The 56757-nt window shown below is 65.0% G+C and carries 53 protein-coding genes; 20 read left to right on the top strand and 33 right to left on the bottom strand.

The features are described from left to right. Positions 1-102 precede the first annotated feature (102 nt). The 5 genes from ACSLGO_RS05575 (at position 103) to ACSLGO_RS05555 (ending at position 4543) form a co-directional block, all read left to right on the top strand. Positions 103-597: a single-stranded DNA-binding protein gene (locus ACSLGO_RS05575; RefSeq protein ID WP_436400509.1), complete on the top strand. Its 495-nt coding sequence runs from the start codon at positions 103-105 to the stop codon at positions 595-597. Positions 598-699: 102 nt separating this feature from the next. Next, complete coding sequence (locus tag ACSLGO_RS05570; RefSeq protein WP_436400507.1) at positions 700-1179, top strand: HNH endonuclease; 480 nt, start codon at positions 700-702, stop codon at positions 1177-1179. Next, complete coding sequence (locus tag ACSLGO_RS05565; RefSeq protein ID WP_436400505.1) at positions 1176-1502, top strand: hypothetical protein; 327 nt, start codon at positions 1176-1178, stop codon at positions 1500-1502. The genes ACSLGO_RS05570 and ACSLGO_RS05565 overlap by 4 nt, the downstream gene beginning before the upstream one ends. Before the next feature lie 20 nt (positions 1503-1522). Further along, complete coding sequence (locus ACSLGO_RS05560; RefSeq protein WP_436400503.1) at positions 1523-3814, top strand: CHAP domain-containing protein; 2292 nt, start codon at positions 1523-1525, stop codon at positions 3812-3814. Between the two features lie 84 nt (positions 3815-3898). Then, positions 3899-4543 carry a hypothetical protein gene (locus ACSLGO_RS05555; RefSeq protein WP_436400502.1) on the top strand — a complete coding sequence of 215 codons (645 nt, stop codon included), beginning with the start codon at positions 3899-3901 and terminating at the stop codon, positions 4541-4543. A gap of 203 nt (positions 4544-4746) precedes the next feature. Here the strand turns inward: ACSLGO_RS05555 and ACSLGO_RS05550 are convergent, their stop codons facing one another. The 14 genes from ACSLGO_RS05550 to ACSLGO_RS05485 all read right to left on the bottom strand — a co-directional run bounded on the left by ACSLGO_RS05550 (position 4747) and on the right by ACSLGO_RS05485 (position 20422). Further along, positions 4747-5454 carry a hypothetical protein gene (locus ACSLGO_RS05550; protein WP_436400500.1) on the bottom strand — a complete coding sequence of 236 codons (708 nt, stop codon included), beginning with the start codon at positions 5452-5454 and terminating at the stop codon, positions 4747-4749. Positions 5455-5550: 96 nt separating this feature from the next. After that, entirely contained in the window at positions 5551-8646 is a 3096-nt protein-coding gene (locus ACSLGO_RS05545; protein ID WP_436400499.1) for a hypothetical protein, read from the bottom strand. Continuing rightward, positions 8643-9092 (bottom strand): hypothetical protein, encoded by a 450-nt coding sequence (locus ACSLGO_RS05540; protein WP_436400497.1) that lies wholly within the window; start codon positions 9090-9092, stop codon positions 8643-8645. The genes ACSLGO_RS05545 and ACSLGO_RS05540 overlap by 4 nt, the downstream gene beginning before the upstream one ends. 95 nt (positions 9093-9187) lie before the next feature. Next, positions 9188-9523: a hypothetical protein gene (locus tag ACSLGO_RS05535; RefSeq protein WP_436400495.1), complete on the bottom strand. Its 336-nt coding sequence runs from the start codon at positions 9521-9523 to the stop codon at positions 9188-9190. Positions 9524-9624: 101 nt separating this feature from the next. After that, a complete protein-coding gene (locus ACSLGO_RS05530) occupies positions 9625-10050 on the bottom strand; it encodes a hypothetical protein (protein WP_436400493.1) in 426 nt (141 codons plus the stop codon). Between the two features lie 11 nt (positions 10051-10061). Then, on the bottom strand, positions 10062-11081 hold the full coding sequence (locus tag ACSLGO_RS05525) for a hypothetical protein (protein ID WP_436400491.1): 1020 nt from the start codon (positions 11079-11081) through the stop codon (positions 10062-10064). Between the two features lie 149 nt (positions 11082-11230). Next, entirely contained in the window at positions 11231-12697 is a 1467-nt protein-coding gene (locus tag ACSLGO_RS05520; RefSeq protein WP_436400489.1) for an SPFH domain-containing protein, read from the bottom strand. A 112-nt stretch (positions 12698-12809) separates the two neighbouring features. After that, positions 12810-13250, bottom strand: coding sequence for an NfeD family protein (locus tag ACSLGO_RS05515; protein ID WP_436400488.1), 441 nt, complete (start codon positions 13248-13250; stop codon positions 12810-12812). 33 nt (positions 13251-13283) lie between these two features. After that, a complete protein-coding gene (locus tag ACSLGO_RS05510; protein WP_436400486.1) occupies positions 13284-13754 on the bottom strand; it encodes a hypothetical protein in 471 nt (156 codons plus the stop codon). Between the two features lie 101 nt (positions 13755-13855). Then, complete coding sequence (locus ACSLGO_RS05505) at positions 13856-17557, bottom strand: LAGLIDADG family homing endonuclease (RefSeq protein ID WP_436400484.1); 3702 nt, start codon at positions 17555-17557, stop codon at positions 13856-13858. Between the two features lie 34 nt (positions 17558-17591). Beyond that, entirely contained in the window at positions 17592-18248 is a 657-nt protein-coding gene (locus ACSLGO_RS05500; protein WP_436400482.1) for a M23 family metallopeptidase, read from the bottom strand. A gap of 119 nt (positions 18249-18367) precedes the next feature. Beyond that, positions 18368-18649, bottom strand: coding sequence for a hypothetical protein (locus ACSLGO_RS05495; RefSeq protein ID WP_436400480.1), 282 nt, complete (start codon positions 18647-18649; stop codon positions 18368-18370). A 108-nt stretch (positions 18650-18757) separates the two neighbouring features. Next, on the bottom strand, positions 18758-19549 hold the full coding sequence (locus ACSLGO_RS05490; protein ID WP_436400478.1) for a hypothetical protein: 792 nt from the start codon (positions 19547-19549) through the stop codon (positions 18758-18760). 69 nt (positions 19550-19618) lie between these two features. Continuing rightward, the gene (locus tag ACSLGO_RS05485) at positions 19619-20422 is read right to left on the bottom strand and encodes a zinc-ribbon domain-containing protein (protein WP_436400476.1); all 804 of its coding nucleotides are present in this window, start codon (positions 20420-20422) and stop codon (positions 19619-19621) included. 92 nt (positions 20423-20514) lie between these two features. On the opposite strand from ACSLGO_RS05485, the gene fabG reads away from it, so the two are divergent. The 3 genes from fabG to ACSLGO_RS05470 all read left to right on the top strand — a co-directional run bounded on the left by fabG (position 20515) and on the right by ACSLGO_RS05470 (position 22381). Next, a complete protein-coding gene (gene fabG, locus ACSLGO_RS05480) occupies positions 20515-21228 on the top strand; it encodes a 3-oxoacyl-ACP reductase FabG (protein ID WP_436400474.1) in 714 nt (237 codons plus the stop codon). Between the two features lie 105 nt (positions 21229-21333). Beyond that, positions 21334-21624 carry a hypothetical protein gene (locus tag ACSLGO_RS05475; protein WP_436400471.1) on the top strand — a complete coding sequence of 97 codons (291 nt, stop codon included), beginning with the start codon at positions 21334-21336 and terminating at the stop codon, positions 21622-21624. After that, a complete protein-coding gene (locus ACSLGO_RS05470) occupies positions 21617-22381 on the top strand; it encodes a hypothetical protein (RefSeq protein ID WP_436400469.1) in 765 nt (254 codons plus the stop codon). The genes ACSLGO_RS05475 and ACSLGO_RS05470 overlap by 8 nt, the downstream gene beginning before the upstream one ends. A gap of 19 nt (positions 22382-22400) precedes the next feature. Here ACSLGO_RS05470 and ACSLGO_RS05465 read toward each other — a convergent pair whose 3' ends face one another. The 17 genes from ACSLGO_RS05465 to ACSLGO_RS05385 form a co-directional block, all read right to left on the bottom strand. Beyond that, complete coding sequence (locus ACSLGO_RS05465; RefSeq protein ID WP_436400467.1) at positions 22401-22970, bottom strand: hypothetical protein; 570 nt, start codon at positions 22968-22970, stop codon at positions 22401-22403. Between the two features lie 18 nt (positions 22971-22988). Then, a complete protein-coding gene (locus ACSLGO_RS05460) occupies positions 22989-23453 on the bottom strand; it encodes a helicase associated domain-containing protein (protein ID WP_436400465.1) in 465 nt (154 codons plus the stop codon). Beyond that, on the bottom strand, positions 23453-24286 hold the full coding sequence (locus ACSLGO_RS05455) for a helicase associated domain-containing protein (protein ID WP_436400463.1): 834 nt from the start codon (positions 24284-24286) through the stop codon (positions 23453-23455). The genes ACSLGO_RS05460 and ACSLGO_RS05455 overlap by 1 nt, the downstream gene beginning before the upstream one ends. Positions 24287-24386: 100 nt before the next feature. Further along, on the bottom strand, positions 24387-24674 hold the full coding sequence (locus tag ACSLGO_RS05450; RefSeq protein WP_436400461.1) for a glutaredoxin domain-containing protein: 288 nt from the start codon (positions 24672-24674) through the stop codon (positions 24387-24389). Positions 24675-24756: 82 nt separating this feature from the next. After that, complete coding sequence (locus tag ACSLGO_RS05445) at positions 24757-27012, bottom strand: ATP-dependent DNA helicase (RefSeq protein ID WP_436400459.1); 2256 nt, start codon at positions 27010-27012, stop codon at positions 24757-24759. An 82-nt stretch (positions 27013-27094) separates the two neighbouring features. Beyond that, a complete protein-coding gene (locus tag ACSLGO_RS05440; protein ID WP_436400457.1) occupies positions 27095-27532 on the bottom strand; it encodes a hypothetical protein in 438 nt (145 codons plus the stop codon). Beyond that, positions 27529-28692 (bottom strand): hypothetical protein, encoded by a 1164-nt coding sequence (locus ACSLGO_RS05435; RefSeq protein ID WP_436400456.1) that lies wholly within the window; start codon positions 28690-28692, stop codon positions 27529-27531. The genes ACSLGO_RS05440 and ACSLGO_RS05435 overlap by 4 nt, the downstream gene beginning before the upstream one ends. Before the next feature lie 192 nt (positions 28693-28884). Further along, positions 28885-31398: an ATP-binding protein gene (locus ACSLGO_RS05430; protein WP_436400454.1), complete on the bottom strand. Its 2514-nt coding sequence runs from the start codon at positions 31396-31398 to the stop codon at positions 28885-28887. A gap of 3 nt (positions 31399-31401) precedes the next feature. Beyond that, positions 31402-32454 carry a hypothetical protein gene (locus ACSLGO_RS05425; RefSeq protein ID WP_436400452.1) on the bottom strand — a complete coding sequence of 351 codons (1053 nt, stop codon included), beginning with the start codon at positions 32452-32454 and terminating at the stop codon, positions 31402-31404. Positions 32455-32477: 23 nt separating this feature from the next. Continuing rightward, entirely contained in the window at positions 32478-33089 is a 612-nt protein-coding gene (locus ACSLGO_RS05420; RefSeq protein ID WP_436400449.1) for a hypothetical protein, read from the bottom strand. Positions 33090-33211: 122 nt separating this feature from the next. Continuing rightward, a complete protein-coding gene (locus ACSLGO_RS05415) occupies positions 33212-33724 on the bottom strand; it encodes a hypothetical protein (RefSeq protein ID WP_436400448.1) in 513 nt (170 codons plus the stop codon). A 42-nt stretch (positions 33725-33766) separates the two neighbouring features. After that, positions 33767-35626 (bottom strand): RecB family exonuclease, encoded by a 1860-nt coding sequence (locus tag ACSLGO_RS05410; protein ID WP_436400446.1) that lies wholly within the window; start codon positions 35624-35626, stop codon positions 33767-33769. Positions 35627-36116: 490 nt separating this feature from the next. After that, positions 36117-39257 carry a hypothetical protein gene (locus tag ACSLGO_RS05405; RefSeq protein ID WP_436400444.1) on the bottom strand — a complete coding sequence of 1047 codons (3141 nt, stop codon included), beginning with the start codon at positions 39255-39257 and terminating at the stop codon, positions 36117-36119. A gap of 169 nt (positions 39258-39426) precedes the next feature. Then, entirely contained in the window at positions 39427-40263 is an 837-nt protein-coding gene (locus tag ACSLGO_RS05400) for a hypothetical protein (protein WP_436400442.1), read from the bottom strand. Beyond that, a complete protein-coding gene (locus tag ACSLGO_RS05395) occupies positions 40260-40673 on the bottom strand; it encodes a hypothetical protein (RefSeq protein WP_436400440.1) in 414 nt (137 codons plus the stop codon). The genes ACSLGO_RS05400 and ACSLGO_RS05395 overlap by 4 nt, the downstream gene beginning before the upstream one ends. An 83-nt stretch (positions 40674-40756) precedes the next feature. Beyond that, entirely contained in the window at positions 40757-41779 is a 1023-nt protein-coding gene (locus tag ACSLGO_RS05390; RefSeq protein ID WP_436400438.1) for a hypothetical protein, read from the bottom strand. A 43-nt stretch (positions 41780-41822) separates the two neighbouring features. After that, a complete protein-coding gene (locus ACSLGO_RS05385) occupies positions 41823-43934 on the bottom strand; it encodes an AAA family ATPase (RefSeq protein WP_436400436.1) in 2112 nt (703 codons plus the stop codon). A 118-nt stretch (positions 43935-44052) separates the two neighbouring features. Between ACSLGO_RS05385 and ACSLGO_RS05380 the strand changes: the two genes are divergently transcribed. The 3 genes from ACSLGO_RS05380 to ACSLGO_RS05370 all read left to right on the top strand — a co-directional run bounded on the left by ACSLGO_RS05380 (position 44053) and on the right by ACSLGO_RS05370 (position 46605). Continuing rightward, on the top strand, positions 44053-44721 hold the full coding sequence (locus ACSLGO_RS05380) for a hypothetical protein (protein ID WP_436400434.1): 669 nt from the start codon (positions 44053-44055) through the stop codon (positions 44719-44721). 331 nt (positions 44722-45052) lie between these two features. After that, complete coding sequence (locus ACSLGO_RS05375; RefSeq protein WP_436400433.1) at positions 45053-46408, top strand: DnaJ domain-containing protein; 1356 nt, start codon at positions 45053-45055, stop codon at positions 46406-46408. Positions 46409-46446: 38 nt separating this feature from the next. Then, on the top strand, positions 46447-46605 hold the full coding sequence (locus tag ACSLGO_RS05370) for a hypothetical protein (RefSeq protein ID WP_436400431.1): 159 nt from the start codon (positions 46447-46449) through the stop codon (positions 46603-46605). A gap of 3 nt (positions 46606-46608) precedes the next feature. Here the strand turns inward: ACSLGO_RS05370 and ACSLGO_RS05365 are convergent, their stop codons facing one another. Together ACSLGO_RS05365 and ACSLGO_RS05360 are read right to left on the bottom strand one after the other, a co-directional pair. Further along, positions 46609-46998: a hypothetical protein gene (locus tag ACSLGO_RS05365; protein WP_436400429.1), complete on the bottom strand. Its 390-nt coding sequence runs from the start codon at positions 46996-46998 to the stop codon at positions 46609-46611. A gap of 53 nt (positions 46999-47051) precedes the next feature. Beyond that, a complete protein-coding gene (locus tag ACSLGO_RS05360; protein ID WP_436400662.1) occupies positions 47052-47723 on the bottom strand; it encodes an MBL fold metallo-hydrolase in 672 nt (223 codons plus the stop codon). A 428-nt stretch (positions 47724-48151) separates the two neighbouring features. Here ACSLGO_RS05360 and ACSLGO_RS05355 point away from each other — a divergent pair, with 428 nt between their 5' ends. From ACSLGO_RS05355 to ACSLGO_RS05315, 9 genes are all read left to right on the top strand, one after another. Beyond that, positions 48152-49210 (top strand): hypothetical protein, encoded by a 1059-nt coding sequence (locus tag ACSLGO_RS05355; protein ID WP_436400427.1) that lies wholly within the window; start codon positions 48152-48154, stop codon positions 49208-49210. A gap of 146 nt (positions 49211-49356) precedes the next feature. Beyond that, on the top strand, positions 49357-49650 hold the full coding sequence (locus ACSLGO_RS05350; RefSeq protein ID WP_436400425.1) for a hypothetical protein: 294 nt from the start codon (positions 49357-49359) through the stop codon (positions 49648-49650). Positions 49651-49795: 145 nt separating this feature from the next. Then, on the top strand, positions 49796-52129 hold the full coding sequence (locus ACSLGO_RS05345; RefSeq protein ID WP_436400423.1) for a transglycosylase domain-containing protein: 2334 nt from the start codon (positions 49796-49798) through the stop codon (positions 52127-52129). Positions 52130-52132: 3 nt separating this feature from the next. Next, complete coding sequence (locus ACSLGO_RS05340; RefSeq protein ID WP_436400421.1) at positions 52133-53773, top strand: hypothetical protein; 1641 nt, start codon at positions 52133-52135, stop codon at positions 53771-53773. A 91-nt stretch (positions 53774-53864) separates the two neighbouring features. Beyond that, positions 53865-54416, top strand: a complete 552-nt coding sequence (locus ACSLGO_RS05335) for a hypothetical protein (protein ID WP_436400419.1) — start codon at positions 53865-53867, stop codon at positions 54414-54416. A gap of 76 nt (positions 54417-54492) precedes the next feature. Further along, on the top strand, positions 54493-54711 hold the full coding sequence (locus ACSLGO_RS05330) for a hypothetical protein (protein WP_436400418.1): 219 nt from the start codon (positions 54493-54495) through the stop codon (positions 54709-54711). Further along, positions 54708-55085 (top strand): hypothetical protein, encoded by a 378-nt coding sequence (locus ACSLGO_RS05325; protein WP_436400416.1) that lies wholly within the window; start codon positions 54708-54710, stop codon positions 55083-55085. The genes ACSLGO_RS05330 and ACSLGO_RS05325 overlap by 4 nt, the downstream gene beginning before the upstream one ends. 43 nt (positions 55086-55128) lie before the next feature. Beyond that, positions 55129-55731: a metallophosphoesterase family protein gene (locus tag ACSLGO_RS05320; RefSeq protein ID WP_436400414.1), complete on the top strand. Its 603-nt coding sequence runs from the start codon at positions 55129-55131 to the stop codon at positions 55729-55731. A gap of 30 nt (positions 55732-55761) precedes the next feature. Beyond that, complete coding sequence (locus ACSLGO_RS05315) at positions 55762-56748, top strand: hypothetical protein (RefSeq protein WP_436400411.1); 987 nt, start codon at positions 55762-55764, stop codon at positions 56746-56748. The last annotated feature ends 9 nt before the right edge of the window (positions 56749-56757 follow it).

Here is a 56757-nt window from a genome sequence, read left to right as displayed (position 1 = left end):
CAAAACCTGACAGCCGTCAGCGCAATGCACGCATAGAAACAAACAGGACCGGAATTTCACCGGGCCTGACACAGCCCCTATGGGCCGACGAAAGGCACCACCTTGTACAACCTCCCCTTCACCGGCAACCTGGTCACCGATCTCGAACTGATCACCAACACCAAGTCCGGCACCCCTCGCCTGAACTTCAAGGTCGCCATCAACGAAAACCCGGGCGGCAACCGCGACAAGGACAACGAGGTCACCCACTTCGTTCCGTTCACCGCTTTCGGCACCACCGCCGAGAACATGGCTGCTTCGCTGAAGAAGGGCCAGCGCGTGACCGTCCTTGCCCGCCTCAAGACCTACGAGAAGGAAGTCCAGATCAACGGTGAGGACAAGTCCATCACCATGATCGGCTTCACCGCTCAGGAAGTCGGCCCGGCCCTGCGCTGGCAGACTGCCGAGGTCTCCAAGGCCGGCGGAGCACGCAAGACCGTCGATACCTACGCGGACGACGAAGAGGAAGCTCCGGCAGCCAAGCCCGCCGCCAAGAAGGCTCCGGCCAAGAAGGCACCCGCAAAGGCTCCTGTCGAAGACGAAGACGACGACTTCTAGGCCGTCCTTCGGAAAGCCCCGCCGGTCCCCCGTGGACTGTGCGGGGCTTTCCTTTGTCTACGCATGTCCCCGGGCAAGCCGCCCCCTGCCTGAAAGAACACGATGCTCCACGCCCAGACCCCGCTGCCCGACCCGGGTGCCCCAGCTCCCGATCTTTCCGGAGCCGTCGGCGGACTTCTGGACCTGGTCCCGGCACCGGTCTTCTTCCTCGCTGCGATCGTCGCTGCCGTGGCCGTCCTCGGGACACTGTCCCGCCGCCGTCCCGGCCCGAAAGACCCCACTCGCATCTTCTCCGCCAACCAGCGCCGGGAGGGCTTTGACCGTGCCGGGGGCCGGTGTGAGCTCGGCGGCATGTTCAGGCGCTGCAGCCGCCCGGCCCATCACGGTGACCACTGGTACCCCTGGTCCCGCGGAGGATCCTCCTCCATGGCTAACTTCGTGGCGGCCTGTGTGAAATGCAACCTCGCCAAGGGTGCCCGGGTACCGGGTGCGTGGGAAACGATGAGGCTCGAGGCCCGGCGCCGCAAATACTTCCCTGCTGGCCTGAGTACCAAAGCCGGAGAGCGGTTCACCCAGCGGTGACCATAGAGCCGGCACCCGGGCAGCTGTGGCAGGTCACCGGCCCGTCCGGCTACGGCATCTACCTCGGGAGCGGCTACTGGAGCATCCTGGTCCGCAGCGGTGAGGAGTACACGCTCACCGACACCCTCTCCCCGGCTCCGGTCCATCTGGAGGCGTTCCAGCCTGAAGGTATGTCGTGGGCTGAGCAGTTCGATGCCCTGGCCAGGGCCGCGGGTCTTGGCATCACCTGGGCTGAAGAGGTCAGCCGCTACCGCGAGGACGGCCTCGCAGCTGCTTCACGCGCACTGAACTTCTCCGGAGACCCGGAGGGCCGGGACCGGTAAATCTGCGCATGTCCCCCGGTATGAGCACACCAGAGACACCGCCGCCGAATCAGCCCGGTGAACTATCCGGCCTGGACCAGGCCAAAGCTGACGGCAAGCAGGCCGCACTCATGGTCGCCAAGGGCGCTGCCACCGGAGGTGCTGTCGGCGCCGTCCGCGGCGCAGCAACAGCCGTCCTGAAGACCAAGACGGGACGCCGCGGCGTCATACTGGCGGTCGCAGTTCCTGCCCTGGCGCTGGTCATGGTCGTGCTGATGGTCACCTCGATGCTCAACACCGGATCCAACGGCAACGGCACCGTCGCCGCCGGGCACACCGCCATGTCACTGGCCGCGGCCACCTCCGACATCGAAGACGAAGACAGGCTTCGTGTCATCCGCGACGCCGCCGAGAAGGAAGCAGTGCGCTGGGAGGTCATGGCTGCCATCGCTACCACCCAGGACTCCCGCACCGCCGACAAGGGCGTGGGCATCTACGGCATCGACATGGACAAGGCAGGCGGTGAAATCAGCCGCGAAGACGCCGAAGACCCGGCACGGTCCGGTGAGTACATTGCCCGGAAGCTCTCACGGGCGAACGTAGAGACGGTCAACCAGCTCAACAACCCGTCCCTGGACGCCGGCGTCATGGATGTCCGGGGCAGCGACGCGGACGGGCCCGCCCGCAAACTCTCCGACGAAGACGAAATGCGCGACGCGCAGGCTGCCGTCAAAGAGCAGTACCTCATCTCCCTCAAGACCCTCCCGATCAAGGGCAACCCCGACATCGCCGAGAAGATCTACACGCTGGCCTTCACCTGGGCTACCGGACAGACCCGGCAGTGCACCACCGACCCGGTGAAGCTCGGCGGCCAGACCAGCGTGGACCTGAACGAGAAGCAGAAGCTGATCGCCCAGCAGATCATCAACCAGGTCGCCAAGAAGGGCATGTCCGAGCATGCCGCCGTCGTCGCCCTGGCCACCGCCATGCAGGAAAGCACCCTGCGCAACTGGTGGAACGTGAACGTCCCGGGCTCCGAAGCCCTCACCGATGACAAGGATGCCCGCGGCCGGGACGGCTACTCTGTCGGCCCCTTCCAGCAGCAGGTCAACGGCAACATGTTCTCCTGGGGCACCAAGGAAGACGCCATGAACATCAGCAAGTCCGCCGACATGTTCCTGGAGCGCCTGAAGACGATCCCCAACTGGGAGTCCCTGCCGGTCACAGAAGCAGCGCAGGCCGTACAGGTCTCAGCATTCCCCGACGAGTACGCAAAGTGGGAATCCATGGCGCGCCAGCTCGTCGCGGACCTGAAGCCCACCGAAGGAGCCTACCCGGATCCGCACGACGAAGAGGGTGGCCATGACACCTCCAGCAACCTGGTGGTCAACCCCAACATCCACCCGAACACCCAGGCCGTCGAAGCTGCCGTCAAGGACAAGTACGCCTCCGGTGTCCTGACCTTCCATGACCTCGGCGGCACCCTGGACCACCTCGTCGGCCGCGCGGTGGACATCATGATCAAGGACTACGCCTCCGACGCCGGCATCAAGCACGGTGACGCGATCTCCGCGTTCCTGATCAAAAACGAAGCCGTCTTCGGCCTGGACTACATCATCTGGCGGGACCAGATCTGGCTCGGCCCCATCGAGGGGTGGAAGCCGTACTCCACCGGCGGCTACGGCGGCATGTACGCGGGCAACTGGAACGACACCACCCTCCACAACGACCACGTCCACGTCTCGGTCAGCCCCATGCCCGGAACGGGCGGCGACTACGTCTACGACCCGGTCGACGGCGCCGGCCCGGCATGCTCAACCGGCGGCGTCCACGGCATCGGCATTGGTGACGGCGGCGAAGGCGATGACTACCCCTTCCGTGAGCCGGTCGGAGACTGCGCCTGGTGCGGCGGCTCGCTCGACCCCGGGGCGGACCCATGGTCGCTGTACAAGCGCGAGTGCGTCTCCTTTGTCGCCTGGCGCATGAACCAGCAGATGGGCTGGCAGGAAGGCCAGGAGTACCCCTTCACGCCGTCCAAGATAGGACTTGCCCTGTTCGGTAATGCGGCCGAGTGGAGCGCGAACCTCGCCCGTGCCGGGTACGTGACTGACAACGTCCCGAAGGTCGGTGCCATCGCATGGTGGGGTCCGGGCTGGACTGACACGATCTTCACCGGGTACGCCGGCCACGTTGCCGTGGTGAAGGAAGTCCACGATGACGGCACGGTCACCATCGAGCAGTACAACGCCGCCCCCAAGGAGCACGCGTACTCGGTCCAGCGCCTGAACGCCACTGCGGTCCAGGGCTACATCCACGTAGCAGATCGAGAGTAGCCCCGCCCTCCGGCTGCAGTGCGGGATCATCACCTGCGCTGCAGCCGGTTCCCAGCCCACCGGCACCCAGAAGAAGGAAACACCATGGCCGAACGCCGGCAGAACCCCGTCCTCGCATTCCTCACGGGCAGAGGCGCCCTCATCATCATCACCATCCTGATCGCTGCCGCTGTGGTCTACACGGTCGCCACCGGCAGCACTGAACCTGAAGATGCACCGGCACCGGCGCCCAGCGCAGCGCCCACGGCAGTCCTGGAGGGCGGCGCTGACGACTCCGTGGCCCCTTCCGCGGGTTCGGGCAGCCCCTCCCCCTCGGCGACAGCGCAGGAGGGCACTGAAGCGCCTTCCGGAAGCGGAGCTACGCCGTCCCCGGAGCCCACACTGGAGATCCACATCGGGAACAACCAGCAGGCAGTAGAAGCTGCGGACTGGAAGGAGACCGCAGATGCATTCTCTGCCGCCTGGGCCAACCCCGAGGGAGGCAAGGATGCCTGGCTCAAGCGCCTGCGCCCGTACGTCACTGACTCCCTGTACAAGAGCTTCGGCTACACGGACATCAGCCGCGTCCCCTCGGACACCTTCCGGAGCACCTCACCCCTCGAAGAGGGTGGAGGCAATATGAGCTTCCAGGCGTACTTCGAAGAGGGCGGCAACCGCTTCAACGGCCTCCTGCAGATCCAGCACGACGGCACCTGGCTGGTCAAGACGATCGGCAGCGGCGGCGCCTAGCCTGCACACACACAGCATAGGGAGGGCCCACAGGCTTGATGGTGGGGCCCTCCCTATGCTGTGTTCCGGACCGCAGCCGGTGTCTCATATGCCACCGAAGGCTGCCGCCCCCTACCCCGGGACGTGAAAGCTCCCCGCAGTCCGTCCCGGTGATCGGTCAGGTCTGCGGGGAGCTTTTCCCGGGGACTGCGTTTCAGGCAGGCCTAGTACGTGGCGTCGTGCCGGTTCTGGACGAGGTTTTCATTGATCCGCGCCAGCTGTTCCAGTGCCTCCTGCACCTCAGGGTTCGGCTTGGGCGGGAAGATGGAGTCCATGGCACGGGCTACGTTGGTCAGCCGGTACTTCTCGTCGATCTCCCCAACGGTCAGCACCTCATCGAAGAGCTCAATCTCGTGGTCCATGACCTTCGCCGTTTCTTCCGGGAACTTGGCCGGATGCGGGCGGTGGCGCCGCATCTGGGTGGCCCGGACAAGCTGGCGGACGTCGTAGCTGCCCAGCTGGTTGGGATGTTCCGCGAAGATGCCGGGCTTGATGGACTCCTGGTAAGCGTTGAACTCCTCGGTGTACCGTGCCTGGAACCGATCCAGCTCACGGCCTTCCCGCTTCGGAGGGATATTCTCTGCCTTCCATGCACGGACCCAGGAGCTCATCTCGGATTCGATCCTGGCGTTGATCTCTTCGGTGCGGAACACCGCGTACTCGGCGATGACCTGGTCGATCACCTCGTCCGGGACTTCAATCGAGGACCAGAAACCGATGCAGTGCTCGGCTGTCGCGGACGGCGAGGGCTTCATGAAGCTTCCGTCACCGCGGTCAAAGAGGCGTACCGGGGATTCGGCATGATGGGTGCCTGCGAACTGTCCGCCCGCAGGAATGCCAGCCGGCTGGCGGTGTAGGAAATCGGTGGTCATGGGGATGCGGCTCCTTAGCTGCGTCTGGTGCTGGTGTTGCAGAAAATCTGAAGGAGCGGGCGGGGAGGTGTTTTCCCCGCCCGCTCCCCTGAGGGACTAGCCCGTCTGGCCGGTGGCTGCTGCCGGTGCCGGCTGCTCGGGTACGGCTACCGGTCCCGGCCTGGGTCCGGCGCTGGGTGCGACCTTTGACGCAGGCTTGCCGTTCTGTTCGGGCTGGGCCTGGCCGGGGGCCACCTTGGATTCCCGGGACTTCTGGTGCTGCATGGCGCGGCGGTACTCAGCGGTCAGCTGATCGTTTGCTGCCCTGCGGCCCGCTGTCCGGCGGTGCACTTCCTGGACACCCTTCGTGGCCATCCACGCGCCGGCGGCAACTGCCGGGATAGCCAGTGCCGGGGTCGTCGCTGCAAGTACAAGTCCTGCGCCGGCTGCCTTCGCGGTGGTGCGCAGCGGCTTCTGCTTGAACTGCTCGGCCGCGTTGGAGTACCGGACAGCGGTTACTGCCTTGCTGCCCGCCAGGCGCCCTGCTGCCCCGCCTGCGCGCTTGGCCAGTTCCGCGGTGGTGCGGACCGGCTGGGACTGCAGGTTGCCCAGGGTGACCGTCGCCCGCGCCCCGGCATTCTTCACCGCTGCCACGGCGCTGTCCTTGGCCGCAGCGGCTGCACGGATGCCGTCACGTCCGGACTGGACCGGGTGGGAGACGATGCGCTTTCCGGTCTGGCCTGCCTTGTTGATGGCGGATCCTGCGACCATGGCGCCGGCAACCGTCTTGGACAGCGCACCGACCACCTGGCCGCCGGGTGTGACCTCGGGGCTAAGGCCCAGTTCCGAGCGCTGGTCCTTCTGGAACTGCCTGGCTGCAGCCAGTTCTGCCCTGCGCGCTTCGTCCATGGCCTTGCGGTCGGCGCTGGACATCCTGCCCTTGGCGACCTGCGAGTTCGGGACGTCGCTGTTGATCAGGCGGTTCTGGATCGCATCGGCATCGGGAGCCATGTGGTTCTTCTCGGTTCCCTTGCCGCGGCGGCCGTTCAGTGCTGCAGGCAGTCCACCCTCGAAGGATGCCGCCGAAGCATTCTTTACGCCCGGGGCTCCGGCCGGTGCAGCTGCGCCGCGTCGGGTAGAGCCCGTGGCTGCGCCCATGCGTCCGCCGGTTGCCTTGCCGAGCACGGAGTTCATGCCCCGCTTGCCAACGGAAGATGCCTTGCTCATGGCGCGGCGGCCGGCGTTTCCTGCCTTGCGGTCCAGCAGTGCGCCTACGCCGCCGAGCGCAGCGCCGCCGGCAGCACCGACCGTGCCGCCCCAGGCCATGGCAGCCGAGAGCTTGAACGGGGAGGGAACCTTCAGCACCTTGGTGAACATCATGTGCAGCAGGAACACCGACAGCAGCGGGGAGAGCCCTGACCAGAAGATGGAGACCAGGCTGGAGCCTCCCAGGAATGCGGAACCCAGGTTCTGCAGCATCACCGTCAGGATGGAGATCATGGCGAAGAGCAGCTGGATGGCGAAGACGAAGATGTTGATGCCCAACAGCGTCTTGAGGAAGTTGCCCATCTTGTCGAACCCTGCGCTTGGCATGAGCGCGAGAATGACCATGAAGATGCCGGTGATGATCATGACGACCATGGCGATCTTTGCGATCAGGATCGAGATGGCCAGCAGGCCGAAGACGACCAGCATGGACAGTGCCGAGATGTTGTAGGCGAACACTGCCGTCATGCCCTGGGAGTTGTTGTTCCCGTGCAGGGTCAGGATGAAGTCGCGTACGTCCAGTGCGTAGTCTTCGGTTCCGCCTCCGGTGTTCGTGGTGCGCTTGACGACCTTGTCCTGGTCTGAGTCCCAGTTGAAGGCTCCGGCGCCGTCGTCATCGCTGGTGAACCAGGATGCGCAGTTATCCGCAGTGGCCTTCTGGTCCTTGTCGCCCTTGGTGAAGTGCGGAACGACCCTCCAGGAGCTGCCGTCGGCGAGGTTGCCGCCTGCGTCATTGTTCTGGAACCGGCAGGCAGCCCAGGCGACCAGTGACTTGTCGGTGTCCGCTTTGGAGGACGGAACGAAGGCGATCTGGCTGTAGTTGAAGTTATCCAGTGCCCGGCCCGCGGGGATGATGCGGTTCATGGTTGCGCGGACGGTCGGCCGGGAGTTGTTCGCTCCCGAGTCGATGGCCTTGTTGGCGCTCATGACACGGGATCCGGCGTTGTACTCCAGGAGCCGGCACCAGGAGTTTTCATCCAGGCCGCTGGTACCGAACTGGGCGGTCCGCCAGGTCTTCAGGCCCGTGGTCTCCCACAAGGAAGACATGATCAGCGGTACACCCGAAGCCAGGGACTCTGCGGTGTCTCCGTACGCGTTCTTGTACCCCATCTTCAGGGAGATCAGGTAGTTGTCGCAGGAGAGCAGGTTTCCGGTGTTGATGGCGCCGTCGTTGGTGGTGGAGAGCACCAGCGCACCGGCCGGAGCCGAGGCCAGCGAGGAGATGGTGTTGTTCATCGTGGTCACGATCCAGCCCGGGGACATGAAGCCCGGCTTGTAGGGCTGGGACTGGGCTGCCTGGCTGTACGGCTGGGAGCTGTCTGAGCTCTTGCCGCCGCCCGTGGATGCCATGGCACCGGCAGTCATAGCCGCGAAGAGGCCCAGCACGACGCCCTTCTGGGCGATCTTCTTCCAGGGCATCTGGCCGTTCCTGCGCCCCTGGAACAGGAGGATGACGACCGCGATGACCACGAGGCCGGTGAGCAGCGGAGATTTGATGATCGAGTTGCCGATAGTGGCGACGATGCCGTCGGCGGCGCCGCCCATCTTGTCGAGCATGCAGAAGTTGATGGCGAAGGCCGACATGCCGGTGCCCAGGGACCACATGAAGTTGCCCGAGGACATACCGGTGGAGATGATCGAGTGCCGCTGCATGAGTTCGGCGGTGTCGGAAAGGAAGGTGTTGTCCAGGCGGGAGTGCATGGCCGATGTGGCATCAGCCCACCGGTTGACCGGCAGCAGCTCGTTGTTGGCTGCCTGGGAGCTTCCGCCGGCGGTGGCTCCGCAGACGGACTTGGCATTTGCAGCGGCGATGTCTACGCGGGCAGGCGCCTGGATCGAGGCGGCGGAGGAAGGGGATGCTGCACTGGCGGCGGGGGCGATCCCGAGGATCAGCAGGGCGGCCAGCAGGATGGCAGCGAAAACCCTGGCGGGGAAGGTTTTGGTCATTTGAGGGAATCCTCGAAGTCTTCGAATGGCGTGGATGCGGGTTCTCGGGCGGTGTCTTCCCTGACGACCGGTGCGGTGATCTGGCGGAGGGTCCCGAACTCTTCCCCGTTGACGTCGATGCGCTGCCCGCACAGGTAGAACTCGTTGATGTTCGACTTCTTCTTGTCGAAGAACGTCTGGTAGGTCCGGAGCCTGAGGCCTTCCTTGGACCGGCGCTCAATGACGTAGAAGGCCAGGGCTTCGGTGATTGCGATCCACAGGAAGGACCACGCATCGAGCATCGGGTAGAACAGGGCTGTGAGGATGCCTCCGGGAACCATGGCGAAGACGGCGATCCAGAAGGTCCGCCATTTCATTTCCACCGTTCCGATGACCGTGGTCCGGTCGGCGCCGGAAGTGCGCCCTGTCATGGGGGTCAGGGAGTACAGGGAATTGACGGCTGACATGGTGCTGGATCCCTTTCGTGCCTGAGCCGGGGCACTGGGCCCCGGCTCAGCGGTTTTATTCGGCCCGGAGAGCCGGGCCTACGCGGCTGGTGCTGCTATCCCGGTGTCGCTGCGTTGATCAGGGAGATGACCACGTTGATGACGAGGTCGAGGATTCCCAGCAGGATCGGGAAGAGCATGTCCGGAGCGGCGAGGATGGCACCGGGGATCAGTGCGCCCCAGAGCGGCTGCGCGCCCTGGCCCATTCCGCCACCGCGGCGGCGGTCCCACGCCCACTTCAGAAGCGCGAAGACCACGAGGATGACGCCGATGATCGTCATCATGTTGGTGATGGTGGGGAAGCCGGCGGTGATGGCGTTCCAGAAGTTCTGCCACCCGCCCTTTAGGTTGACCGTGGACGCCATCGGGACGGCCGTGGTGATGCTGATCATGTCCTGCCTTTCTTAGAGGAGATTCCTCCGGTTCTCCGGCCGCGGGCCCGTGGTCGGTAGTTCTGATAAGTCACATGCGTAGACACGGCGGCGGCGGCCGGTTACGCAGCGATCAGGGTCATGAACCGCTGGACTTCGCTGTCCCTGGCCAGCCGCCGGCGGCCGGTTTCAGAGAGGTCCCAGCTGACAAGTGCAGAGGCACGGACGATAGGGCTGGGGTCGTGGGCTGCCCGGTCAGCGGTACCTGCGTATCCGGTGTGCACGGCGGCGAGGCGGACTGCCGGAGGCTGGTGGTGTGCTGCGAGCTCTTCCAGGACGTCGTCGGTGATGACGGGGCTGGAGGCTGCTTCGGCTCTGACCAGAGGGTCGTCACTGCGTGACAGGACGCGCACCTCGGCTGGGCCGGCCTCCTCGATCCTGGGGAAGCCGGCCGCTGCCGGTGCAATGCTGACGCGGGGTTCGCTGCGGGTTGATGCGGCGAACTGGCCGCCGGCAGGCACCCCTTCGGGAACTCGTACGGGGTTCACCGCCTGATCCCTTACTTCTCGGCGTGCTTGTTGTTGGCGAAGGAGAGTGCCGACTCCCACAGGGGCTGCGCCTTCTCGGCGCCCAGGCGCTCGAGCATGTCGACGACCTTCTCCTGCTGCTCGACGTTCAGCTTCTCGCCGAACGGTGCGAACAGTGCCTCGGTGGCTTCGTTGTCGTTGCCCTGGGCCCAGTCGTTGCAGGCCGCCATGATGCCGCCTTCGTGCTTGCTCATCACGGCGCGGTGGCGGGTGACGTGGCGCTGGGACAGGGATCCTTCACGCGAGAGCGGGACACCGGTACCTTCGGCCAGCGCGTTCCAGGCCAGACGGCGCGCCTTGGCCTTGCTGGCTACACCCTTCTCGTCCAGCGCATCGAAGGCGCGGTCAAGGTAGGAACCAACGGGAACGTTCACGTTCTGCTCCACTGCAGCGATGGTGTCTGCGAAGGTTCCGGACATGTCGTCATTGGCAGAGGCGTCCAGGGAGCGCTCGACCGTGGTGGCGATACGGAATTCCCTCGAAGGCTTGTGGCGGGGGTCGTGCCAGGTGTCGAAGATTTCCTTCTCGATGGCCTTCTCTTCGGCAACGGTGGGCAGGCGCTGCTCACGGTTGATGATTTCCTGGCACTTTTCCTCGAACAGCCGGTAGGCAACGCGGTCTTCGGCGCGGAAGACGGTCTGGGTGCTCTGGGAGGTGATGTTGCGGGCGCCGCGGTGGATGTAGCCCTTGAGGTTGTCGATGTCCTTGCCGGCGCGCAAGGCCTTGAGGGTCATCAGTGCCGCTTCCTGGGCGATGTCGTCAGCGTCGACGGTGTTGGACTTGCTCTTCTGCCCGAGGCGGTCCTGCCAGTAGCGGGCGGACTCCTTTGCCTGGGCCATGATGGTTTCGCCGGTGGAGGAGTCGAATGCCTGCGCAAGGGAGACGGGTGCCTCTGCGTGGGCTGTGGCGGCGAACTGGCCGCCTGCCGGGACGCCCTCAGGGACGCGTGCGAAATTGGTCTTACCGGCTGCCGTGGCTGTTTCAGTGGTCATGCCCGTTCTGTGTGCGGCTGTCTTTCAAAACGCGCAGCAAAAACGACATATGTGACCCAATTCACATTCTGATGATTTTGGGTGCCTGTCCCGGGATGCAGAAAGCCCCCGCTGCGACGGGCGCAACGAGGGCTTTCAGTTGTCGGCTGCTAGGCTGCCTGGGCCTCGTCCGGGGAGGAGGCTGCGGCATGTCCTGCGAGGACTCCTCCGGCAAGGCTGCCCAGGATCTGGGTAAGGTCCACCCCGGTCATGGCCTTCAGTGAGGCAAGGCCTTCGGCGCCCATGCGGGTGATCTGCTTGGTGGCATCGGATGCGCCGTCGGTGGAAATGACGGTGTAGTTGTCGATGCCTGCGACAGCTTCGGCGTTTGCCTTCATGATTTCCGGCATGGCTTCGGCCAGGATGTAGGCGATAGCCGTCTCGGAGTAACCGGTCAGTGCGTCTGCCTTGGCCTTCTCCGCCTCAGCGGTCGCCGTGCCGATGGCCTTGATGGACTTACCCTCGGCTTCGCCCTTGAGTTCCATGGCTTTGGCTTCGGCCTGTGCCTGCAGCGCCAGGGACTCTGCGTTGCCGGCGGCTTCGAGGACCGCTGCGGACTTTTCAGCCTCGGCCATGGTCGTCTTTTCGAACGCGCGGCCTTCGGCATCGGCCTTGGCAGCGTCACGCTTACCCTCAGCGTCGACGCGGGCTGCATAGGCACGGGCGTCGGCCGGCTTCTTCTCGCTGATGTCCAGCTTCTGCTCCTGCACGAGGGCTTCCTCGACGAGGGCGGCACGCTGCAGTCGCGCGATTTCCACGTCCTGCTGAGCCTTGGCCAGGTCACTGGCAGCGTCGGCGACAGCCTGCTGGGTGTCCTTCTCCGTCTGAAACGCGGACTTCTTCACGGCCAGGTCCTTGTCCAGGCGGGCTGTCTGCTCTTCCTGTGCGACGCGCGCGGCTTCCTTGACCTGCTTGGCCGCGGATGCGGCAACGGCGGCGACCTGGGCAGCGCGCTCCGTTTCAGGCTTGGAGAGGTTGTCCCAGTAGTCCTTGTCGTTGGTCTTGATGTCCTTGATGTTCAGGATGTCGACCTGGATGCCCTGCTCGGCCAGTTCGGCCTTGGCGGTGTTCAGCACGGCATCCATGAACTTGGCGCGGTCCGAGTTGATCTCCTGGACGGTCATCGAGCCGATGATCGAGCGGAGGGAGCCTTCCAGGGAGTTCTGGATGGAGGTCTCCAGCTGGTTGTCCGTGTGGGTCAGGAAACGCTGGGCGGACTTGCGGATGTCAGCTTCGGAGTCCGCCAGCTTGAAGTTCAGTGACGCCAGAACTGAGACGTTGATGAAGTTCTTGTCCGGGCCGGTAACAGTCAGTTCCACCTGGCGCTGCTTCAGGGACAGGCGGAAATCCTGCTGGACAACCGGAAGGACCAGGACCTTGCCGGCGAACGCGATGGTGTCATTGGAGGAGTCACGGACACCGTCGGATCCAGTCTTGGAGGAGCCCATCTTCACGATGACCAGCACCTCGTCCGGTGCCACGGTGCGCAGGCGCGATGCGGCGTAGCCAAGGATGGCGATGAACACGATGACGATGGCGACGATCGCAATGACCGCGCCTGAATTTTCGAAGCCCATGTGGGCCTTTCTGTTGGGGTTGGGGTTGGTGTTGGGGTTGTGGTTGGGGTTGGTGTGGGGTACTGCCTGAACGGCCGGGTAAGGCGGAGGTCTTGGCGACCTACACACGGGATCAGTGAACCTCGACGACGGTGACAGGTGCACCGGCGGCGATGACGCCCTCGCAGAAGGCCATCCGCTTGTTGATTTCGCGCGGGTGGCTGAGCTGGACTTCACCCATCGCTCCCGTGATGGGTGAGGCTGCCACTCCAGTCAGGCCGATGACTTCGTGCTGGATCTGAACGGATGCTTTCTGAAGCCTGGAGGTCATGGCACCAACGGCAGCAAGGGACGCAGCTCCGAGAGCGCCTGCCAGTGTGTAGGCGAGCCAGACGGGTCCGCTGCTGCCCAGCACGAGGACGCCTGAGGCTCCGAAGAGGGTCAGGCCGGCGCCGACGGCTGTGCCGGAGAGCGCTCCGTCGAAGACGTCGAAGAGGTCAAACAGGGGGCCAAGCAGCATGGAGGACAGCAGGATTGCCATGCCGAGGCCCCCGACGATAAGGAAGGGGATCAAGGTGGATGTCTTTCTGGGATGGGTGTGGCCCGGCTACCCGAACGGGTCGTCCTCGAAGTCGAAGTCGTCAGCGTCCGCGGTGCCCTTCCTTGGTGCCTGTGCTGCAGGTGCGGCGGGGGTTTCCGCTTCCGGCGGTTCTCCCTTGCCGGCCGTCGCGGCGGCAACCTTGGCAGGTTTGCCTTCGCAGCCCGACCCGACCATGCATTTGGACGGGACGGTGTCCGATACGAGGATGAAGTGACCGCATTTGGGGCAGATCGCAGGGACAGCTGCGGGGGTGATGACGAGCAGGTTCAGGACTTCCTGATGCCTGGTGATCGCCTGCAGCTGGGAGTCACTGAGGTCGAGGCTGCGGAATGTCTTGACGACATGGGCCTCGGAAGCCTCCATGGCCTCCAGGAGTTCCCGCCAGGTGTTCTGTCTGGTCTTCTTCAGGATGGCGATGCCGAGGCTTGCGGCCTGGGCCAGCTCACCGTAGCCGTCGCGGGTCTTGAGCCAGACCATTCAGTTCCTTTCCCCGGCAGGTTCCGGACGGGCCAAGGCGGCCTGTACCGGCACGTGGGTTGCTCGTGTATCCTCCATGTGTGCGGCAGGTACAGGCGCTCTCACCGCCGCTTCCTGACGCCGGCGTTCTGCTCGACCACAATGTCCTCCACGATGCGCTTCAGGATGTCCCCGAGTGACTTGAACTGCTTCTCCAGTTCCGGGTCATCCCCGGAGGTTTCCTCGTAGACGCCCTCGTCCTCGTTGAGGTTTGCGGTCATCTCGGTGACGTTGTTGTCTGCCCCGGGCATGAGCACGTTCAGGTCTTTCGCCTTGTTGCGCAGGATGGCCCGCATGTGCGGATCCAGAGTGTTCACGGCCATGAGGGTGGTGATGATGCAGGTCTCCGTCTGGCCGATCCGGTGGATCCGGTCCTCGGCCTGGCTGATGTTCGCCGGGGTCCAGTCCGTTTCCACGAAGATCGCGTCGGAGGACTTGGTGAGCGTGATCCCGAAGCCTGCAGCACCGATCGAGCAGAACAGAACGCCGATTTCACCGTTCTGCAGCTTGTCTGCCATGGGCTGGCGCTTGTGTTCGGGGGTGCCTCCGTCGATGAAGCCAACTCCGGCAAGGTCTGCGGGAACGGCGTTGACGAGCGCTTCCATGACGGGCTGGTGGTGGACCCAGACGACCAGGGGCCGGGTGTAGGTCTTCGTTCCGTCCTGGGCGGTCTCGGTGGTCTGCTCCATCCAGTCGGTGACGATCTCGATGGCTGCCGGTACCTTGGCGACGCCGGCGGCGGCGCGCAGCGGCGTGATGAGGTCGATGCGGTCCGCGGCGAACTTCTTGATGTCTTCGTCTCCGATGACGTCACCGTCCCTGGTGAATTCCTTCACCCATTCGCGGATCTTCTCGTAGAGGACCTCGTGGGCTTCGTGGAACCCACGGGGGTCGATGTCCACGATCCGCGTGGTGCGCAGTTTCTGCGGCAGCTGCTTCAGGACGTCGCCCTTGTTCCGGCGCACCCAGCAGTCCCGGGTCATGCGGTACTCAAGGTCAGCGAGCATGTTCTGCCTGGGCCGGTGCCGGCCAAAGCGGTCCTGCTTGGTGTAGCGGTCCAGGAACTTGGAGGCACCACCAAAGAACTGGTCCAGCAGACCCCCGATGGCCAGGAGGTTGGTTACTTCTGCCGGGTTGGACAGGAAGGGCGTGCCGGTGACGGGGACGCGCATGTCATCCATGGAGCAGGCCAGGTTGCGGTCAGCTGTTGCCCGGCCGCTGGAGAAGTTCCGCGCACGGTGTACTTCGTCAAAAAGGGCTGTGTCGGGACTCCAGCGGATGAGCTCCTTCAGCAGCTCGGGGCGTGAGGCCAGCAGTGAGTCCGCGACGACGATGACGCCGCGGTCTGGGAAGTCCGGAACCTTCTTGCCTGCGCGGATCGGGACAATATACGGCGGGAATTCCGGCGCCTTCTTCCGGGATTTTTTCTTGCCTGCCGTCAGGTCCAGGGACGTGACGCTGGCATTGCGGTGATCCGGTGCGTAGAACTTCCCGAGGGCGGTCAGTGCCTCCCGGCACCAGTTGGTGACAACCAGCGGCGGGACGACGATGACAACCCGTTCGGCGCGCCGGATCGCTGCCGCGGCCAGGGCCTGGCGGGTGTTGTGGCACCACAGCCCTTCGGCGATGTAGTTGTGGCCATCCGGCACGGTCAGGTCGTACACCCAGCCGTCGTAGTCGCTGAACTCCACGGAGGTGACCTTCGTCCAGCGGACAGAGGGGGACATCATTGCCTCAATGCGGGCGATAGCCTCATCTGCCTGGGCAACGGAGAACTGGTCCAGTCCAGCAAGAGCCCGACGTGTCCAGCGATGAGGGGTTTCATCCTCGTACCGGCGACGCATGGACCCGTCCGATATTTCCCGAAGGGCTGAGACGACGTCCTCTGCTGCTTTCCTAGCCACGCCAGCACGAGCCTGACTGCCAGTGAAGGAACCAGACCTTGAGAATGCCATTGACGGAATACCTGTGGCGACGATTTCTTTAACAACGTCGATGCATGGAACCCGACGTGTGATGTTGGAAGTTGCTGCTTCCCTGTAGGAATTCAGGCGGGCACTCTTCACATCATCTGCAAAGCCAACGCGGGAACGGAAGGTGACGATGTCTTCGCCGGTAATGACTCCGATCGTGTAGGTGCGCATAACCCTGGTGCCGTTGGTGGCGCACTTCTGTCGGTCAGCGATATTCATTGCCACCCCAAAGCGGGAGAGCATCGCCTGGAGCTGGAGCATCAGAACGCGTGACGCGCTAACGATCTCCAGAACGCCGCTCTTGGAGCTAAAGCTACCTTCAGCACTGAAGTAGTTAGCGAGGAACTCCCTCTGCACATCCAGTCGTGCACCCATGATGAAAGGTGGGATTGTCTTACCCGCGGCAAGGTTGCCGTAGGAGTATCCGTTGTCTTCCAACCAGCGGCGCCAAGCGGTTGCTGCGAAGATCAGCTGAGGGCACTTCGTCCCACGCTTAGTTATCGCAGGGGTTCCAGGAATCGTTATGCCGATCTGGCGGGCAACTGCCTGAAGATCCTCAGCCAGCATCAGCAGACGCTCGGTGTCGTTGTTGGTGATCTCTACTCGCGGTGCCTTGTGCTCGTATCCTTCACCGATCTGCCATGCCATGAGTCTGGCGAGTTCGAGTGACGTATCGGGGTGTGAAGCGCTAAACGGAGTGTTATCCGGCACGGCGATCATGTCGCCAACGTGGATCTCGCTGGCCCAGCCATTGGACGTGAGGAATTTGTGCGGGAGCGTGGCGGTGATTTCGGCTCCGGATGCGGTGCGGATGGTTTTCACCGGGGCGCTGATGCGTTCACGGTAGAGGTGGGATGCGCTGACGGTGCTGGCAGCCGTGACGTCGTCATTCAGTGCCTGGACGGTCAGCTGGCCGGGCTGCAGCTCGATGATTTCCCCGACGCCGTCGTAGTCCGGTCGTGGTTCGGTGACTGCGGTGTGCTCGTCCCAGAGCTGACCGATGGGCGTGTAGGCGCCGTTGGCCAGGATGCGGGTTTCAGGCACAACACATTTTCCAAGCCCAGGCGCATCGCAGAGCGCGCGGTGTCCGCCGACGATGGCGTAGGCGCCGGCGACCTGGAACGGGAAGAGGTCAAGGCCGAACCATTTGGGCAGGTATCCGGTGTGGGAAGCGACGATGTCTATCAGTTCCCGGGTGCGTTCGGAGAGGACATTCTGCTCATCGCCGTCAACGCCGGTGGAGGCGGCCAGTTCCCGGGCGGCGAGGCGCACGTGCTCCGGGATGCTTCCGGTCTGGAGTGCAGCGACGGCGTCGTTGAAGGTGGCGTCATCGAAGTGCAGGCCGCGTTTGGGCCCGGTTTCGTCGATGAGGTCGGTGAGCTGGACGGTGAACCGCTTCAGCTTTTTGTCCCAGACAGCTCCGGGGCCAAGGATGCCGCTGACGCGGTCGTAGCCGGCGAGGCGGTGCCGGACGAAGGCAGAGTGCGGGAAGTTCCGGGACCGCTGGACCAGCGGGCGCCAGAGGGGCTCAAGGCTGTCCAGTCCTTCAAGGTCGCCTGAGGCTTCCGAGTAGTCGACCTCAATGCCGTGCTTGGAGAAGAATTTGTCGGGGTTGATGCCGGTGCCGTTGATGTACCAGGCTTTTTCGTCCGGATCCCAGCGGCGGCCGGGAACAGTGTTCTTGATCCACTTCGCCGCATCTCCGCCCTTGGGCATTCTGGCTCCCCACGGGAACTCGAAGCGCAGCTCCGGCTGGCGGAAGGTTCCGGTGAGGACGGCGGTGAGGGTCATATTGTTTCTATGCGTCCCGGGCGCTCACGGGTGCTCAAAGCCAGCCCGCGGGGTCGATGTGGGTGCCGTCGCGCAGCACTTCGAAGTGAAGGTGGCATCCGGTGGAGGATCCTGTGGTTCCCACGAAGGCCAGGGCCTGTCCGCGCGAGACGTGCTGGCCGACGCTCACCGAGGACGATGAGAGGTGGTTGTAGGTGGTGGTGAGTCCGCTTCCGTGCTCGATCTCCACACGGTTGCCTCCCCCGTACGGGTGCCATCCGGCGAAGACCACTGTCCCTCCGGCAGCTGCGCTGACTTCTGCCCCGCAAGGAGCCCCGAAGTCCTGGCCGTAATGGAACTCGGCCGGGTCCCCGGTGATAGGGCTGGTCCGGCCTCCGAAGGATGAGGTGCGGCGGTCACTGGCGAGGGGCGCGGACAGGGTTCCAGAGGTGCTGGAGTGTGCATGGTCCCGGATGAGGGTCCGCAGTTTCAGGTCCTGGTCGTGGAAGCTGGTGACCATCTCGTACTCGACGTCGAACGGGGCGTCGGCCGGTACGGTAACGGGATGTGGGGTCTCCTTGGAGATCATTGCGCCCAGGCTTGGCCTGGAGGGATCGAGATCCGGCGGGAGGATGGGCGGGGCGGCAGCCCCGAGGAGGGCGCTTCCAAGTGCGAGGGCTGCAGCAGCCTGCAGGGGTCTTCGGGCGGGCATGCTGATGTACTTCCGTGCGTGTATCACCACCCCCATGTGTGCGGCGGGTGAAGGGCTTCTCACCGCCAGGGCATGGAAAAGGCCGCCCGCGGGTGCGGACGGCCCGGAGTATTTCTGCCTTAGGCCTCGAGGTTTTCGGTCAGGACCGACTGGGTCGGGGCGTCGTACCGGACAGCGCTTGTTCCCGTGGCCGACGCTGCCGTGGAGAGTGCTACGGCCAGCGCGTTGCGGGTTCTGCGGGCCTCGTCCCTGTCTGTAAGCCCCGAGGCGAAGACACTGGGGTGGGCTGATGCCGCGACGCAGACTTCCCAGCCGTTTCCGCCTTCCCCGGGGCGGACAATGATCGCGGTGACCGGGGTTCCGATGAGGTTTCCGGCCGGTGTTTCGATCCAAACATCCACTGATTTTTCTCCCTGATTTATGCGCCGCTTTTCTAACTCCTATGTGTGCGGAAAGCCCCTGTTCTCTGCGCATATTCGGACGTTTCAGGGAGGTATTTTCAGCGGATTTCAGGCGGCGTTTTCCAGCTGGCCCATGACGCCTGCCCTGCGCCTGGAGATCACTGCCGCGGCGACGGCGGCCGGCACCGGCAGAAGAGGAAGAAGGGTGATCATGTTGACCCGTCCAGGCTGGCCGGGGTCACGTGGAACGAACTGAGCGGGGTTCTCCCGGTCAACGTAGAGCATAACGTCCTCGCCCTTGGACCAGCGGGTGCCTTCCGCCAGCGGGGGCAGGCTGTCCGTGCTGGACGCCGTGTGGGTGCCGGAGTGCGCGGAACCGTCTGCGCTCCAGGTGAAGGTGGTCTCTTCCACGGTCCGGTACATGGCGATCCTGTCCGGGTCCGGGTCTGTCGTACGCACGACACCGGTGACGGTCGCTGGAGTGAGGTTCTCTTCGACAGCCAGCGCCAGGTATTCGGCATTGGATCCGGCGCCGGATGCTGCCATGGCTGCCGATACGGCGACGAGCACGGCCGCCGCGGCAGTCCCGGCGATCCGGACGCGGGTGTAGTGGATCCTGGCGTGGGCGGGGAGCCATCCGGGGGCGAAGTGGGGGACGCCCCGCCGGTCTGTCCGGTAGACGTTGCGCCGGCCGATGCTCAGGGAGGACCCGGGCCGCATTCTGATGCTGTGCGTGACCGGGATGTCTTCGGGTTCGATGTAGCGTTCCCCGAAGTCCGGGCCCTGGTCTTCTCCGTCAGCTGGGTCGGGGGTGTCCTCTTCGAGTCCGGCAGTCGAGTAGACGGCGAACCCGCCCAGTGGGCCCGGTGTCTCGGGACCGCTTTCGTCGCGGTTTTCCATGGTTCTGCCTTCCGTGCGCGGTATCTGGTGCTTCTCCCGTCATCACATGCGCAGACACAAGGCGGCAGGCTAGTCGGTGACGACCCGCTTGGCTGAGTGCGGCAGGCAGACGGGGCATCCGTTGGAGTGGAAGCGGTCGACAACGCGCATGCGGTAGGGCGGGTGTCCCTCGGGGCAGAGCCAGCTGTAGACGCGCTTGGAGGTCGCGGCGACGTCGGCGGGTGTGCGCGGGGTGTTCGCTGCGGCATCCCATTCTGCTGCCACCTTCGGCAGTTTCTCCGCCACGGAGCGGCCCGGCGCGGGGAGCGTCCTGCTGTTCAGCCTGCGTTCACGGCCGCAGACGGGGCATCCGATGCCGGAGCTCCGGCTGATAGGTCTTGCCGTGTACCCGGGGTGGCCTTCAGGGCAAATCCAGGCGGCTGGACGGTTGCTGCCTGCACACACCATGTCGGGCGTGATCTCTCCGTTGGCCTCGTGGTCCCATTCGGCGGCGAGCTGCGGGTTCGCTTCGGCGAGGCTCCTGCCGGGCCGGGGTGTGGTGCTGCCTGCGATGGTGCGTTCCCTTCCGCAGCCGGGGCATCCGCTGCCGTCGTTGCGGTTGGAAATCCGTGCGAAGTACGGCGGGTGTGTTCCCGCTTCACAGATCCACCATGCCTTCTGGTTCGAGGAGGGCGTGAAGTCTTCCGGGGTGAGGTCACCGTTCAGTTCCGGGTGCCACTGGGCGATGAGGCCGGGATTTACAGCGGCCAGGGACTGCCTGGCCGCGTAGGCGGCCCGGATCGGCCTGCGCGGAACCGGATGCGGCCCTGAGACATCGTCAAGAGTGAAAGTTCCTGCCGGGACGGACGTGGGGAGAGAGGTAGCTGTAGCCATATCAGCCATGTGTGCGGCATCAGGATTCCCGCTCACCATGCCCCGGCAGATACGGTCTATAGGTCAATGTTTCCAATGTGAAGGGTGTGAACATGGCAGACGCACGAAGTGTTCTGATTACCGGCGGCAACCGCGGCATCGGGCTGGCCACTGCAAAGGCGTTCCTGGAGAACGGGGACAAAGTGGCCGTAACCTGCAGGTCCGACGCCGACCTGCCCGAAGGCGTCCTGGCCGTCCGCGCTGACGTCACGGACTCAGACAGCATCGACGCAGCCTTCAAGGAAGTCGAAGCAGCACATGGGCCGGTGGACGTTCTCGTGGCCAACGCCGGCATCGCCAACGACAAGCTGCTCCTGCGCATGAGCGAAGAGGACTTCACCTCCGTCATCGACACCAACCTCACCGGTGCCTTCCGCGCCGTGAAGCGCGCGTCCAAGGGCATGATGAAAAAGCGCAGCGGTCGCATCGTCCTGGTCTCCTCCGTCTCAGCCATCTACGGCGCCGCCGGCCAGATCAACTACTCCGCGTCCAAGGCCGGACTCATCGGCATCGCACGGTCCCTGACACGGGAACTGGGATCCAGGGGCATCACCGCGAACGTCATCATGCCCGGCGTCGTGAAGACCGACATGTTCAACGAAGTCTCGGACGAAATGCAGTCCCACTACCTCGAAGGCATTCCTGCAGGGCGGTTCGCGGAGCCGGAAGAGATTGCCCGGGTAATCCGCTGGCTCTCCTCGGATGAAGCCTCCTACATCTCCGGAGCTGTCATCCCCGTCGACGGCGGCGGCAGCATGGGCCACTAGGAACGACCGCTCCCCCTGTCCGCGCCGGACCCCACCGGCGCGGGCGCTGTCTAACCGGGTGATTCCTCCTCCGTGCCTGTTACGCTCTGGTGCGGAGGAGGAATCATGGACTTGGCGGCCGCATTCGCAGGAGCTTTTGGGGGATTCATTCTGGGGCTGGGTGTCCTGGCACTGAACCTCATTGAGATCCTCCGCAGCAGCACCCCTGTCCCTCGTATCAGGCAAGCCATCGGTGCGCATCTCGCGGTCGCCATGCTGCTTGCCCTCATTGGAGGGGTGTGCGCGCATTTCCTGACCGGTCAGGCAGGCGACTTCCTTCAGGGCATCACTGGATTTGGCTTTCTGCTGCTGCTCGGCGGCAGTGCTATGTCGGCCAGGCAGGCCGCACATGCGTGAGCCCATCGTTCCCCACGACAACACGCTGGCCGACATGCTTAACGCCCTCTTCCTGCGCAGGGCCTGGCGGCAGCCCGCCACCGCTGCCCCAGAACAGTCCCCGTGGTCTGGAAACCGGGATGTATACGCCGAGCTGAGACAGGAAACTGCGACAGATCCAGCGGAGACAGGACTGGAGGGCGCCACCCCCAAACAGGCACCGGATGCAGGCGGGCGGCCCGCGGACGCAGGGCCGTCCGGTACCTGCGAAGAGTGTGGCAACGACGCATCCGGACGGTACTGCGACATCTGCAACGACCGGAGCAGAGACCTGCAGACCATCATGGTTGTCCGGACCCCGGAGAATATTCGTGACACGGAAAGAACCGGACAGTTCCGCGGCATATACCAGGTCCTGCCGCCTCTGGGAGATGCAGGGCAGAGGCAGGCCTTCAGCGAAGGCATCAGCAGGCTACGCGGGCGTGCAGAACGCTACGGCGCCGAGAAGGTCTTCCTCGCGCTCAGCGGTGAGGATCCTCAGGAAGAGGTGGCGCTGCGTGAATCTCTGCAGCTGGACGAACTGGTGGTGGTTCAGCCGCCGTTCGCGGACTGGAGACTGAACATGGAAAGCATCTTCCGCGCCGTTGCTGAGCACACTTTGGACCTGTCACGCCACGGCTGGGTCAATTTGCCAGGAGTTCCCAAAGAAGCTGCGCAGGAGCAGCGGACAGGCCCCGATGACGACCCCCCGGGCGGGGGATGGAAGACCGCCAAATAACCCTCGGGTCCATGGTTCGTCAGGCTGCCTTCAAGGCGTAGTCCTCGTCGGTTTCCGCCGGGTTCAGCTGTTCGGGCTGGCCGGCGGGGTTGATCAGGATGATGTTCCGGACCGGTGCCGGCTGCGCTTTGACCGATTCGGGGCTGTTCAGGAATGTGGTGAGTTCAGCCAGGGCGGCATCCACGACGCAGCGGTCGATCGCGGGATTCCCCTGCAGGTAGAGCGCTACAGCAAGCCCGGGAACGGCCGGGAAGTCCCAGTCGCCGTCCAGGACATAGGCAATGGGCTCCGTCATCGCGTTGAGGTTCAGCCGGTCGATGTCCTCAGAGGTGTGCGAACCGTCAGCGAGGCGCTGCAGGGCTCCGCTGGTGTCGATACCGGGGCGCCGGAGGCTGAGATGTTCTACGGTCAGACGCAGCAGTTCCTGCAGATGGGGCAGGGATTCATCCACGGTGTTGCCTGAGGCTGCTGCAGCTTCCTTGAAGGCATTCATGGCCTCCGGGGAGGCATGGGGTTCCAGGGCTTCGGCGATGACGACGGCAGCTTCCGAGGCGGATGTGCTGATCGGTGTGTGTTCCGGGGTGTTCATAGGTGGCCTTCTCAGGGTTTAGGCGGGCGCGCCGGCGGATCCGGCTGTCTTCTTGGTCAGGGTCTTGGGCGGGGTCCTGGTCCAGCCCGGGCAGTGGCCGTCCAGCCACGCCAGACGGTCTGCGCGGAGTTTTCCGGCGGTGCGCAGTGCGCGCTGTCCCGTCAGCCAGAGGGCGACCATCCGCTCGTTGTAATCCAGCGCGTGCACCGAAGGGAAGTGGCGGTGGGAGAGCAGGAAGTCGGAGGCTTCCCGGGCCCGGTCCAGCCAGATGCCGTCAGGATCTGCTTCCCATCCGGGTATCGCATGGTCCAGCGCGGCACGGCGGAAGTCGTCCATGCTGCCGGCGGCGAAGCTGACGCGCTGCCGGTTCAGCCACAGGCCCAGGGACCGTTCGTAATCCGAGCTGGTGACGGCTGAGGGCCAGCGGCCGGTGGATTCATAGAAGGCGGCCACTGCCGGCGGAATCCGGCGTTCGTCGAGCATCACAGCTTCCATTCCCCGGTCACGGCATCGGGCCAGCCGGGAATCCCGGCCAGGAGCACAGTCCGTGCTTCGGCCAGCTTGCCGTTGCGGTGTGCGGTTCTCTGGGCTCTGGCCCATTTGGCCAGGTCGGCCTCAGCGGGGACGGAGGGCTTGGGCCAGCGGCCGGCGGTGTCTACGAAGGCGGTGAGTGCCTTGGCCCGTGCCTGCCAGGGGAAGTCGCGGCCTTCGCCGGCGGGGAGCCAGCCGGGGGCGTCCCGGTCCAGCCGTGACATCTGCCGTGGGAGCAGGTGTCCGGCGCGGGCGCGTGCACGCTGGTGGGTGAGCCAGCGGGCCAGGGATGCCTCATCGTCCCGGCCGGAGGCGGAGGGAAGCCGTCCGTGCAGGTCCACGAAGTCGGTGATGTCATCGGCCCGTTCCTGCCAGGACGGGGGCTGCGGAGCTGCAGGCTTATCCCATTTGCCGAGGGCTGCGTCCAGTGCACTGCGGCGGCGGGCGGTGAGCGTCCCGGTCCGTGATGCGCGGCGCTGTGAGGCGAGCCAGGCCCGCTGCTTGGAAGTGGGATTCTCTGCTTCAGCCAGGTCCTTCAGGGACGCGTTCCAGAGGTCCTCGCGGCTCAGGCGCCACCCCGGCATGTTCTCACCCAGAAAGGCGTCCAGACGGGGGCGCAGGCGTCCTTTGCGGGCGGCCCGGCGCTTGCGTTCAAGCCAGGCATACAGCTCGGGCTCACCGGGGCCGGGAAACCTGCCGTGGCTGAGGGTAAAGGCTGCAGCAGTTTCGGCGATCAGGAGGTCAGCCAGCCGGCTCCGGGTCTTCGGCAGGGAAATTGTGCTCACGCTATTTCTATGCGTTTCAGGCGCCCACGGCGGACAGGAAACTGCCCTGGCACGGGAAAGGCCCGGCCTCCGACGTGGAAACCGGGCCCTCCGCGGCTGGCTAGGCTGCGACTGCTTCGCGGCGGCGCACCGCCGGGTCTGCTGCGAGCTCGGCCACCTTATCCGGCCGGAACCCGAAGAAGTCGTCGACGCGGTTGCCTTCGGCGTCGTGGACGACGGTGACCGGTGCCTGCATGTAGCCAAGCGTGTCGAGGAACGCCTTGTGCTCATCAGCTGTGGCGTCAAGGACGACGTAGTAGACGTCGGTCTTTTCCAGGGCGCGCTTCATGGCGATGCACTGCTGGCAGCCGGACGGCTTGGAGTAAACGGTGACGGTCTTCTGGGACATGGGTGCCTTTCATCGGTGCAGCGGGCGTGCTGCGGAGGTTTTTGCAGGTAAAGGGACTGTGTACGGCCGGGGCCGGGAATGCTCAGGCGGCCAGTTCCATGTCCCCGGAGGAGAGCTCTTCGAGGAATTCGATGGCTGCTTTGTGGCTGGTGGTCACGCGCAGGAAGCGTTCGACGGCCTTCTTGTAGACCCGCCGGGTCATCTCCGGGTAGCTGACCGGCCCTGTCTTCAGGAACCGCGGATCGAGGACAGCGAACATTCCGACGTCGCCCATGGAACGGATGAGCCGTCCGGCTGCCTGTTCCAGGAGAAGTGCGGCTTCCGAGACGTACACGAGGCGGTCAGCGGACCATTTGTCGGTCTGCAGCGCTTCCATCAGTGCTTCCACGCGGGCATCGCCCACGGGGTTGCCTGCCTGCCGGGGGATCCGGTCCACAGTGACCAGCGAGCAGGTGCGCCCGGGGGCGTCCACGCCGGTCATGAGTGACTTGGTGCCGACCAGCACGGCGTGCTCGTCATCGCGCCATGCGCTCATCAGGTACCGGGTGGACTGCCCGTCCCACTGGGAGTAGACCTTCCAGCGGCCCTTGGCGGCGGCGCGCAGCTCCTTGGCGTATCGCTCCCCGGAGGAAGACTTGGCCGACAGGATCAGGGCGCGTCCGTGGACGGCGTCGACGAGTTCGACGTTCTTGCGCGCGGCCCATCCTTCGTGGAGGCGGGCGTCGAAGCGTGCCCGGCGGCCCGGTGCCCAGCCGGGGTAGAGCTCCTGGATTTCCGGTCCGACCAGCTTGGGAATGTAGAGCAGGGATGATCCGTAGGCCTTGTCGAAGGGGCTGGGGTAGCTCACGTTCTCGGCGCTCATGCCCGCCTGGTAGCCGAACCTGCCGGGCAGGGTGGCGGAGACGGCGATCACGGTCATCGGGTACGTGCCCAGCTCTTCCTCGGCAGGTTCTCCGGCTTCCTTCATGGCCTGCGCGACGGGGTCCTCTTCATCTGGCAGTACCGGTGCGGTCCACAGGTTGGCCAGGAGCATCCCGCCGACGTTGACCGGCGAGGAACTGGCTGCCCAGTAGGGGATCTGGCTCCTGGCATCCTTGGGCGGAGTCTTCATCTCGATCCACCGGGCGACGCCGGTCTTGTGAAGCTTCACTGCGGAGATGTTGGCGATGAACGTATCCATCCGGCCGTTCAGGCGCTTGGCTGCAAGGCGGATCTTGGTGTTGGAGGAGTTTGCAGGGGTCTCCAGGGCGCTTTTCACCGACCGCGCCCAGCCGATCATGATGTCACCCGTCGTCTCTACAGGGTCTTCGTTTTCGGTGATCTTGCGGACTTCGCCTGACTTGGTGCCGCGGCCAAGGGCTGCCAGTTCGTCGTTGAGCTCCAGTGCCAGCGCCTTGCCCTCCCGGACGAGGTGCGCCACGCGGGTTTCGGATTCATCGAGGACACGGGTGATGGCCCTCGCCAGCGCGGTGACCGTGGCGACGGAGACTTCGCTGGCGCCGGCGTTGCGGACATTCTCGGGCAGCGCGTGTGCCTCATCGACCATGATGATGTGAAACTCGCCCAGGGTCCTGTTGCCGACCAGAACCGGAACACCTTTGGCTGCCTGGACTGCGAGCATGGAATGGTTGGTCACTACGATGTCCGCCTCGGCGGCCTTGGCGCGTGCCTTCTTGGGTTTGCACAGGTCGAAGACAGGGCAGCTGTCGCCGATGCATTCGCTGGGGCCTACGGAGACGGTGTTCCAGAGCTCGCTGGTCAGGTCGCCTTCGTAGGACTGCTTGTCTCCGGCGGCGTCCTCGGGCAGGGACAGCGCCCAGGTCAGAAGCGGGATGCCGGCGGCCAGGTCGAAGGGGCGTCCGTCCAGCTGTGCGGTGCCGGACTTACGGATCTTGGCCAGGGCGGCTTTCAGGGCGTGCTTGGGCAGGCGGCCGCCTGCGGTGCCCGTGAGAGCTTCGGCTGTGTCGCGGACCGCGGCCAGGCAGAGGTAGTTGGAGAACCCCTTGAGCAGCGCGACGTCAGGGCGGGTGCCGGTGACTTTTTCGCATGCGGCGGCCGCGTTGGGGGCATCCTTGTCGATGATCTGGGCCTGCAGGGAAAGCGATTCGGTGCTGATGATGGTCCGCTGTCCCAGTTCAGCTGCTGCCACCATGGCCGGGGCCAGCAGGGAGAGCGATTTGCCGAGGCCGGTGGGGGCGACGCCGACGACGTGGCCGGTGTTCTGGATGGCCTCTTCGATGTGTTCGGTCAGGGTCGCCTGCCCGGGACGGGGCATGGCGTCGGGGATGCCGGTAGCGATCCGCACTGCTTCAGTGAGGGTTTTCATCATGGTGGTCATGGCGGTGCCTTCGTGGTCGGTGGGCCTGGCCCCGCGGGGCCGTGCTGTGGGGGTGATTCAGCCGGGCGCAGCCCGGGGAGCCCTAGGCGCCGGCTTTGGCTTTCCCTGCTGCCTTGGAGGCCCCGGCAGGCTCCTGCTTCCGGGTCTTCGCCTCGGCGGTGGGGCGGCGGTTGAACGTGATGACGTCCTTCAGGCTCAGGGTCCGTTCGGTGACCCAGGCCTGCTGCAGCGCGTAGGTGCCTCCGATGGCCAGGACGAGCGGCAGTGCCTCGGCGTAGACGCTGAAGGAGAGTCCGACGATGGCAGTCCAGCGGTACCAGTGCCGGATCTCCCCCGGCAGCAGGATCATGCTGATGATGCCCGGCGCGGCAATGAGCAGCGGGTACAGCCACATGAAGTTCGCTTCGGTCATCTGGACGGAGAAGATAATGCGGATATGGGCGATGGAGACCGCCGCGGCGATGATCCATCCAAGGGCCATCTTCCAGAAAGGTGAGAGGCGTTCGGTCAGCTTGTTCATGCGGCGGGGGCCTTTACGTCGAATTCGGTCATGGTGGTAATCAGCCGGTCCAGCTGCTCATAGATGTCGTTCTCGGTCAGGCCAAGGCGCTGTCCGGGGTGGGCCAGGACGCGGGCGAAGACTTCCGGGGACTTCATGACGCTGATGCGCCGTCCGGCCAGGCGTTCGTCGCGGTATTCGGCTCCGGTTGTGTCGAAGGAGGAGTACGCCTCGAATTCCAGCGCGATGAACGTTTCGCAGGTCTCGGCTGCCAGCCGCGCCCATCCCACACCGGTGCCCAGTGCACGGACGCTGGCCTGAAAGAGGCGCAGGACGTTCCGGGACGGGCGGGCGCGGTCAGAGACAGCTGAGTCGACGAGCACGTGGGCGACCCTCGGCGGCGCACTGGCGATGGCGTCCATCTGGTCGAAGGAGTAGTTGTCCCACAGGGCCAGCAGGCCTTCGTCCACCGTGTAGGGGTACGGTTCGGATTCGATGAGGGCACGCATCGCAGTTACGGAGCGGTGGGCCAGTTCGGGCTGTTCGGTGATCATGGCTTTCAGCCGCTTGCGCTCAGCCAGGGGCGGGCGGGCAACGGCGGGAACGCCGTAGCCGTGCATGATGGATGCTGCCGAGGCGGAGAGCTTGGAGCTGTCGCGCAGATGGCGCTGCTTGGAGCGCAGCCATTCGGCAGCGTCGGTGAAGGTCTCGCCGTCCTCATTGGGGTCATCCGCCTCATCCACGGACGCCGAGTGGAAGACCGTGTGGGACAGCGGCGGCGGGGAGTCGGTGTACTTGTCCTTGTTGGGGACGGGGTCCACGAGGTCCAGCCGTGCGTTGGTGCGGATGTGGATGTTGCGCAGCAGGGATGCCCTGGCGGTGCGAAGCAGCTGCCTCGCCCACGCTGTGGCGGAGGTGTTCATGGCCAGCGTCAGGTCGAACCCGCCGGCCTCGGTCTGCATGATTTTGGTGTAGAGCAGGACCTCCATCTCGGCCTGAAGGTCGGCACGGACCTGGGGGCTCTGCACGGCTTTTTCGGAGGCGACCGATCCAGTGATGCCGGAGGCATGCAGGGCTGCAGCGATGAGCTGCCTGGCAGTGTGTTCTTCGAGGGATCCGGCAGCGTACTGCTGAAGTACGTCCCGGCAAGTGGAGTCTGTGGTGATTGTCTGCTGCTGCACATCGGATATGTGTGCGGCTGACCCCCAAGGTGTCCCCACTTGGGGCATGTGTGATCCATCACACCGGACAGGGCCCTGCCGGACGGTGCCGGAACTGTCACCGGGTCCCTATGTGTGCGGCACTGCCGCGGGCTTTCACCGCCGGGCACAGAGAGGGGCCCGGGCAAGTGTCCCGGGCCCCTGCAGCGACTGTCAGATGACGGCCAGTGCTGCTTCCTGCCTGCGTTCAAGCTCCCGTGCCGTGGCCTCGGCCTCGCGGCGCTTGATGTCCTCCGGGCTGGTGGAGGACAGCGCCAGGAAGTTCTTCGGCAGTACGATCTCCACGGGAACTGCCCGGCCGGCAAGGTCGGCGTAGATCCCGACGGCACCGCGCATGACGCGCCGCTCCGGGTCGTTGGGGTCACGCAGGGCCTTCATGGAGTTCCAGTTCATGGCCACCGATTCGCCGTCGCCGATCTCAGCCTTGGCGGTGATGCGTGCCATGCGCTCCGGTGTCGGGTCGAGCTTGAAGAGCTGGCACGCTGCGCGGGCCTCAGTAGCGTCTTCGATCGGCAGGATGAGTCCGCGGGAGATGTAGCCTGTCAGTTCTGCCTTCAGGGCATCGGAGACACGCTGGGTGTACAGCTCCGGAAGCACGTTCTGGGAACGGGCCAGACGGCCCAGGCGCTCCACCTCGGATTTGCCGGCGCCGAGGAACACCCAGGCCTCATCGAGGTGGATCGCTCCGCCGCGGCCGGTGAGGGCCATGGCGGAACCGAACACCATCATGCGAACCAGTGCCAGGCAGACGCGCTGCATCAGGGTGGCCTGGCTGATGGCGCCGGGCTCGGGCAGATCAAGGTGCGAGTCGCCGACCTTGATGTAGGTGATGCCGTCGTGGATGCGAAGGCCTTTGGTCTTGGGGTTCATGCCGACGCAGGCACGGAACATCGGGGAGGAATCGGCCAGCTCGAAGACCGGGTTGACGAGGTCTGCGGTCGCCTTCCCTGCGTTGTGGGCAAGGTGGAGGGCCTGGCCGACGCACTGGGCGCCGTTGGCGACACCGTAGGACAGGGCGTTGTACACGGCGACTTCGTACCTTGCCGCGTTACCGCCCCAGGGGTCGATGGCCGAGAGCATGGATGCAGCCATTTCCACGCCCACCTCCGGGCGCAGCGAGAAGCGGATGGGGTCGAACACGCCGTCTGAGTTGGCCAGGTCGTCAAGGGAGCTGACCTGCCCGCCGGCTGCCAGGACCGTGGGACTGTGATCTGATCCCGTTTTGGGGTCGATGATCACCTGGGGTCCGCCCATCTCGGCGTACTGAACGGCCTTCCAGAGCAGGACCTGGGATTTACCCGAGCCGGTGCCGCCCACGTTCAGGAAGATGGGCAGGCCGTCGGCCGTGGACGCCGCTGTCGGGGAGACGTAGGCCGGCTGGCGGTCGCGCTCAGTGAAGCCGAGCAGGGCGCCGGTCTTGTCGCCCACCGTGGAGAGGGACTGGATCCCTGAGCAGGCGACGGTCTGGGAGGGCAGGTCATGCAGGTTCGGGTTAGCCCGGATGTGGGAGCAGAGCATCATTTCGGCCAGGGCCTGACGCTGGCGGAAGTTCATGATGCGCAGGTTCGCCTGCGAGTTCCCGCCGGCCTGGGTGATGTCCTCTACTTCGCCGTCGAACGCGACAAGCACGGAGGCATCCACCAGGGTCGGGGAACCGCCGTTGGATCCGTAGACCCCTTCAACGTCCTCAAGGGTCTGGAGCATTTCGTCCTGCTCGGCGCGCTCCATCTTGTGCTGCTCGACGCGTTCGCGGATGTCGTCCATGTACCGCTTGCGCTGGCGGCGCAGCTCCGCGCGGGTAATCTTCGCCGGTTCGATGCTGCCGCGGATGGAGATGGCCACGGCTTCATCGTCCAGCAGGCCGGTGGCCCAGTGGGCGTTCGGGTCCGTGGGCGGGATGAAGTCGAACTCGAAATCCTCCAGGGTGGCGAAGGTCAGGGTCCGGTGGTTGGGGATCTCGGGCCACTCGTGGCAGTTGGTGCGTCCGGCATCATCTGCCATGCGCACTGCCTTGGCGTCGGAAAAGACGTGCAGATGATCCGAGTGCGGAAGGTCGACGGTGTCAGGGAAGTGCCCGCGGTTCCACCACGAGTTGGCGATGGAGAGCTCTTCGGAGGTGGGCGTCGTCAGGCCGCAGCGCGCCAGCGCCGCGTCAACCTTCTTCAGGTCCACGTCGTAGTCCGAGAGCGGGGAGCCGCCGACTGTCAGGGTTTCGGTCACCGACTCGATGGCAGCCTTCAGGCCACCGGCGCCGCCAACCTTTGACGCGAGCTTCACTGCCAGGAAGAGCATCCGCTTCTCGGTGACCTGCGCCGGGAAGGAGCGCTTCAGGAACCCTGCCAGCTGGTGGCCGGTGGGGTTGAACAGCCGGTTCAGGTTCACCATCAGCAGCTGGGTCTGACGGTAGTCCTTCCGGGCCATCGCACGGCGGGTCACACCGACCGGAGTCATGGCGGAAAGCTCGTCGTAGGCGGCGAGCAGCGGGGTGAAGACGTTCATGCGCTCATCGACGCTCTTGGCGTCAACGACCGGTTCGAGCGGCACGCGGCGGATCAGCCAGACGGAACCGTCCACGCCCAGCAGCCGGCCGTCGGGCAGCCGGGTGCGGAGCATGGTGGGGATGGAGACATCAATCAGCGGGGCCTGTGCGGGGGCTTTTTTGGCCATGGTTTAGTTGCCTGACTCTTCGGGTGCTGCTGCGGCTTCGCCGTTCTTGATGGTGTCGGAGGTGATCTTCCGGCCCTCGACGGCGTTCATGTACGGCTTGAGTTCCTCGCCGGTGCCGGCTCCGCCCCAGGCGACGATCTTCGGCGCTGCAGTGTCTGCGTTCTCGATCAGCACGTCGTAGGTCATGCTCGAGAGCGTCTGCCCCCGGGACACTTCCTGGTTGTCCCACTTGATCTTGAACTCGACCTGCGCCACGACCGTGCCGGGGCGTTCGGTATCGGGCGCGTTGGGGTCCAGGGGCTTGGACGCGACGGTGTTGACCTTCACTTCGCTGGCGGTGGCGTTCATCAGCGGCACGTAGGAGCGGTTGGCTCCGGTGTCGCCGACGGTCAGGCGCAGTACGTTGGGATCACCGGAGGTGAAGGCCTCAACCCATGCGTCCACGGCCTGGCTGATCTCGTCGGTATTGCTGGTGGTGACCAGGCCCGGCCAGGCACTCAGGTTCGGCCAGGCGGAGGTTTCATCCGGTGCGCGCGGGATCAGGGACGGCTTGCCCATGACCTGTGCCCCGCGGATCTCGTTGTAGGCGACCTGCACCTGGGTGGTGTAGAGGACACCGCCGCCGGTGACGAGGGTCATCGTGTGCAGCTGCAGTCCCTGGACTTCGTCCGTCTGGCCGGTGTCGGCGTTCGTGACGATGGAGGGCTCGACCTGCACTTCGGCGCCGTCCCAGGAAAGCAGGCGGCCGCCGGGCAGCGGCGAGGGAACCGTGTTCAGCCATTTCTCCACCGCGGTCATGGCTACTGCCTTGGTCGGGGAGCTGACGGTCTGTGCCACCGCAGGCGGGGGCGGCTCCTCTTCCAGGACCTTGGGGAGCATGGCGATGTTGGCCAGCAGGGACACCGGCATCAGGCCGATGGTTGTGTAGATGAACATGCGGTTGAACTTCATCCGCTTGCTGGACTTGTCGATGAACTCAATGTCGGCGCGGGGAAGTTCCTCCACGCTCTCCATCCAGAATTCGTCCTGGACGGGTTTCCTCGTGTTGCGGCCCATGGCCTGCCTCCCGGTTCCGGCTCTTAGGAGCGCTTGAGCAGATCGGCGGCTGTGATGAGCTCAGCCTTCTGCTCGTCGCCCAGGTCGTTGGCTGCACGTACAACACCCAGGCCGGCCTTGTCGGCGCGTGCCGGCGGTGTGGGTGTATCCACGGCTTCCAGCGCGTGCAGCAGGCCCCAGACAGCCTTCAGGCGGCTGCGGTCCATGGAGGCAGCGATGACGCCGGCTTCCCACGGGCGTGTGGCCAGGGCATCAATGACTTCGTCGAGGTCGCTCAGGGGAGCGGTCACGCTGCGCGGTGCAGTCATGATCGCGGCGGTGAGGTCCGCGGCGTCCTCGGTCGAACCGGTCAGGACAGCAGCAACGGAACGGGTGGTCCCCGAGGCGGCATCCACTTCAAGTGCCTTGGCTGCCACGCGGCGGAAGGCGGCCTTTGACGATGCGGGCTTGGCGGCGGTGCGGGTCCGGCCGGAGCCGGCATCGGTGCTCTCGTCCTGCTCGCCGTCCAGCTCTTCGTCGGCGTCAGCAGGTGCCTCTTCGGCGGGGGCGCCGTCGTAGTCTTCGGCGGTGTCGGGCAGCGTGTCCAGCGGGTCCTGGTTGTAGCCGTAGGAGCCTGCGTAGGGAGTTTCGCTCATGGGTGTCTCTCCTTGTAGATCTGATCTGCCCATGGACATGCGTAGACGCGGCGGTGACGGCTGCGGACGCAGAAAACCCCTCCGGCAGAACGGTGCCGGAGGGGTTTTCGTGGAGGCGGAGGCTACTTGCGCATCTTGGCCAGGGTGGTTTCCTTGGCTTCGTCCTCGTCGTATTCGGGGTCCAGGCCCAGGTCCTCTACATGCTGGAGGATGCGGAACTTGCGGGTGGCATCCTCGTTGGTCTGCATTTCGACCCAGACCAGCACGCGGTGGCCTTCGAGGCTGCGCAGCTGGCGGCAGAATGCCAGGGCTTCCGGGTTGTTCTCCGTGATTTCGGTACGCACCGACTCCACGCCGTCCGGGTTGAATTTCGAGGGAGTGGTCTTGAGTCCCACGAATCCGCGCTTGGAAGTCTTTTCCTTGGCTACGTGCAGGATGGTGCCGGAGAAGACCTTGCAGTTCTGGACCATGTCGATGGTCTTGGCCAGTTCGGAGGTTTCCCCGAGCATGATGGTCAGCTTCTTGGTGTTGGCGCGGACCCGGGTGTTCCAGTCCGGGAGGTCATCGCCGACGGGGCCGGTCATGTTGACCGCGGCAAGGATGATGTCGTTGCGTTCCTTGGTGTCAAGGCTCATGGTGCTTCTTTCGTTGGAGGGGCGGTTCGGTGGTGGCTGGGGCTAGGCGGAGTACGCGAAGTCGTCATCGTCGTCGGCCGGGAACTCCAGATCATCTGTGGTGACCTTCGGCTTCGGCTTGGCCTTGGGGGCGGGTGCAGGCTTCGTTTCTTCCTCGAACTCGTCGGTGTCGTCCTCGGCGGACTCCTCTGCTGCCGGGGCAGGCTGGGGAGCACGGCGGGCCGGGCGGGCCTTGCGGGCCGGAGCCGGTGCAGGCTCTTCGGCGGGGGCTGCCTCTTCCGTCTCGGCAGCGCTCTCGGCAGTGTCAGGAACGACGCTCAGCGCCGGAGCGGAGGCAAGGCCGCTCCACGGCTCGTCGTCCTCGACGCCGTCAAAGACGTAGTGTGCGACAGCGACGATGGACGAGCAGCGCTTGACGGCCTTGGATACCCAGTCGTCCCAGGCTTCCTTGGGCTCGCCGAACGGCATCGGAAGGGTGGCGGTCACCGAACGCAGGGCGCCGCGCATCCGGGTGTTGGCCGCATCGGCCATGGACGTGGTTCCGGTCCAGTCTTCCTGCGCGGTGATGACGATGTGCCGGAAGGTCGCGGCCAGCGCCTTGACGTTCTTGCCGGTGACGGGCTGGCCTGCCTTGTGCAGGGCTTCCAGTGCCATCTCAGCGATGCCGAAGACACCGATGGCCGTAAAGGAGATCGGGTTCAGTTCACCGTTCTTGGTGTACGTGTCCCAGGGCTTGCCTTCGATGATTGCCATGTGTTCCTCTTTCGAGAGTTCGTCCGGGCTCTGCCCGCTGTTCCCTATGTGTGCGGCAGCTTCTGAAGCTCTCCCCAGCGCCGCGGCTTCTTCGGGGTGTGGATCTTCGTCCGGCGGGAAGAAGGTGACGGTGTCCGTGGAGTCGTCGTCCAGACGGTCCGCCGAGGCTGCCGGAACGGGAACGATCAGTCCCGGGCGCAGTGTCGGGATGCCCAGTTCGGTGGCGGAGGGGATCTGGTCTGCGACCTTCTCCGAGACGGTCTTGCCTTCGGCCTTGGCGACGGGGCAGGAGTTCACCAGCGGGCACCAGCCGCACAGGGCGGAGACCTTCGTGGGAAACGCCTGGGACTTCATGTAGTTGTTGTGGCGCTTCCAGGACAGGGCGAAGACCTTCAGGGTCTTATCCATGGCCCGCTTGGACAGGTCAATGTCGCGGAACTTGCCGAACTTCGTGTAGAGCACCTTGGCGCCGACGGGCATTTCACCGAACTCGACGTGGATGGCCTTGCTGTAGATGCGCAGCTGGTCCCCGTGGTCGTCGCCGAAGTAGGTGCTCAGGACCTTGCCGGACTTGTAATCCTCGGGAACAAGGCCGGTGACCCCGTCGACGGTCGCTTCGGAAATACGGTCGATGTACCCGATGATGGGCACCCCGTTGACCTCGATGTCCTTGACCTGGTGCTCGCGCCCCTTGACCACGATGGTGCGCGGATCCTCGATCACGAAGATTCCCTCGTAGGCGGCCTTGACCTCGGTGATCCACCGCGCGCGTGCGATCTTCACCGCAGCCCGCACGGCGTCGGAGGCGGTGCGGTCATCGGGCCACATCTTGTCGGCGTACCCGATGGTGATCTTCTCGGCCTCAGCCATGGTCCTCTGGTGCCCGGGCAGGGCGTAGAGGTCTTCGAGGACGGTGTGGGCGCTGGTGCCCAGCGGTGCCGGCGCGAAAGGATCTTCGTCGTCGCTGCGCAGCAGGCGCTCCCCCACCCAGCGTGCAGCGCAGGACTGCATGGATTTGGAGGTCGATGCGGACAGCGCCTTGCGGCGCAGCTTGGAATTGATGAGGCTGTCATCGGTGACGACAAGTTTCTTGCCGTCCCAGGCGACCTTGTCGCGGAGCAAAGGCGGCTTCAGCGTAATAGTGGTCATATAGTTTCTATGCGCCGAATTCGCTGATGGGTGGCAACTTTTTGTGCCGACAGCCCTGCCGACACCAACCGACACCCTGGCGACGAAAACCAGGGGTCATGTCGGCAGAGAAAATCCCCGGAAATAAAGGGGAGAAGAGGGGGCCTCCATATATAACCAACTAAACCGACAAGTTAAGAGTTATATATATATAAGGGGCCCTATGTGTTCCCCTCTCTCAAATTACTTATATGGACACCCTCTATAGGCGTCCTCCCCCTGTCGTCAGCGTTGGTCTTGTCGGCGCTGATCTCAAAAACCCCGGAATCCCGGGTCAAAACGGGGGTAGGGTGCCCCGGGGCATGTCGGCAGAAGGGGGTAAACCGGTCGCCGGATCGTCGGCAGAAACCCCGTTTCGGGAGCAAAACGGTCAAAAAACGGTCCACCGATCGCCGGAGGGCCCCAATCATTCGCGGGCTGGGACCCTCCGGCGCGCCGTGGGAGGGGGTGCCTAGGCTTCCTCTGCCGTATCGTCCACCGCGGTGCCTCCGCGAAGAATCGTGTCGACTTCGATGGGGACACCGGAAATCCGGCGGGAACCCACTGCCCGGCGGGCCGTGGTCAGGAGGGCTCCGGTGGAGTGCCTGGACCGGGAAATGTACCCGGCGGCCAGGCCTTCATCCCATACTGAGGACCAGGCTGAACCGGTGCCCTGGCCGTAGGGGATCAGGGTCGGGTAGGCCGCCTGCGCCTTGTTGAAGGCCGTGTGGACATCGAAGAGGATGATCTTCCGTGAGTGCCCGTCGGGATCCGTGGCAGTGATCACTGTTCCGATATTCACCCCGCCCGGGCGCATGGTGCCGTCGCTTGATCCGCCTACCCAGCCAAGGCCGGAGTTGGCCAGCGACTCGCCGCTGTCCGTACCCTCGATCGGCGGCCGGTTGGGATCATCACCGGAGATCACGTGCGCTGAACCGGAGGCGAGCAGTGCCGAGAGCGCGCGGACCAGGGAGATGCCGGGTGCTGCCTGCTGGTTGTGGGCATGCGCCTCGTTGACCAGCTTGATGATCTCCCCGCCAAGCTCGTGGACGGAGAACAGGCGGACCATTTCGCGGCCCATGTCCAGTTCCTGGGCGAGCTGCTTGAGGATCTCAAAGGTCAGCAGTACGTCCGCTGCCAGCGACGTCGTACGCTCCAGCGAGCCCGATGCTGCCCCGAGCTTCTTCATGATCGTTCCGGCAGTGTTCTGGACCTGGATCCGCTTCTCTTCCAGGCCGGTCATGTAGTTCTCCCAGCCGCCCTGGGTGCCGATGGCCGAGCGGCGGATGTAGCGCAGCACGTGGGAGGTGAAGCGGGCCTGAACACCCTCGTTGCGGGCCATCTTGTTGATCTGGTCCGTGGGCGTCTTCAACGGGTTGAGCTTGCCCGGGCCAATGAAGACAGGAATCAGGCGTTCCTTGGCAGACGGGGTGGTCAGCTCATTCTCGGCGGTCATGATCAGCTGCGTCATCGGCTTGTTGGTCTTGCGCGCCGTCATGTCAGCGTTCATGCGGCCCTTGCCGGCGTTGTTGAAGATCGCACGGGTCATATCCGAGAGCTTGGCATCCTCCTGCTCGGCCTGGCGCTTCACGGAGGACGGTGCCATGTCGTCGATAACCCAGATCGGCGTATAGGCCAGGGCATTCTCGATGGCGGCCGCGGTGTCCTTGGCCTGGCCGGGGAGCTTGTCGAGCCAGTCAGTCTTCTTCCGGGCCCAGAAGTACATCATGCACTGTGCGGTCCAGGACTTGCCCTTGCCCTTCGGGCCCCACAGGTAGATGGAGGCGCGCGGACGCAGCGGGATGGTCGGGCGCAGCGCCACAGCCAGCACCAGGGCCGCAGTGGCATCCTCAGTCCAGGCATTGGAGGTGACGTACGTGTCGATGACCTTCTGGAAGTCCTCACGTACGAGCTGGCGGTAACCCTCGTCGTCGTAGTCTCCGTCCACGAGGTCACCGACACCGTAATGCTGGGCTACCGGGACCTTGCGGTCATCCACGCCGCAGACAGCGGTGCTCAGGTCGGCGTCACCAATCACCTGGTCGCCGATGAGGTAGACGGGATCTCCGCCTTCGACAGGCACCCAGCCCATCTGCATCCACTTGGTCTTCAGGACGGTTTCGTCCGGACGGTGTGCCTTCATGGCGGTTACCCAGGCCTCGCCCTTCTGGGCGCGCGGGGGCCAGAGCGGGTGGCGCTGCAGCTCCCAGGGGATGACGGCTCCCTGGCGGTGCCAGTCGGCGGGCATGTAGCTGAGGATGTGCTCGGGGCCGGCTACGACGGCAGACTGCTCGGTGCCGCCGGGTCCTGCCCAGCTGACTTCCACCTCGACCTGGCAGTCCTCCACATCGGAGGGCTGCACCTTCGGGTTGAACAGGCCGGTGCGCAGTTCCTGGTCGGTGGGCTGACGGACCGATTCACGGCTGAGGATGCGTCCGCCGAGGTGCACAACGGTGCGCCAGTCGTAACGGCTGAGTGCTCCGCCGGGGCCGTCGTTGACCGCTACGCATTCCTCCACCGACAGGCCGTTCTTGGATACGCGCCAGTTGCCCGGGCGCTCTTCCTCGTTGCGGGGAGGGGCTGCGGGCATATTGGGGGTCAGCTGGGCGATGAGGTCGTTCCAGCCGCCGACCTTGGCGAGGTAGTCGTCCACGCCGGCCTTGGCCATCTCGCCGCCGTCGCCGGAATTGATTTCCGGGTTCAGGAAGAGGACCTGGGACATGCGGGACTTTTCATCGAGCTGGTGGAACAGCTTCTGCGCGGCTGCGTGAACGTGCGGGTTCACGGACAGGTCGGCGTCGAAGGCGATCCAGCCGATGCGGTCCTTCAGCGCGATCTCGCGCCAGTCCATCGGGTGCTGGTGGGCGTTGTGGATCCCGGCGATCGAGATGATCAGGACCCGGTCGTCCTCGGGGATGCGCTCCATCAGGGTCCGCAGCGCGGCGACGGGATCGGTGACACCTTCGGACTTCAGCTCGTCCCAGCTTGCGCCGTGGTGGTGCAGGTAGGCAGAGAGGGCAGCGTCGCCCTTGAGCATGCCTTCGGCAAACATGACCACCGGGGTCGTGTCGATCCAGGACACCGGCGTCGCGGGGTGCAGGTCCAGCGGTGTCAGCGCGTCCTTAACGAACTCATACTTCATCGGCTTGCCGGACTTGTTCAGCGACGGGAATTCCGGGCGGATCTGGTACGTCAGCGGGATGAGAGGCTTCTGGAGGCGCTCTGCGATCTGCAGGCTGGCAATCGAATACCAGGGCATCTGCATGGCGTCGGAGCCGGGCTTGGCGAAGTTGTTCTTCCACCGGCGGCCCTGGTCAGTGCTGCCCTTGACGCCCATGGTCTTGATCTCGGCGGCGAAGTTGGTGTGGTCGATGCGCTTGTACCCGCGGGCCGCTGCGACGAGCGGGGCGACACCCGAATCGGCGAGCTTCTCGGCACCGGACCCTTCAATGTGGGAGTGGTAGTCCTCGGCAACCCAGGAGGGCAGGTCGGGAATGCTGAAGTCGACGCCGCTCAGGGACGGGGCGTGCTTGGGCGCTGCGGGAGAGACGCTGTCGTCGGACCCCGCTGCCGTGTCGGAGTCTGTCTGGCCGGTCTCTGTATTGTGTTCCATATCTGTTTCTATGCGTCCCGGCCTCTGACGGCTGTCAATTATGGGAACGCTGCCCCGCCCTCCCTCTTTTTCGGTTGGCGGTGTCGGTTATGTGGGCAGGACCGGGCACAAAAAAGCGGCAGGGAAGGCGTCTGCTGCCTCTCCTGCCGCCTCTGCCGGACGGGTACTGCTAGACGTCGGCTCCGGTGATGTCGAACTCTTCCTGGGCGACGGTGACGGCGTATTCCTTGATCTTCCGGACATAGGAGCGCGCGGTGGACCGGGAGACGCCCATGGCCTCGGCAATCTCCTCAATACTGGCGATCCTGGGCGGATGGTCCTTGCCATAGAGGCCGCCGAGCCAAAGCTCCGCTGCAGTGCCAAGCCGTTCGTTGTACTCCCCTGTCCGCTGGACCAGGAGCTTGATGAACATGGGGCCTTCGACGGGGTGGAGCACAAACTCGGTGTCGATGGGTTCAGCCCTGTCATGGTCATCGACGTCAGCGCAGGCGCGGTAGGTCCTGAGGTCATCGACGGAAGCTATGACGCCCTGCTTCACGGGGTTTGACCGGGTCTTGTGCATCTTCTCGTTGTGGGAGTCCACGATTTCCCGGTCAGAGGGCTCGCGGTGCAGCTCCATGCGCATCGCATCCCTGGTCTGGTTCAGCAGCCGGACACGGCGAAGCGCCGAAATCATCTCGGAGGCAGGAGCCATCTCACGGTCCAGGTAGTTGCGCACCACCTGGCGGGAACGCAGCTTCAGCATCCCTTCCCAGACTTCGACCCGTTCAAGCTCTTCGGGGTCGGCCAGATGCTCGGTCAGCATCTTGTACGCTTCCTCGGCCACCATGGAGGTGAAGTCTTCACCGTGCCCGTCAACGGACACGCCAAAGTTCCGGCACAGGGACCAGGCGATCTGCTTGAACATGCCCCAGCGTTCGGTGACGAAGGAGTTGATCAGGCCCTGCTGGGACCTTGGGTCTGCAGCGGCGATACCACGGATGACGTCCCGTGTGTTTTCAATCAAAAGCCGCTGCTCCTTGTGTGGGGGAATCCGCTCCATGGCGGGTCTTTCTTGGGCTGAAGGGCATCCAGCCAGGCCGCATAACGCCGCCCGCCGGCCCTCGGGTCAAGGAGCCAGCCGACATTCACGAGTCGACGGTCAAGTTTAGCCCCTGTCACCGACAAAACGTGATCTACCACCCCTTCTGCCCTTAGCCGGCCCCATCCGGGCTGATAACGCAGCAGGATGGTGAGCCGAAGCCTGAGCAGCGGCCGGTTTTCCTTCATCGCGGAAGCGGCCAGAACATCTGCGACGGTGGCCGGGGCAGGCCGGGCCGGGAGCTGCGTCTGGCCTCCGGCAAAGGCGACCTTGGCCATCTCCGCAGCGAAAAGGGCCTCGTCGATCGTGCGGGTGCCGGGATCGGTGATCTTCACCCGCGCCAGCCACGCCGCCCGGCAGCGCGCGGCTGCCCGGGCGGCGTCGTTGAGCTCGATCTGTGCCCTCGTCCCGGCCATCGTCACAGTGCGCCCCGGCCGCGGGTGAAGTCCACAATCTCCGGTGTCAGTATCGTCGAGCGGGCCATGGCATCGGGGCTGACAGTCATGGCCGCCTCTGCGCGGTTGATGGAGAGCCTGTCCTTGGGATAGACGCGACGGTACTCGGCGACGATCCTGGCCAGGTCACGGTTCCCGTCGGGAAGGTTCCGGGCAATCTCCCTGATCTTCGGGCCGATGTGCGGATCGCCGATCTTCCTGCGGATCTGGGTTTCGGCATCGCGGCGCAGGTGCTTGGACATGTACTTCAGCGGATCCACGCGCAGGAAGCACTCCGGTGCCAGGCACAGCTCGATCAGCCGGAAGACGGATCCGGGCTTCTTGTCGTCGCCGTACATCATGAAGTCCTGGATCTCGTCGATGCTGATCTCGTCGAGCATCGGCTGGAAGGCCCCGGAGGTTTCCGCGATCTCATGGCTGACATACGCGTGGGCCTTGAACAGCTCCTTGCGCAGCTTCGGTTCGATCCCCTGGATGATTTCCCACATGGCTTCCTTGCCGGCGGCAGCGATCTGCTCCAGGGTGCGGATGACCATGGTGCGCGGTGCGGTGCCCACGAAGACCATGGAGGCCAGGGAAGGTACCTCATCGACCATTGCCACCGGCTTGGCGCCGGTGCGGACAACCACGCGGGACTGGCCGGCGGCAGCATGTCCCATGCCGCGTGAACGGTACGAGAGCGGGATGCTTTCCTCCGAGACCAGCAGAACCAGCGGGCTGTCCCAGTCATTGCGAACGGGCATCAGGAGGTTCTCCCCCGTACCGAAGGCCTTGTCCTTGCGCCCAACACTGATAAGCGGGCGCAGCCAGGTCCATGCCGGCAGCGCTGCCACACCGGCACGGGCGGGAATCTCTTCCCGGCGGGCAAGCAGCTCCTCGGCTGCCCGCCCGTGCATGACTGCCTGAAGGCGGCCACACAGGGTGTCGAGATTGGGGTGCCTGTCGTAGGCTTCCTCAGTCTCGATCAGTTCGGCGCTCAGGCCCATTTGTGTCCTGTCTGGTGGTTCTTGGAAAGGGGGCTGGCCACGGCTACTTCCTGCCGAAAACCTTGGAGAAGAAGCCGCGGGACTGTGCTTCCTCCGGTGTGTATTCGGCCTCGGCGCGGAAGGCCTCATTACCGGTGACACGGAGCAGTGCCTTGCTCATGAGGGTGCGCAGGTCCTGGCTGCCGATGTTGATCCGGCCGGCGTTCATGTCCTGCTGGACGTCCAGGTCGGTGGCGATGGTGCCGAGGTAGTGGCCAACACCGCTGAAGTAGCGGGGCATGGTGGCTGCCACCGGTTCCTGTTCGGGGTCGACCTTGTTGACCATGACCATCAGGCGGTCGGTGGGGACGCCGTTCTTGATGAAGGTCCGCAGGCGTCCGTTGAGGTTGTTCACGCCGGTGTTGGACATATCGGTCACGCCCAGGCCCCACGCGTCGTGCACGAGGGCAGGAAGCAGGATCTGGCTGACGACTCCGGTGCGGTCGTTGGTCTCGATGATCTGGGTGTCCAGGATGACCAGGTCCGCGTTGCGGCGGGCGAAGGAAATGACGTCCAGGTAGAGCTGGTTCGTCACGACGGCGGGGTCGTTGATGTCGTCCGGCGGAGCTGCGATGAACGCGAAGTTCACGCGGCCGAGGACATCCTCGCGGTTCTGGTTGATGATGTCCGGGGTCAGCACGGCGGAGCGGATGCTGCGGATTGCTGCGTCGTAGACGGTCGGCAGCGAGGTGCGGTTCAGGCGCAGGTAGGTGCGCAGGTCACCCTGGCCGGAATTGCCGTCGATGAGGATCACGCGCAGGCCTGCGGCGGCAGCCACGTGGGCCATCTGCAGCGAGGAGGTGGACTTGCCGACGCCGCCCTTGCCGGAGAAGTTGATGATGAAGGAGCCCAGTCCCGCGGCGGATCGGCCGGTGCCGGCAAGCTTGGAGGCCTCGAAGTCATCGAAGATCGCAGAGGCGTCCGCAGCGTCGTACATATCGCGCAGCGGGCGGCGTTCAGCTGACCAGGCATCACTGACTTCGCGGTTGCCGGGAACAGCCAGGGCACCCGGACGCGGCGCCGGTACGGGTGCTGCCTCAATCGGGGACAGTTCCTGCGCAGCCCATTCCGTACGGGGGGCAGCAGGCTCTTCCCAGTCCGCGTAGGACGGAGCAGCAGGGGCGGCGGGACCTGCGGGCTCCGGCGCACGGTAGGCGACCGGTTCCGGGCGCACAGGGGTTTCGTAGGCCGGCTGGGCCCGTACCGGTGTCTCATAGGCGGGAAGGGCCGGTGCCGGAAGTGCCGGGGCGGGGGTGTCCCAGTCTTCGGCGGCCGGTGCTGCTGCCAGAGCCCGTGCCTCACGGCGGGACATCGGCTGCGGTGCTTCCTGCACAGCCGGTGCCGGAGCGGGTACAGGAGCCGGTGCCGGCTCGGGAGTGTCCCAGTCATCCATGGAAGGGGCCGGTGCAGCTGCAGCGGGGGCGGCGCGCACCGCGGCAGGTTCGGGGGTGTCCCAGTCGTCCAGGACGTCCACCGGTGCCGGCAGCGGGGCCATCATCGGGGTGGCGATGGTGTCCCAGTCATCGGACATTGATGCGGCAGGTGAAGGAATTGTCCCGGAAGTTGCCGGAATCGCATCTTCATCATCGTCCCACGCGTCTTTTTTGGATTCAGCTGCATTTTTAGGTGTAACAATGGGGGCAGCGAATTCGTCATCGTCAAAGATGTCATCGAATTCCGGCATGGCGAGACCGGGAGCCTGAAGGGATTCAGGGTAGATGGTATTGCCAGCCGGGATCTGAATTGCCGCAAGTCTCAGGGAGCCAAGAAGCTGGTTTACGGTGAATGGTTCAATGAGTTCCGAAACGTTGGGGGAATCAATTACCGGATTGCCGGTATTGCGCACCACCGACACGGCAATGGGAGCGCCCTGCTGCTCGGCAGTCTGCTGGACACGGTCAATCCATGCGCGCAGACCCGGAGCGGGGATGTCCGCAACGACCATCGGGAAAGCGCCGGAGGTCGTCAGCTCGGCACGGATCGCAGTCGCTGCGCTTCGGAAGTCGGGACCTGTCACGACCCTTATCCCGCACCGGGTGAGGGTCTCGGCAAGGTCGGGCAGCTCAATCAGGCCGACGATGGGCTGGTTGGATGCTGAAGGATCAGTTATGTTCACTCTAGCTTCTATGCGTCCCGCGCCCCGACGGCCGGTTTGGCGATTCGCCCTGCCGTAAACTGAATCAGTTCCGGCCTACCGCCATGAGCAATTTTTTTGCCACACCAAGGAGTTTTGAATGGATCAGCAGGACATCGACTGGGTCAACCGCTGGGTGGTATCCCTGTGCGAGCCCTTGGTCACGACTGCTGCACGCCGGGAGATCGACGAGCACGTCGCTGACATTGCTGCCAGGCAGCCTCTGTGGATCTCGGCCTGGGCATCAGGACTGGTCTCTGATCTCGTCCGCTCCCTGGATCCCGAGGATCCGTGGCGGAACCTCGAAGTTGCCTCCAGCGGGGCAGTCATGCCCGACGGCTCCCCCTTCGGAACCTGGGTTGATGCCACCGACATCGTCCCTCCGTCTGTTCCCGACCGGCGCGCAGACGTCGGCCTCGCAGCCGTCGATACCGGCCTGAGCGGCCGCGCCTCCGAATTCGTTGCCGTCGCCGCCGGAGGATGGCGCCCGGCCTTCGAGTGGATCCGCGAAAACCTGGTGACTGCACCGGCCCTTGACGGCCCTCAGGCTGCAGAGCTCCTCGACACCGTTGACGGGGCAATCCGCTGGGCCATGTTCCGCCGCCGTCTCTTCGCCGGCCAGGACGACCCGTTCATCCCCGTCGACGCCGCGGCATGGACGACGCGCGCCGGGAAGATGATCAGCGGTGAAGCATGGGATGAAGCCCGTGCTGCGCGCGTTCTGGAAAGCAATAAGATCCAGCCCGGCACCTACGCCCAGTTCGTCTAGGGCACTTCCACACAGAAACGGCAGGCATCCAGCGGGGTACCTGCCTTTTCTCATTCCATGGACATGTCAACGCCGGTACAGACCCCTTCGGTTCCGCACACATAGGGAGCATGAGAACCCTCTTCTTCACCTGCCTGGCAGCGCTGCTGGCTGTCCCTGCGACGGTCCTGTTCTTCTTCATCTACGCGTACATCCAGTCCCCGTACTAGGAGCCGGGCACTTTCGTGCCGCCAGCCGCACACATAGACCCGGTGAGCACCACATCGGATACCTCCATGCCTGCGTCCAGCCTGCCCGGCACGGCTTCCTGCCTGCACCGGGACGGGCGCGAATGAACAGCTACGAAGTCCTGGGCGTGCGCCATGACGCCACCCACGACGAAATCAAGAAGGCCTACAGGGCCCTGGCCCGCCGCACCCACCCCGACGTGGGCGGTGATGCGATGAAACCGCTCTTCCTCTCGGTCACCAGTGCCTGGGAGACCCTGTCGGACCCCGAGAAGCGTGCAGCCTACGACCGCGCCCATGGTCTGGGCACCCCGGCCCCGTCCGGGCCTTCCTCCGGAGCAGCTCACGGTCCTGCACCTCAGCCTGAGGACCGCCGGGAGCAGCCATCAGCACCGAGTCCGCCGCGCGCGGATCCCGGCCCTGACTTCGAAGACTTCTGGTCCGCTGCTGCTGCTCCTGCACCGGAAGGCACGGTACCGGCTGCCGCCGATGAGACTCCCGTACCTGAAGCTTCCTGGCGTGAGGTGTTCGATGCCGTGAAGGAGCGGCCACGTGCTGATCCGCTGCCCGCAGCGGCGGCGGCCCTGCTGCTTGCCTGGGCTTCGCTGGTCGTGTTCCTGGGGCTGAAGGAGCTGATCCTCTCAGGACCCGAAGGCGTTCTGCCGCGCGGCTCCGGCGCCATCACCTATGCTGCGTGCTGGGCTGCCGGTGCCTGGCACAGCTGCTATCAGGTCCGGCGCGGAGGCAGCATCGCCACCGGGCCCCTGCTGGCTGCCGGCTACGGAGCGCTGACTTTCTGGGTGATGAACCGCGGCCACCTTCCGGCGGCAGCTTCAGCTGTGGCAGCCGGTGTCCTGCTGAGCATTGCTGCTGCTTCCTGGCTTCGCCGGCGCGAGAACCTGAAGGAAACAGGCCAGGTGCCGTCCGCCGGCAGGTACAGCGCCTTCGCCCACCCCGGGGAAGATGAGGACGCCGCAGCGGCCAGGGCCATGACGCACAGGGCACTCGGTGAGATCCTTGCAGCGCCGGGAACCCGGCTGCTTGAGAATGCCCCGGTACGCGGGAGGGCAGTTCCGCAGATCATTATCAACGGCGACCGCGCAGCCGTCATCGACTCCCGCCTTCTTCCGGGGTGGATCCATGAAGACCTGACGGGAGACCTTGCTGTCGACGGTGAGAAGGTCATCCCGAACCTCGAGACGAGCATTGCCGGTGCCGTGGCAGACGTGCGCGCCCATGCACGCCGTGTGCGCGGGTGGCTGGTCGTTCACCCCTCCGATCAGGGCAGTGTGGAGCTCAAACCGGTACGCGGTGTGCCGGTGCGTGCCGCCTCCCCGTCTGCGGCCCTGGAAGAGATCGGTGAATGGCTGGCCCGCGGTCCGCATGCCGGCAGGGTTGACCCGCAACTGTCCTACCGGGTGATCCGCGGGTCCTCTCCACTGGTTCGCTGGAAGGGCTAACGGAGAGACGCGCAGCGGCCGCCGCACACATAGGGACTATGAAAACTGACGAGAACGAACCCGAGATCATCGGAACAGCAGTCCTGTGCAATGACCAGGGGGATCCGGTGATCTCCAGCCTCACTGAGGATGATGCGTGGCGCATCGCGCAGCTGCAGGACGCCGAGGAGGAACCCCTGCTGCGCGATGCGGCCTAGCAGCTAGTGGGCGACGCCGCGGTGGCGGTTCGGGAGCTGGCGCCATCCAAGCGGCAGTGTGCTGCCGGACTGACGGGTCGCACGCGATACGCTGCTGCGCCCCGGGCCTATGGACAGCGGCTGGTCCGCCGGAGGCAATGGGAGGGCCTGCGCTGAAGCGACCGGCCGCCGGACAGTGGCCAGGCTGCCGGTGTCCGGATTAGTGCCGCCGCCGGCAGCGCCGCTGCAGGCCGGACAGGTGACGAAACCGGTAATAACCCACCCTTCCTTGCGCGCCAGACGGAGGGACACTGCCTGCGGGTACTCGTAGAGCCTGGACGAGTCGTTGGGGCAGGCTGCTTCAGCCTGTCCGTCGCAGTTGATTTTGGTCATGGTTATAGCTTTGATCGACATCAGAATTGCCTGTATTTCCCCGAAGTGTTTTCTATGACTGACTGAAGCGCGCCTTAGCGCTGTGCGGCTGAGACAAGTGCCGCGGGTGTGCCCAGGAGTCCCGGTCCGTGACCCGGAAGCAGAACTGTCGCATCGACGGCTGCAAGGAGGTCTAGTGCTGATCGGGCGCCCTGAAGATCGTTGTGGAACATCGGATGGAGCATCTGCGGGCCTTCGCGGCGCGAGATCGCGTGCCCCGTCACCAGTGCGTCACCGGAGATCAGGACACCGTGCGAGGGCAGGTGAAAGGCAGCGTGGCCCGGAGTGTGCCCGGGGGTCATCACCGCCACCGGCGAGCCCGGCAGCTCATCGAGATCCTCCGCTGTCCAGACCTTGGCTGCAGCAATGTCGTTGGGCACGGTCCCGCCGGACTTGGCGGCATGAAGAGCCCAGCGGATGACGGTCGGACGCCACAGATAGGGCAGGGCCGTCTTGACCGTGACCTGGAATTTCTCCTCGCCCAACAGAGATTTGTGCTCGCCGGGGCTGGAGAGCACCGGGGTGTCGTATTCACGTGAAAAGTGCGAGGCTGCACCGGTGTGGTCAGTGTGAGCGTGCGTAATGAGCATGGCTGCCGCTGCGGAGGGCTTCAGTCCCAGCCACTTGATGGAGTCCAGGACCAGCGGCAGGTCGGACGGGTAACCGCCGTCGACGATGGTGAAATCGGTACCGGAGCGGATGATGATCCAGTTTGATCCGGGCCCCCGGACGAGGAAGACTCCGTCGGCGAATTCTTCCGGCTGTGGGGATGATGCGTTCTTGATGGCTGTACTCCTAGTAGACCTGCAGATGAGTGCAGGGGTAATTCAGGGAAAACAGCCGTTCGGGCATCCGCCAGAGGGCATTTTGTGTAGCGCTTGCGACTGCGCAGGCATCCGCCGGCGGTGCGTCGCTCTGCAAGTATTCCATGCACCTGCATCGAGATCCAAAGTGACCCCGTGTGATCTGAGACATGTCCGAAATCACCTCCACCGACGTTTTGCTACATTGTACGTAATCAGTGAACTGCCTGTTTTGATACATGGGCGCAGGCTTCGGCACAGCACGCCGGCGGCCTCGGGGTTCCGTTACGGCCTGCGCCGCCGCGCGCATGACCTCCATGGGGGATGAACATATGGATCCGCAAACAGGGACCCAGGGACTGTGGGTCCTCATCGACACCCTGGTCGAGGATCAGCTCGCCCTGCTGAGCATCGGCGACACGCACTACTCGGAAGCCAGCGTCCGAAAGAACCTGGACGCCACAGCGCGGGAGCTGCTGATTCCCCGCATCAAAGCAATCAGCGCCCAAAACCCGGCAATCGACGAAGTTGTCGAGCTCCGCGGTGCCTCGTGGCGGGTGCGGGTGGAGGCAGTGCTCTCACCGATCAACAAAGCGGTCAATGCCATCCTCGCCGTCTACGTCCCGGCAGGGCAGCCGCTGCCTTCGAAGCCGCTGGTCGGGGGCATCGAGTGGCGGATCATGGACGGCGGCCGCATCGACACCGTGTGGGACGAGAACATGTTCGCCCTCTACGAAGTCCCGCCGTCCGGGCGCGGCAGCGGAACCGGTGACATGAACGGATGGGTCCATACCCTCATTGCCCCTGAGGACAGGGCCAGGATGAAGGTCGTCATTGACGCCGGTATCGCCGACCCGGACGGACGCCGGCACACCGTCTCGTTCCGCATCCTGACACGCACCAGGACCGACAGCCCCGGGTCCAAGCAGCTTGAGACCGTCTCACGCGTCATCGTCGACCCGTCCGGAACCGTCAAATGGCTTCGTAGCATCGCCCGGGAAGTCACTTCCCTGAAACCCGACATGCCCCAGGAGATGGACAACCAGTCCGCCGCCCTGGTCCGTGCCGCGTTCGACCTGATCAACTACAAGGCGATGTTCGCCGTGGACACCGCCACCTGGCAGGTCTTCATGGCCAGCCCCAACTGGCAGCAGTACGGACTTCAGATCCCTCAGTACGGCTACCTCCCCCACTCCATCCACCCGCAGGACTTCACGGCCTTCGCCGGCCTGTGCACCGAAGGCTCCCCGGACCATGACGGCGTGGTCGTCCGCGGCCTGCAGGAGGACGGGTCATACAGGCCCTACCGGATCACCGCCAGCAGCGGCCACTTCGACACCAGGGGCAAGCGCTACGTCATCATCGCGGTACGCCCCGCCGAGGAGTCCTAGCCTCCCAGACGGAAGGAAAGAGGCCGGCACTGCATACCCCTGCGGTGCCGGCCTTTTCCATGTCCGGAGAGAGACGGCTCCCTTGCCGCACACATAGGGCACAACAACGACATCCGGTAACAGGCCGGAATGAAAGTGAGTGCCCCGTGAACATCCTTGAAATCACCGCCACCTGGCAATTCGCAGCAATCCTCCTCGCCGTCGGGGCAGGAATCATCGTCCTCGCCTTCATGATGCGGTCCGGCGCCCCGGTCCCGGCACCGGCGCAGCAGGCACAGCCCGAATCCCCCGTCCTGTCCCAGGTCGGTTTCGTGGAAGTGGACGGCCGCGTCCTGCCCTTCCGCTCCGTAGTCCGCCAGTCCACCGACCTCACCGACCAGCAGCTGGAGATCTTCCGCCGCAACCTGATCGCCCAGTCCTACAGCCCCGTCAGCCGGTAACGGCCACCCACGGACGGACCCGCCCGGCACCAGCTGCCCGGCGGGTCTTTTCCATACCCGGGGAGAGAGACACCGGCGTCCGCACACATGTCACCGGGGCGCAGCTTGCGCACCCTCTGATCTGTAGCGCCAAGGAGCACCTCCCGTGAGAAAACCCCGACCTGAGACGGTCAGCCTCGACCGCCTCATCGGATCCGCCATGCAGGACGCCGAGAGCACTTCCGGATCCCGGTCCCGGCGGCTGGGAAGGTTCGCCGGTGCAGTTGCCGTCGTCGCCCTTGCCGCAGGATCACTGGTGGCCCCGGCTGCCACCTTCGCCGCGGCAGCTGCCTCCTCAGCCCTGACGTACTGGGAAGAACTTCCCACAGAACTGCCCCTCGACGTCGCCCTGCCCCAGCACACCGTACTCCTTGACCGCGACGGGAAGGAGTTCGCGCGCTTCTTCTCCGAGAACCGCATCGACGTGAAGCTCAGCGAGATCTCCCCGCACTTCACCGAGGCCCTCATAGCGACCGAAGACGCATCGTTCTACGAAAACGGCGGAGCGGACCTGAAGGGAATCGTCCGCGCAGCCGGCTCCAACCTGCTCACCGACTCCCGCCAGGGCGCCTCAACCATCACCCAGCAGCTGGTCCAGAACATCCTGATCAACAATGCCCGGGACGAAACCGAAGCCGCTGTAGGTGTAGGCACCAGCTACAACGCCAAGCTCCGCGAACTCAAGTACGCCGTCAACCTCGAAGAGCAGCTGAGCAAGGACGAGATCCTCACGTCCTATGCCAACACGGTCTACTTCGGCCAGGGCGCCTACGGCGTGGAAGCCGCCTCCCGCATCTATTTCGGCGTCCCGGCCAAGGACCTCACCGACGGACAGGGCGCCATGCTCGCCGGCCTGGTGAAAGGCCCGAACGTTTACGACCCCTACCTCAGCCCGGAACAGGCGAAGAACCGCCGCGACACCGTCCTCTACCGTCTCGCTGCCGTCGGCAAACTCACCCCCGCCGAGCTCGAAGCAGCCACTGCCGAGCCCCTTGGCATCCTGCCGGAACCGGGCAAGATCCGTTCAGGCTGCGACCAGTCCGACTACCCGTTCTACTGCTCGCTGGTCCGCCAGGAGATCCTGGAAAACCCTGCCTTCGGCGACACCCGCGAAGCCCGTGAAGACCGGCTGAGCCGCGGCGGCATGACCCTGACCACGGCCCTTGACCGGAAGGTCATGGACTCATCCCGGCAGGCAGTGGAACAGGCGCTGGGCAACGGCAACCGCGCGGCAATGGGCGTAGCGGTCGTCGTCCCCGGCACCGGAGAAATCGCCGGCATCGCCCAGAACCGCACCTGGGGTCCGGCCGAAGGATCCACGGAGATCATCTACGCCGACCAGGCCTTCCAGCCCGGCTCGACCATGAAACCCATTGCCCTGGCAACCGCACTCGAGCAGGGCATCCCGGCCACCACCCGGTTCAATGCAGTCAGCCCGTACGTGCCGGCAGCCCTGGACTTCCCGCCGGGCGGGTACATCAACTACGGCGGCATCAATTACGGAAGCATTGACGCCCGCGGGGCCACCAAGGTTTCCTCCAACACCTACTTCATCCAGCTCGTGGAACGCACCGGCGTCCTGGCAGTAGCCGACATGTCGGCACGGCTGGGCATCACCTCCCTGCCGCGGACCGGCGAACGCGCCATCCAGGGGCGGGAAGCTTCCCTCGTGCTCGGTGCCTACGAGGTCAGCCCGATCGAAATGGCCAATGCCTACGCCACCTTCGCTTCAGGCGGCGTCGAATGCACCCCGCACACCATCACCTCCGGCATCCGCACCTCCACCGGAGAGCCCATCAGCACACCGGAGCCGGACTGCCACCAGGCCATCGCCCCTGCAGTCGCCAACACCGTCGGAGACTCCCTGAAGCAGCCTTTGACACCCGGAGGCACCCTCCAGGACCTGGGCGGGCTCAATGGCCGAGAATCAGGCGCCAAGACCGGTACCACCAACGACTTTGCAGCGAACTGGATCGCCGGAATCACCCCGCAGTACTCAACGGCAGTCTGGCTGGGCGACCCCCGCGGCGGCACCCAGTACCCGCTGACTGTCCTCCAGGCCTACGGGCAGACCTTCTACAACCTCACGGGTTCCGAGGTCGCCGCCCCGGTCTGGAAGTCCATCATGAATGACATCCACAAGGACCTGCCGGCCAAGGCCATGCCCAAGGCCGAAGACGCCGCAACGAGCTCCACGACGTCCAGGGCCATCCCGGATGTCCGCGGCATGGGAACGGATGAGGCAGTGACCCTGCTGCTGTCCAACAAGCTCACGCCGGTGATCTCCGAAACCACCGCCGCGCCGAACCGGCTCCATCCCGCAGGAACCGTCGTGTCCCAGACTCCGGCCCCCGGCAGTACCTCCGGACACCGCCAGGAAGTGGTCCTGACGCTGAGCGACGGCTCGCACACTGCAATCAAACTCCCGGAAGGCAAATAGTTCATGGGCTTCAAACCCTCAAAGCAGCAGGGCACCCTCCTCCTTGGCGGGTCCGCGGCGGTAGCTTTCATCTCCGCTGCTGCCACCCTCGCCGCAGCCCTCATTGGTTTTCCCGCCATCACCGACGACGGCTCGACGGGAGCCGGGACAGTGGAGCTGGAAGAGACAGTGGCGGCCAGCTGGAGGGACACTCCCGCGACCATTGCCCTGACCGGGCTCCTGCAGAACCCTCCCAGGGGCTGGAAAGCCAACGGAGACCTGCAGAGCGCGGTTGTCGCCCCGCTTCCCTACTCGTGCCCCGTCCAGAATTCCGCTGCCTCCACCTCACTGGCACGGGCATTCACCATCGACGGTCACCGGGTGCGGGTCACCGTCCAGGCCTACACTGCCGGGCTGGGGGCCGAGGCCCTGGCGCAGATGCATGCCGGAGCCCAGCGCTGCGCAGGAACAGAAGGCGCAGTAGCCCAGTCGCCGATCTACGGGGCAGACAAGCCCGGACCGGATGCCGCGGTCGCCTCAGTCAGCCACGGCGGACAGCGTTCAGCCGTCGCGTCCTTCCGCTCCGGAGACGTGATCGCCTTCGTGTCCGGGCAGAACTCACAGGTCCTGGTGGACGCCGCCGTGCAGCTCAAGGGCCCCCTCGACACCGCCCTGCAGGGAGTGTGCGCCGACATCAGTTCCACCCCTAAGGACGCGTCCCGCAGCCCGTTCAGCCTCGCCGGGTACAGCCAGTTCACACGTCCGGTCACGGTTCGCATCCCTGACGTTGGACTGCCCTCCACGGACCCGTCTCCGTCAGCCTCGCCCAGCGCACCGGCATCCCCCCAGAGCACCCAGCCCTCCGAGGAACCCGCGGCACCCAGCTACCCGGTCCCGGCACCGGTGATCGCCGATGCCCCCGCGGAACCCATGGCCGAACCGGATTTCCCAGTCTGGCCGCTGATGCCCGAGGCCCTCCCGTTCCCGGAGGCACCCAAGGCACCGGCATCCGAAGCACCCACCGCGCGCAGCTTCCCCGTCCCTGCCGATGACAAGGCCGGTCCCGGGTGCGGATGGTCCTTCACCGGCCAGAAGGCCCCGGGCTTTGACGCTGACGCTGCCCTCGCCTCGGAGAAGCAGCAGTCAGAGCAGGCGCTGAAGGATCTCAAGGCTGATGCCAAGACCTGGCAGGGCGACGTGCTGGCGTACTGGAAGTCCTACGACGCGTACAAGAAGGACGCCGAGAAGTACAAGAAGTACGCTGCGGAAGTTGCCGAAACCAACCGTGCCTGGTCAGCCATCGTGGACAAGTGGGATAAGTACTATGAGCTGAAGGCCGAGTACGACGAGTACGTGGCCGAGCGTGATGCCTTCCTGGAACGCCGTGATGCCGCCCGCGCTGAATACGACGAGCAGGTCAAGGCCTGCCTGCGGCCGCTGCCGCCCGAAGCCGGCACTCCCCTGGTCCCGGAACCCGGGACAGACACTCCCGCACCGGATCCTTCACCGTCCGCTTCTCCGTCCCCGTCAGCTACGCAGCTGCCTGCCCAGGAGCGCCGGCTGCAGTCCCGTCCGGGCTGCCCGGCGGAGAAACCTGAGATCCTCAGCGAGGCCGTTCCGCTGGTTCCCAAGGAGCCCCTGAAACCCGCGGATCCGAGGCCGTAAGCGTCACAGCCGGCCGCCGCACACAGTCGGGCATGAACACACCCGCGTGCACAGCCGGCCGAACCTCCAACACCGGACCAGGGGCAGCCCAGTGAGACTGCCCCTGGTCCAGGACCCCGCCGGACACTTCGATTACGCCACCCTGACCTGGGTGCACAACACCGCCTACGACGGCATGCTTGCCTTCGTCCTGACCGCCGGCTGGTTCTTCGCCCTGGCACTGGCCGGCTTCATTCTCGCCGCCCGGCGCCTCGACCCCGGAAGATTCAGCCTCAAAACCGTCCACCGGCTTTGCCTGCTCGCTGCCGCCCTGCTCATCCTGCCCATAGCCGGGTCAGCGGTCATCGAGAAGCAGGGCGGTCCGGCCGACAGCATGGCCAACTTTGCCGGTCACCTGCAGGGCAGGAAAACCGCAGACTACGACGGCGAGTTCACAGGCTGGGCGAAGGACAGGTACGGCCTGGAACTCTCCCAGGCACAGGCGCGGGAGCTTCGCACCAAGGAAAGCCGCGGCCTGTTCGTCCCGACAACCCAGACCCGCCCGGTCATCCATGACGGGGCACTGATCCACGGCATCATTGCAGCGGACCAGATCATCCTTGTCGACAAGACCGGCTCTGAGCTGCCCATGACGGCCCCCTGATCTGCCGGCCTCCGGTGAGAGGGATGCTCCGCTCCGCACACATGGGAGCAGTACCAGCACACTTCCGGAGGACCCTGTGAACAGATCCATGCCCAGTCCCGGTGCCAGCCCGCACCAGGCCAATTCCCAGCGCATGCATGAGCGGGCCCTTCGCCGTGTCGTCGCGTTCACCGTCAGCACTCCCGGCGGCAGGCGCCGCAAGAAAGCTATCCTTGCGGTAGAGCGCCCCCGGTACAGGGAGCTGGTCAAGGCCGTGGCGCTGGATCTGATGCGTGAAAAGGCAGGTGAGCAGTGAACTTCTGGCAGGGCTTCGCAAGCGACCCCGTCGGCATCGCCGTTACCGCTGCTGCCCTGATCCTGACCGTCACCTGCATCGCCTTCGGTTTCGTCCATACCTTCTCTGTGCGCGGAACCCGGCGCAGGTACGTGGCCCAGTCGGTGCAGCGGACCCTGATCATTCCCGCCTGTGTTCTGCTGGGCGTCAAGGCTGTCGGCTACGCTGCCGGAGGATTCTGGGTCGGTGTCGTCCTGGATGTCTTCCTGATCATTTCCTTCCTGCGGGACTGGAGCCGGATCAGGAACGACGACGACTGGTGGACCGGCCGGTGGAACAAGCTGAAGAATGCCTTCCGCACCCGGGCATCAGTGCCTGCGCTCTCCCGTTCGTGAGGCTGGTGAGAGAGATTCCTCAGCGTCCGCACACATAGGGGACATGAACAACGTCTTCTATTGGTCCGATCCGCACTTCGGGCATGCCTTCGTCGCAGGCCTGCGCGGTTTCGCCGACCCGGACGAGCACGACAACCACCTGATCCAGGCATGGAACGCCACGGTCACCAAGCGCGATACTGTCTGGGTCCTCGGAGACCTTGCCGCTGCCTCCCCGACCCGGGCACTGGAGATCATCCGGCACCTTCCCGGTACGAAGCACCTGGTCTTCGGCAACCACGACTACGGTCATCCGGGACGCCGCAACGCCCAGCGCCTGCACCGGCAGTACCTTGCTGCATTCGCTTCAGTGCAGTCCGCGGCAACCCGCGTCATCGAAGGCCGCACCGTGCTGCTCTCGCACTTCCCCTACGACGGTGACAGCCATTCCGAGTTCGACCGTCACACCCAGTGGCGCCTGCGCGATGAAGGGAACTGGCTCGTCCACGGGCACGTGCATGACGAGTTCGACGTCCGCAGGACCCAGATCAACGTCGGCGTGGACAAATGGATGGACGGACCCGCCTCCGAGGCCCAGGTGCTGGAGCTCATCCGGCAGCAGGAGTCCGCCGGCTACGGCAAGCCGCCCCCTGCACCGAAGCCCTGACCCGGTACGCCCCAGAGACCCTGCCTGACAATGAAAGACGAACGCATCATGCCCAGCCACGAACTTCCCGACAACGACGCCTGGATTGCGCGCTTCAAAGCGTTCAAATCCTGGGTGGACGAGCACGGTGCCCTGCCCAAAAGCAATCCTGAGGGCGGGCCGGAAGACACGCTGCGCACCTGGCTGGACCGCCAGTGCACGGACATCCAGAACAGCAGTCTTGCACCCCGCCTGGAGGCCATTCTCCGGTCCGTACCCGGCGCCGTTCCCCGCCTCGCGCGCAGGAAGTCCGCCGCATCGAGCGCTTTCCCTCCCGGCAACGGCCGGCTGGACAACCTGGAGCTGTTCTTCCAGCAGCACGGCCGCCTGCCCCGCTACTCCGGCACCGCCCCGGGCGAGGAGTCGATGTACAAGTACCTCAACGACACGGTCCGCGTCCGCTACCGCCGTGACGAGCTGCCCCCGGAAATGCTGGAGCGTCTGAACAAGATTCCCGGTGTCTTCACGGCCCGCAAGATCAAGCGCCGCGAAGACTCCGTTCCGCGCCAGCCCACCGAACGGGCACTGCGGATCAAGGCCGGAGATACGCGCATGGCTGACCTCATCGCGTTCTGCACCGAACACGGCCGCCTCCCCAGCGCCACCGGCGGCGGAACCGAACCTTCCCTCTACAACTACCTGCGTCGCGTCGTCCGCCCGTCCTTCAAGAGCGGCACCCTCGACGCCGAGACCGTCAAGCGCCTCTCAGCCGTGGACGGGCTTCTGGTGCCCCGCCGCCGCGGGGTCTCCGGGGACCAGCTCGCCGAGCTCGTGGACTTCTGCACCAGGAACAGCCGGAAGCCCCGCAGCGCCGGCCCCGACGACGAACCGGCACTTTACGAGTACCTGCGGCGCGTCGTCCGCCCCGCATATGCCGCCGGCACTCTCGACGAGGTCACCGCAAAACGCCTGGCAGCCGTTGACGGCGTCCTCACCACCCGGGCCTGGACTGCCCCGTCATCCGCGAAGGCTGCCTAGACGGAGCGT

Source organism: Arthrobacter sp. IK3 (assembly GCF_051337705.1).
Classification (GTDB): domain Bacteria; phylum Actinomycetota; class Actinomycetes; order Actinomycetales; family Micrococcaceae; genus Arthrobacter_B; species Arthrobacter_B koreensis.
Note: the sequence above shows the minus strand (reverse complement) of the source record. Positions and strands in the feature narration are given on the sequence as shown.

Excerpts from the sequence above, each read along its gene's own strand:
- ACSLGO_RS05405 (WP_436400444.1), bottom strand. The coding sequence starts at position 39,257 with ATGGAACACAATACAGAGACCGGCCAGACAGACTCCGACACGGCAGCG.
- ACSLGO_RS05510 (WP_436400486.1), bottom strand. The coding sequence starts at position 13,754 with ATGGTCTGGCTCAAGACCCGCGACGGCTACGGTGAGCTGGCCCAGGCC.
- ACSLGO_RS05370 (WP_436400431.1), top strand. The coding sequence starts at position 46,447 with ATGAAAACTGACGAGAACGAACCCGAGATCATCGGAACAGCAGTCCTG.
- ACSLGO_RS05390 (WP_436400438.1), bottom strand. The coding sequence starts at position 41,779 with ATGGGCCTGAGCGCCGAACTGATCGAGACTGAGGAAGCCTACGACAGG.
- ACSLGO_RS05535 (WP_436400495.1), bottom strand. The coding sequence starts at position 9,523 with ATGATCAGCATCACCACGGCCGTCCCGATGGCGTCCACGGTCAACCTA.
- ACSLGO_RS05440 (WP_436400457.1), bottom strand. The coding sequence starts at position 27,532 with ATGAACAAGCTGACCGAACGCCTCTCACCTTTCTGGAAGATGGCCCTT.
- ACSLGO_RS05355 (WP_436400427.1), top strand. The coding sequence starts at position 48,152 with ATGGATCCGCAAACAGGGACCCAGGGACTGTGGGTCCTCATCGACACC.
- fabG (WP_436400474.1), top strand. The coding sequence starts at position 20,515 with ATGGCAGACGCACGAAGTGTTCTGATTACCGGCGGCAACCGCGGCATC.
- ACSLGO_RS05375 (WP_436400433.1), top strand. The coding sequence starts at position 45,053 with ATGAACAGCTACGAAGTCCTGGGCGTGCGCCATGACGCCACCCACGAC.
- ACSLGO_RS05555 (WP_436400502.1), top strand. The coding sequence starts at position 3,899 with ATGGCCGAACGCCGGCAGAACCCCGTCCTCGCATTCCTCACGGGCAGA.
- ACSLGO_RS05475 (WP_436400471.1), top strand. The coding sequence starts at position 21,334 with ATGGACTTGGCGGCCGCATTCGCAGGAGCTTTTGGGGGATTCATTCTG.
- ACSLGO_RS05550 (WP_436400500.1), bottom strand. The coding sequence starts at position 5,454 with ATGACCACCGATTTCCTACACCGCCAGCCGGCTGGCATTCCTGCGGGC.
- ACSLGO_RS05500 (WP_436400482.1), bottom strand. The coding sequence starts at position 18,248 with ATGCCCGCCCGAAGACCCCTGCAGGCTGCTGCAGCCCTCGCACTTGGA.
- ACSLGO_RS05365 (WP_436400429.1), bottom strand. The coding sequence starts at position 46,998 with ATGTCGATCAAAGCTATAACCATGACCAAAATCAACTGCGACGGACAG.
- ACSLGO_RS05320 (WP_436400414.1), top strand. The coding sequence starts at position 55,129 with ATGAACAACGTCTTCTATTGGTCCGATCCGCACTTCGGGCATGCCTTC.
- ACSLGO_RS05340 (WP_436400421.1), top strand. The coding sequence starts at position 52,133 with ATGGGCTTCAAACCCTCAAAGCAGCAGGGCACCCTCCTCCTTGGCGGG.
- ACSLGO_RS05420 (WP_436400449.1), bottom strand. The coding sequence starts at position 33,089 with ATGAGCGAAACTCCCTACGCAGGCTCCTACGGCTACAACCAGGACCCG.
- ACSLGO_RS05430 (WP_436400454.1), bottom strand. The coding sequence starts at position 31,398 with ATGGCCAAAAAAGCCCCCGCACAGGCCCCGCTGATTGATGTCTCCATC.
- ACSLGO_RS05490 (WP_436400478.1), bottom strand. The coding sequence starts at position 19,549 with ATGGAAAACCGCGACGAAAGCGGTCCCGAGACACCGGGCCCACTGGGC.
- ACSLGO_RS05525 (WP_436400491.1), bottom strand. The coding sequence starts at position 11,081 with ATGACCACTGAAACAGCCACGGCAGCCGGTAAGACCAATTTCGCACGC.
- ACSLGO_RS05485 (WP_436400476.1), bottom strand. The coding sequence starts at position 20,422 with ATGGCTACAGCTACCTCTCTCCCCACGTCCGTCCCGGCAGGAACTTTC.
- ACSLGO_RS05545 (WP_436400499.1), bottom strand. The coding sequence starts at position 8,646 with ATGACCAAAACCTTCCCCGCCAGGGTTTTCGCTGCCATCCTGCTGGCC.
- ACSLGO_RS05380 (WP_436400434.1), top strand. The coding sequence starts at position 44,053 with ATGGATCAGCAGGACATCGACTGGGTCAACCGCTGGGTGGTATCCCTG.
- ACSLGO_RS05505 (WP_436400484.1), bottom strand. The coding sequence starts at position 17,557 with ATGACCCTCACCGCCGTCCTCACCGGAACCTTCCGCCAGCCGGAGCTG.
- ACSLGO_RS05425 (WP_436400452.1), bottom strand. The coding sequence starts at position 32,454 with ATGGGCCGCAACACGAGGAAACCCGTCCAGGACGAATTCTGGATGGAG.
- ACSLGO_RS05465 (WP_436400467.1), bottom strand. The coding sequence starts at position 22,970 with ATGAACACCCCGGAACACACACCGATCAGCACATCCGCCTCGGAAGCT.
- ACSLGO_RS05415 (WP_436400448.1), bottom strand. The coding sequence starts at position 33,724 with ATGAGCCTTGACACCAAGGAACGCAACGACATCATCCTTGCCGCGGTC.
- ACSLGO_RS05460 (WP_436400465.1), bottom strand. The coding sequence starts at position 23,453 with ATGCTCGACGAACGCCGGATTCCGCCGGCAGTGGCCGCCTTCTATGAA.
- ACSLGO_RS05520 (WP_436400489.1), bottom strand. The coding sequence starts at position 12,697 with ATGGGCTTCGAAAATTCAGGCGCGGTCATTGCGATCGTCGCCATCGTC.
- ACSLGO_RS05570 (WP_436400507.1), top strand. The coding sequence starts at position 700 with ATGCTCCACGCCCAGACCCCGCTGCCCGACCCGGGTGCCCCAGCTCCC.
- ACSLGO_RS05315 (WP_436400411.1), top strand. The coding sequence starts at position 55,762 with ATGAAAGACGAACGCATCATGCCCAGCCACGAACTTCCCGACAACGAC.
- ACSLGO_RS05560 (WP_436400503.1), top strand. The coding sequence starts at position 1,523 with ATGAGCACACCAGAGACACCGCCGCCGAATCAGCCCGGTGAACTATCC.
- ACSLGO_RS05540 (WP_436400497.1), bottom strand. The coding sequence starts at position 9,092 with ATGTCAGCCGTCAATTCCCTGTACTCCCTGACCCCCATGACAGGGCGC.
- ACSLGO_RS05450 (WP_436400461.1), bottom strand. The coding sequence starts at position 24,674 with ATGTCCCAGAAGACCGTCACCGTTTACTCCAAGCCGTCCGGCTGCCAG.
- ACSLGO_RS05445 (WP_436400459.1), bottom strand. The coding sequence starts at position 27,012 with ATGACCACCATGATGAAAACCCTCACTGAAGCAGTGCGGATCGCTACC.
- ACSLGO_RS05410 (WP_436400446.1), bottom strand. The coding sequence starts at position 35,626 with ATGACCACTATTACGCTGAAGCCGCCTTTGCTCCGCGACAAGGTCGCC.
- ACSLGO_RS05470 (WP_436400469.1), top strand. The coding sequence starts at position 21,617 with ATGCGTGAGCCCATCGTTCCCCACGACAACACGCTGGCCGACATGCTT.